Origin of the sequence: Cytophaga aurantiaca DSM 3654, assembly GCF_000379725.1 — a bacterium.
Lineage (GTDB): Bacteria > Bacteroidota > Bacteroidia > Cytophagales > Cytophagaceae > Cytophaga > Cytophaga aurantiaca.
On sequence record NZ_KB903643.1, the window covers coordinates 1 to 57,671 of the forward strand.

General features: G+C 37.5%; 52 protein-coding genes (1 of these 52 running past the window's edge). 17 read left to right on the forward strand and 35 right to left on the reverse strand.

The window, feature by feature from the left end; translation table 11 throughout:
* Positions 1-255: integrase core domain-containing protein (locus tag A3EE_RS20420; RefSeq protein WP_018342794.1), on the forward strand; the 255-nt coding region annotated here is incomplete at its 5' end.
* A 62-nt stretch (positions 256-317) separates the two neighbouring features.
* On the opposite strand, the gene A3EE_RS0111280 is transcribed toward A3EE_RS20420, so the two are convergent.
* Complete coding sequence (locus tag A3EE_RS0111280) at positions 318-644, reverse strand: HesB/IscA family protein (protein WP_018343551.1); 327 nt, start codon at positions 642-644, stop codon at positions 318-320.
* A 123-nt stretch (positions 645-767) separates the two neighbouring features.
* Positions 768-899 carry a hypothetical protein gene (locus A3EE_RS22185; RefSeq protein ID WP_281166479.1) on the reverse strand — a complete coding sequence of 44 codons (132 nt, stop codon included), beginning with the start codon at positions 897-899 and terminating at the stop codon, positions 768-770.
* Positions 900-1,140: 241 nt separating this feature from the next.
* On the opposite strand from A3EE_RS22185, the gene thiL reads away from it, so the two are divergent.
* Positions 1,141-2,187, forward strand: coding sequence for a thiamine-phosphate kinase (gene thiL / locus A3EE_RS0111290; protein ID WP_018343553.1), 1,047 nt, complete (start codon positions 1,141-1,143; stop codon positions 2,185-2,187).
* Positions 2,188-2,284: 97 nt separating this feature from the next.
* On the opposite strand, the gene A3EE_RS0111295 is transcribed toward thiL, so the two are convergent.
* The 3 genes from A3EE_RS0111295 to rlmD form a co-directional block, all read right to left on the reverse strand.
* A complete protein-coding gene (locus A3EE_RS0111295) occupies positions 2,285-2,662 on the reverse strand; it encodes a hypothetical protein (protein WP_018343554.1) in 378 nt (125 codons plus the stop codon).
* A 30-nt stretch (positions 2,663-2,692) separates the two neighbouring features.
* On the reverse strand, positions 2,693-2,902 hold the full coding sequence (locus tag A3EE_RS0111300) for a hypothetical protein (protein ID WP_018343555.1): 210 nt from the start codon (positions 2,900-2,902) through the stop codon (positions 2,693-2,695).
* Positions 2,903-2,964: 62 nt separating this feature from the next.
* Positions 2,965-4,371, reverse strand: a complete 1,407-nt coding sequence (gene rlmD / locus A3EE_RS0111305) for a 23S rRNA (uracil(1939)-C(5))-methyltransferase RlmD (RefSeq protein WP_018343556.1) — start codon at positions 4,369-4,371, stop codon at positions 2,965-2,967.
* Positions 4,372-4,481: 110 nt separating this feature from the next.
* Between rlmD and A3EE_RS0111310 the strand changes: the two genes are divergently transcribed.
* From A3EE_RS0111310 to A3EE_RS0111335, 6 genes are all read left to right on the forward strand, one after another.
* Positions 4,482-6,338 (forward strand): T9SS type B sorting domain-containing protein, encoded by a 1,857-nt coding sequence (locus A3EE_RS0111310; protein ID WP_026209737.1) that lies wholly within the window; start codon positions 4,482-4,484, stop codon positions 6,336-6,338.
* A gap of 188 nt (positions 6,339-6,526) precedes the next feature.
* Positions 6,527-7,141: a TetR/AcrR family transcriptional regulator gene (locus A3EE_RS0111315; RefSeq protein WP_157446990.1), complete on the forward strand. Its 615-nt coding sequence runs from the start codon at positions 6,527-6,529 to the stop codon at positions 7,139-7,141.
* Between the two features lie 33 nt (positions 7,142-7,174).
* Positions 7,175-8,557 (forward strand): TolC family protein, encoded by a 1,383-nt coding sequence (locus tag A3EE_RS0111320; RefSeq protein WP_018343559.1) that lies wholly within the window; start codon positions 7,175-7,177, stop codon positions 8,555-8,557.
* Between the two features lie 39 nt (positions 8,558-8,596).
* Positions 8,597-9,706, forward strand: coding sequence for an efflux RND transporter periplasmic adaptor subunit (locus tag A3EE_RS0111325; RefSeq protein ID WP_018343560.1), 1,110 nt, complete (start codon positions 8,597-8,599; stop codon positions 9,704-9,706).
* Between the two features lie 64 nt (positions 9,707-9,770).
* Entirely contained in the window at positions 9,771-13,151 is a 3,381-nt protein-coding gene (locus A3EE_RS0111330; RefSeq protein ID WP_018343561.1) for an efflux RND transporter permease subunit, read from the forward strand.
* Positions 13,152-13,943: 792 nt separating this feature from the next.
* Positions 13,944-17,192, forward strand: a complete 3,249-nt coding sequence (locus tag A3EE_RS0111335; protein ID WP_018343562.1) for a T9SS type B sorting domain-containing protein — start codon at positions 13,944-13,946, stop codon at positions 17,190-17,192.
* A 185-nt stretch (positions 17,193-17,377) separates the two neighbouring features.
* On the opposite strand, the gene A3EE_RS0111340 is transcribed toward A3EE_RS0111335, so the two are convergent.
* From A3EE_RS0111340 to A3EE_RS0111355, 3 genes are all read right to left on the reverse strand, one after another.
* A complete protein-coding gene (locus tag A3EE_RS0111340; protein ID WP_018343563.1) occupies positions 17,378-18,250 on the reverse strand; it encodes a carbon-nitrogen hydrolase in 873 nt (290 codons plus the stop codon).
* An 83-nt stretch (positions 18,251-18,333) separates the two neighbouring features.
* Positions 18,334-18,945 (reverse strand): IMPACT family protein, encoded by a 612-nt coding sequence (locus A3EE_RS0111345; protein ID WP_018343564.1) that lies wholly within the window; start codon positions 18,943-18,945, stop codon positions 18,334-18,336.
* Positions 18,946-19,109: 164 nt separating this feature from the next.
* Positions 19,110-19,991, reverse strand: a complete 882-nt coding sequence (locus tag A3EE_RS0111355) for a hypothetical protein (protein WP_018343566.1) — start codon at positions 19,989-19,991, stop codon at positions 19,110-19,112.
* A 79-nt stretch (positions 19,992-20,070) separates the two neighbouring features.
* Here A3EE_RS0111355 and A3EE_RS0111360 point away from each other — a divergent pair, with 79 nt between their 5' ends.
* Genes A3EE_RS0111360 through A3EE_RS0111375 form a run of 4 tightly spaced genes read left to right on the forward strand, consistent with a single transcriptional unit; the run spans position 20,071 to position 23,593 of the window.
* Positions 20,071-20,472, forward strand: a complete 402-nt coding sequence (locus A3EE_RS0111360; protein WP_018343567.1) for a sugar 3,4-ketoisomerase — start codon at positions 20,071-20,073, stop codon at positions 20,470-20,472.
* A 6-nt stretch (positions 20,473-20,478) separates the two neighbouring features.
* The gene (locus A3EE_RS0111365) at positions 20,479-21,378 is read left to right on the forward strand and encodes a GNAT family N-acetyltransferase (protein WP_018343568.1); all 900 of its coding nucleotides are present in this window, start codon (positions 20,479-20,481) and stop codon (positions 21,376-21,378) included.
* Between the two features lie 50 nt (positions 21,379-21,428).
* Positions 21,429-22,697 carry an O-antigen translocase gene (locus A3EE_RS0111370; RefSeq protein ID WP_018343569.1) on the forward strand — a complete coding sequence of 423 codons (1,269 nt, stop codon included), beginning with the start codon at positions 21,429-21,431 and terminating at the stop codon, positions 22,695-22,697.
* Complete coding sequence (locus A3EE_RS0111375) at positions 22,670-23,593, forward strand: glycosyltransferase family 2 protein (protein WP_018343570.1); 924 nt, start codon at positions 22,670-22,672, stop codon at positions 23,591-23,593. The genes A3EE_RS0111370 and A3EE_RS0111375 overlap by 28 nt, the downstream gene beginning before the upstream one ends.
* A 54-nt stretch (positions 23,594-23,647) precedes the next feature.
* Here A3EE_RS0111375 and A3EE_RS0111380 read toward each other — a convergent pair whose 3' ends face one another.
* Genes A3EE_RS0111380 through A3EE_RS0111395 form a run of 4 tightly spaced genes read right to left on the reverse strand, consistent with a single transcriptional unit; the run spans position 23,648 to position 27,766 of the window.
* A complete protein-coding gene (locus tag A3EE_RS0111380; RefSeq protein ID WP_018343571.1) occupies positions 23,648-24,394 on the reverse strand; it encodes an outer membrane beta-barrel protein in 747 nt (248 codons plus the stop codon).
* A 36-nt stretch (positions 24,395-24,430) separates the two neighbouring features.
* On the reverse strand, positions 24,431-25,279 hold the full coding sequence (locus A3EE_RS0111385; RefSeq protein WP_018343572.1) for a TIGR01459 family HAD-type hydrolase: 849 nt from the start codon (positions 25,277-25,279) through the stop codon (positions 24,431-24,433).
* Positions 25,280-25,334: 55 nt separating this feature from the next.
* Positions 25,335-26,381 (reverse strand): hypothetical protein, encoded by a 1,047-nt coding sequence (locus tag A3EE_RS0111390; protein ID WP_026209738.1) that lies wholly within the window; start codon positions 26,379-26,381, stop codon positions 25,335-25,337.
* Positions 26,382-26,407: 26 nt separating this feature from the next.
* Positions 26,408-27,766, reverse strand: a complete 1,359-nt coding sequence (locus A3EE_RS0111395) for a glutamine synthetase family protein (RefSeq protein WP_018343574.1) — start codon at positions 27,764-27,766, stop codon at positions 26,408-26,410.
* Positions 27,767-27,994: 228 nt separating this feature from the next.
* Between A3EE_RS0111395 and A3EE_RS0111400 the strand changes: the two genes are divergently transcribed.
* The gene (locus tag A3EE_RS0111400; RefSeq protein WP_018343575.1) at positions 27,995-28,432 is read left to right on the forward strand and encodes a DUF6526 family protein; all 438 of its coding nucleotides are present in this window, start codon (positions 27,995-27,997) and stop codon (positions 28,430-28,432) included.
* Here the strand turns inward: A3EE_RS0111400 and A3EE_RS0111405 are convergent.
* The 3 genes from A3EE_RS0111405 to A3EE_RS0111415 are packed head-to-tail and all read right to left on the reverse strand — an operon-like array spanning position 28,429 to position 31,280.
* Positions 28,429-28,896, reverse strand: a complete 468-nt coding sequence (locus tag A3EE_RS0111405) for an SRPBCC family protein (protein ID WP_018343576.1) — start codon at positions 28,894-28,896, stop codon at positions 28,429-28,431. The two genes, A3EE_RS0111400 and A3EE_RS0111405, sit on opposite strands and share 4 nt — an antisense overlap.
* A 6-nt stretch (positions 28,897-28,902) precedes the next feature.
* Positions 28,903-29,859 carry an SGNH/GDSL hydrolase family protein gene (locus A3EE_RS0111410; protein ID WP_157446991.1) on the reverse strand — a complete coding sequence of 319 codons (957 nt, stop codon included), beginning with the start codon at positions 29,857-29,859 and terminating at the stop codon, positions 28,903-28,905.
* A 2-nt stretch (positions 29,860-29,861) separates the two neighbouring features.
* The gene (locus A3EE_RS0111415) at positions 29,862-31,280 is read right to left on the reverse strand and encodes an MBOAT family O-acyltransferase (protein WP_018343578.1); all 1,419 of its coding nucleotides are present in this window, start codon (positions 31,278-31,280) and stop codon (positions 29,862-29,864) included.
* A gap of 276 nt (positions 31,281-31,556) precedes the next feature.
* Between A3EE_RS0111415 and efp the strand changes: the two genes are divergently transcribed.
* On the forward strand, positions 31,557-32,120 hold the full coding sequence (gene efp, locus A3EE_RS0111420) for an elongation factor P (protein WP_018343579.1): 564 nt from the start codon (positions 31,557-31,559) through the stop codon (positions 32,118-32,120).
* Between the two features lie 48 nt (positions 32,121-32,168).
* Here efp and A3EE_RS0111425 read toward each other — a convergent pair whose 3' ends face one another.
* From A3EE_RS0111425 to A3EE_RS0111515, 19 genes are all read right to left on the reverse strand, one after another.
* Complete coding sequence (locus A3EE_RS0111425) at positions 32,169-32,477, reverse strand: hypothetical protein (protein ID WP_026209739.1); 309 nt, start codon at positions 32,475-32,477, stop codon at positions 32,169-32,171.
* A gap of 19 nt (positions 32,478-32,496) precedes the next feature.
* Entirely contained in the window at positions 32,497-33,276 is a 780-nt protein-coding gene (locus A3EE_RS0111430) for a T9SS type A sorting domain-containing protein (RefSeq protein ID WP_018343581.1), read from the reverse strand.
* Between the two features lie 90 nt (positions 33,277-33,366).
* Positions 33,367-33,879 (reverse strand): MepB family protein, encoded by a 513-nt coding sequence (locus tag A3EE_RS0111435; protein ID WP_018343582.1) that lies wholly within the window; start codon positions 33,877-33,879, stop codon positions 33,367-33,369.
* Positions 33,880-33,898: 19 nt separating this feature from the next.
* Positions 33,899-34,348 carry a hypothetical protein gene (locus tag A3EE_RS0111440; RefSeq protein ID WP_211208932.1) on the reverse strand — a complete coding sequence of 150 codons (450 nt, stop codon included), beginning with the start codon at positions 34,346-34,348 and terminating at the stop codon, positions 33,899-33,901.
* Positions 34,349-34,407: 59 nt separating this feature from the next.
* A complete protein-coding gene (locus A3EE_RS0111445; RefSeq protein WP_018343584.1) occupies positions 34,408-40,512 on the reverse strand; it encodes an alpha-2-macroglobulin family protein in 6,105 nt (2,034 codons plus the stop codon).
* Between the two features lie 346 nt (positions 40,513-40,858).
* Positions 40,859-41,584, reverse strand: coding sequence for a DsbA family oxidoreductase (locus A3EE_RS0111450; RefSeq protein WP_018343585.1), 726 nt, complete (start codon positions 41,582-41,584; stop codon positions 40,859-40,861).
* 209 nt (positions 41,585-41,793) lie between these two features.
* Positions 41,794-42,306, reverse strand: coding sequence for a hypothetical protein (locus A3EE_RS0111455; RefSeq protein ID WP_018343586.1), 513 nt, complete (start codon positions 42,304-42,306; stop codon positions 41,794-41,796).
* Positions 42,307-42,646: 340 nt separating this feature from the next.
* Positions 42,647-44,812: an ATP-dependent helicase HrpB gene (gene hrpB, locus A3EE_RS0111460; protein ID WP_018343587.1), complete on the reverse strand. Its 2,166-nt coding sequence runs from the start codon at positions 44,810-44,812 to the stop codon at positions 42,647-42,649.
* Positions 44,813-44,959: 147 nt separating this feature from the next.
* Positions 44,960-45,493, reverse strand: a complete 534-nt coding sequence (locus A3EE_RS0111465; RefSeq protein ID WP_018343588.1) for a hypothetical protein — start codon at positions 45,491-45,493, stop codon at positions 44,960-44,962.
* A 12-nt stretch (positions 45,494-45,505) separates the two neighbouring features.
* Positions 45,506-45,946 carry a DUF1569 domain-containing protein gene (locus tag A3EE_RS0111470; protein WP_018343589.1) on the reverse strand — a complete coding sequence of 147 codons (441 nt, stop codon included), beginning with the start codon at positions 45,944-45,946 and terminating at the stop codon, positions 45,506-45,508.
* Between the two features lie 54 nt (positions 45,947-46,000).
* Positions 46,001-46,684 (reverse strand): hypothetical protein, encoded by a 684-nt coding sequence (locus A3EE_RS0111475; RefSeq protein ID WP_018343590.1) that lies wholly within the window; start codon positions 46,682-46,684, stop codon positions 46,001-46,003.
* Positions 46,685-46,702: 18 nt separating this feature from the next.
* Positions 46,703-47,182: a DUF4405 domain-containing protein gene (locus A3EE_RS0111480; protein ID WP_018343591.1), complete on the reverse strand. Its 480-nt coding sequence runs from the start codon at positions 47,180-47,182 to the stop codon at positions 46,703-46,705.
* A 128-nt stretch (positions 47,183-47,310) separates the two neighbouring features.
* Positions 47,311-47,658 carry a hypothetical protein gene (locus tag A3EE_RS0111485; protein WP_157446992.1) on the reverse strand — a complete coding sequence of 116 codons (348 nt, stop codon included), beginning with the start codon at positions 47,656-47,658 and terminating at the stop codon, positions 47,311-47,313.
* A gap of 40 nt (positions 47,659-47,698) precedes the next feature.
* Positions 47,699-48,235 (reverse strand): DcrB/PsbP domain-containing protein, encoded by a 537-nt coding sequence (locus A3EE_RS20425; protein ID WP_018343593.1) that lies wholly within the window; start codon positions 48,233-48,235, stop codon positions 47,699-47,701.
* A 66-nt stretch (positions 48,236-48,301) separates the two neighbouring features.
* The gene (locus A3EE_RS0111495; RefSeq protein WP_018343594.1) at positions 48,302-48,712 is read right to left on the reverse strand and encodes a nuclear transport factor 2 family protein; all 411 of its coding nucleotides are present in this window, start codon (positions 48,710-48,712) and stop codon (positions 48,302-48,304) included.
* Between the two features lie 201 nt (positions 48,713-48,913).
* On the reverse strand, positions 48,914-49,339 hold the full coding sequence (locus A3EE_RS0111500) for a response regulator (protein ID WP_018343595.1): 426 nt from the start codon (positions 49,337-49,339) through the stop codon (positions 48,914-48,916).
* Between the two features lie 212 nt (positions 49,340-49,551).
* Entirely contained in the window at positions 49,552-50,307 is a 756-nt protein-coding gene (locus tag A3EE_RS0111505) for a succinate dehydrogenase/fumarate reductase iron-sulfur subunit (RefSeq protein ID WP_211208933.1), read from the reverse strand.
* Positions 50,308-50,320: 13 nt separating this feature from the next.
* On the reverse strand, positions 50,321-52,234 hold the full coding sequence (locus A3EE_RS0111510) for a fumarate reductase/succinate dehydrogenase flavoprotein subunit (protein WP_018343597.1): 1,914 nt from the start codon (positions 52,232-52,234) through the stop codon (positions 50,321-50,323).
* 21 nt (positions 52,235-52,255) lie between these two features.
* Positions 52,256-52,963 (reverse strand): succinate dehydrogenase cytochrome b subunit, encoded by a 708-nt coding sequence (locus A3EE_RS0111515; protein ID WP_018343598.1) that lies wholly within the window; start codon positions 52,961-52,963, stop codon positions 52,256-52,258.
* Between the two features lie 169 nt (positions 52,964-53,132).
* Here A3EE_RS0111515 and A3EE_RS0111520 point away from each other — a divergent pair, with 169 nt between their 5' ends.
* From A3EE_RS0111520 to fabD, 3 genes are all read left to right on the forward strand, one after another.
* A complete protein-coding gene (locus A3EE_RS0111520; RefSeq protein ID WP_018343599.1) occupies positions 53,133-55,775 on the forward strand; it encodes a T9SS type B sorting domain-containing protein in 2,643 nt (880 codons plus the stop codon).
* The gene (locus A3EE_RS0111525) at positions 55,748-56,173 is read left to right on the forward strand and encodes a thiol-disulfide oxidoreductase DCC family protein (protein WP_018343600.1); all 426 of its coding nucleotides are present in this window, start codon (positions 55,748-55,750) and stop codon (positions 56,171-56,173) included. The genes A3EE_RS0111520 and A3EE_RS0111525 overlap by 28 nt, the downstream gene beginning before the upstream one ends.
* 305 nt (positions 56,174-56,478) lie before the next feature.
* Complete coding sequence (gene fabD / locus A3EE_RS0111530; protein WP_018343601.1) at positions 56,479-57,354, forward strand: ACP S-malonyltransferase; 876 nt, start codon at positions 56,479-56,481, stop codon at positions 57,352-57,354.
* 78 nt (positions 57,355-57,432) lie between these two features.
* Here fabD and folK read toward each other — a convergent pair whose 3' ends face one another.
* Positions 57,433-57,671, reverse strand: partial view of a 2-amino-4-hydroxy-6-hydroxymethyldihydropteridine diphosphokinase gene (gene folK, locus A3EE_RS0111535; protein ID WP_018343602.1) — the end only. The gene runs 265 nt beyond the window's last position; 239 of the gene's 504 nt are visible here — the last part of the coding sequence; its start codon lies beyond the right edge, outside the window; the stop codon is at positions 57,433-57,435.

A 57,671-nucleotide genomic window follows, 5' to 3' on the forward strand; every position in this document is an offset into this window, starting at 1 on the left:
AAATATGATCCTTATCAAAATGCTGTTGCAGAACGCGTGAATGGTATACTTAAACAAGAATTCTTAGAGGGAATAAGCATTAAGGATTTACAGTTAATGCGTTTATTGGTTGCTGAGTCAATTGATATTTACAACACGGAAAGACCACATTATTCAAATTATTATGAAACGCCTCAACAGATGCATAATCAATCTAAAATCAAAATGAGAACATATAAAAGCAAAATAGCATCACAAAAATGTGATGCTATTTAATAAATTGGTATCCTTGTAAAACTGTATCGCTATTTCAGGACGACACAATGTGTAGTGTTATCTTATACAGAGAAACTTTCTCCGCAACCACAGGTTCTGCTTGCATTCGGATTTACAAAGTGAAATCCTTTGCCGTTTAAGCCATCTGTGAAATCAAGTGTCGTACCAAGAAGATATAAGAGACTTTTTTTGTCAACTAATATTTTGACACCTTTATCTTCAAATACCTGATCGGCTGCGTCTATTTTATTGTCAAAATCCAGGTCATACATCAAACCTGAACATCCGCCTCCTTTAACAGATACCCGAATGTTGTAATCATCTGTGTAACCTTCGCGTTGACGAAGATCAGCTACATGGTCTTTTGCTTTATCTGTAATTGAGATCATACGTTGAATTATTTCCTTTTAATTTAAACACGTCCTTGTCGCAAATCGTTCGGTTTAATAATGGAAATGTACGAAGTATTTTGGAGAAACGTTTCAATTGCTGGGAGAAGATAGTCGGGATGACTATTTTTTCCAGCTGCTGTTGTTCTTACGAACTTTTTTGTAGTCGTTCTTACAGCTCTTGCTTGCACGTACACAGCTCGCTCCGAGGAATAGGAGGATGCAAAGTGAAAGGATGATTTGTTTTGTTTTCATAATGAATGAGAGAGAAGATTATTATACCTTGAAGTTAGGATCTTTTTTTCTTCTTTTTTGAATTTTCTTTACGTTCTGACGACATGTCTTGCTAGAACGAACACATTCTGTAAACGTTCCCACTGCAAAAGCAAGTATAAGGAAGAGTGCAATTTTTTTCATAAATTTAAAGCTGTTAGTCGAGTTAATACCAGTAAAGTTATAAAAAGTAACCATATAATTCAAATTGAAATTCAAATCAATGAATAATACAAAACGTACAGAGTTGTCTGAAATTGGTGAATTTGGCCTTATTGACCGTTTAAAAGCATATTTGCCTGCAAAATCGGACAAAATAATTAAATCAATCGGCGATGATGCAGCCGTAATTAAGAATTCGGACGATTCGGTTCAGCTGATTTCTACCGATCTCTTGATGGAAGGAATTCACTTTGACTTAGCCTATACTCCCTTAAAACATTTGGGATATAAAGCGATTGCCGTGAATGTATCGGATATTGCTGCTATGTATGGTACGCCATCGCATGTAGTAGTTGGTTTGGCATTGAGCAATCGTTTTTCTGTAGAAGCAATTGAAGAATTGTATGCAGGTATGAAACTGGCGTGTGATACCTATTCGGTGGATTTAGTAGGCGGTGATACAACATCCAGCAGAAGTGGTTTAGGTATTTCTGTTACGGTTGTAGGTACGGCAAAAGCAGATGAGGTTGTATATAGAAGCGGTGCACAGGTAAATGATCTGATCTGTGTAACGGGCGATCTGGGTGCCGCATTTATGGGCTTGCAGCTGTTGGAACGTGAGAAGCAGGTGTATCTTGCCAATCCGGAGATGCAGCCAGAGCTAACAGATAAAGAATATATTATTGAATGTCAGTTGAAGCCTGAAGCACGGATGGATGTTGTGAAGAGCTTGAAATCGTTGGGTTTGAAACCTACATCGATGATTGATATCTCAGATGGATTGGCTTCTGAATTGATGCATATCTGCAAAGAATCCAATGTAGGAGCGTATATCTACGAAGATAAATTGCCAATTGATCAAATGGCATTTGATACAGCACGAGAGTTTGATATCAATCCGTTAACAATTATGTTGAATGGAGGAGAAGATTATGAATTGTTGTTTACGATTCCTCAAAGCGATTACGAAAAAATAAGAAATCACCCGGATATTTCTGTGATCGGTTACATCAAATCAGCAGAGGAAGGGGTACATGTATATACCAAAGGAGATAATCTGGTACCTGTGACAGCACAGGGCTGGAATCATTTTAAAAGTTCTAAGTAATATGTTTTAAGTTTTAAGAATGTAAATATCAAGACTTGCTCAATAAAATTACGTGTGAAGTTTTTCTTATTACTTAAAACTTCACACGTAAAACTTTTTAATCCTCCGGATACGGTATAAACAAAAAGTTTGTAAACTCTTTGTCGACTACAAACAGGCAGCAGAATTCTTCCGGGTCTTTATAGGTTTCCCCAAAAGAATCAAATTTTTCTTTGTCGATAAATCCCAGCTGTTGAAATTCGTCTGCTGTAGATGCATAATAATTCCACTGTGTGCTTACTTCATTCTTACCAAGTAACAACTGGCCAAAAGGCAAGTCTGCTTTACAAATAGGGAAGATCGGATAATCTGAAATGCCACGGGCTTTTATCTGATACGCGCCTTCTTTTAATGTATCACACACGTGTATAAAATCGGATGAAATTGTACCTAGAAATTTGCCATCAATATCTGCGTCGTTTGATTGGTCTGTCATAAATCGTATTGAAATTCTTGTTAACTATTTTTATCCCTGATCACCGTAGGGTTGTATGATGTACATGATGTTATTTGAATCCTGAGTTATTCCCTGATACCCGATTTCAGCTTCTTTTAATAATGTTTCAACTTCATCTTTTAGGGACCCACTTACTACAAATGAATCGTCGTATTTTAATGTGTCTTTTAAACGGTTTTCGTTTGCAAGTGTTCTTATTGAATCGATAGTTAGTTCCATAGCAATAACGTTTTATTTGGTTGTTACTGAATTTAACTATTTCTATTCAATAATCATAGTGCTTAGGAGGATGCTCTTTTCGTTAACAGTACTACATTTTCCACATGCGCCGTATGGGGAAACATATCTACCGGTTGTATTTTTGTTACTTCATAATCTGCATCCAGCAATGCCAGATCGCGCGCCTGTGTTGCCGGGTTACAGCTTACATATACAATTTTAGGAGCACCGATAAACAACAAGGTATTGATTACATCTTCGTGCATACCTGCACGCGGCGGATCCGTAATGATCACATCCGGACGTTGATGGCGTTCAATAAATTCTTTGTTCAATACATCTTTCATATCACCTGCATAAAACAAGGTATTATCGATGTTGTTGATCTTCGAATTCACTTTTGCATCTTCAATCGCATCTGCAACATATTCAATACCGATCACCTGTTTGGCTTGCTTCGCTATAAAGTTTGCAATGGTACCGGTTCCTGTATATAAATCATACACCACTTCGTTGCCGGTTAAACCTGCAAGATCGCGTGTTACTTTATACAACACATATGCCTGATCTGAATTTGTTTGATAAAAAGATTTTGGTCCAACGCGGAATGTTAAACCTTCCATTTCTTCCTGTATGTAAGGCGGACCGTGGAATGTGTGTACTTCCAGATCCGAATACGTATCGTTCTTTTTTGTATTGATGAAATAGACCAAAGAAGTTATTTGAGGAAATGTTTTTATCAAGTGACTTAACAGATCCTGAATAATTGTTTTATCATCGTAACCAAACTGCACCAATACCATCACTTCGTTTTTATTGGTAGTACGAATGATCAGGTTTCGTAAAAAACCTTCATGTGCACGTACGTTGTAAAATGTAAGTCCGTGTTTTAATGCGTATGCTTTTACTTCCAGACGAATGGAATTGGATGGTTCAGGCTGAAGATGACATTTTTCAATATCCAGAACGCGATCAAATTTTCCGGGCAAATGAAAGCCCAGTCCATACAACGTATCGTGTTCAAGACTCATCTCTTCATCTGTCAGCCAGCGTTTGTTAGAGAAGGTGAAGTCTAATTTATTCCGGTACTCATAAATTTTAGAAGAACCAATAATATCTTTTATCTCGGGAATAGCAATTTTGCCTAAACGTTCAAGATTATCCTTTACCTGTTTTTGTTTGAAATGCAGTTGAGTGGTATAATCAATATGTTGAAGTTTGCATCCGCCGCATAAACCAAAGTGCTGGCATTTTGCTTCGACTCTGTTTGGCGAAGGAGTGATGATTTTATCGATCTTTGCTTCACCGAATTTCTTCTTTTTAAAATGAGTTACTTTCAAATCAACAACATCACCTGGAACAGTTTTTTCTGAGAAAACAACAATGTTGTTGTATCTGCTAACACATTTACCTTCTGCCCCCAATTCTTCTATGGAAACCGATTCTAATATTTGACCTCTTTCTAACATAATTAATACAAAAGTACGCAATAATTTGGTTGAATAAACGGTTGTTGATTATTCTGAGTAATCATGAAAAAAATGTATATTTGATTAGGTTAACGGGTTCATTAGAAGTTATGAATAAGCAATTTTTAAGAAGTTTTATTTTTCTGGTTATCTGCTTTTTCATTCAAACGTTAAGTTATGCAACTCATATTGTTGGTGGTGAAATTGTACTGGAAAGGACCGGTAATGGAAACCGGTACAGGGTTATTTTGAATAAGTACATCAATGAGATCAGTGTTCGCCAACATGGTATATCAACGTCTACTGTAGCATACGTAGATATCTATGATAAAAATACGAATATCCTGTTAACAAGCCCTTCCATGCGTTTGGATCTGGTCACAAATGACTTGTTAAGCAATAATGGAAATTATTGCAGCAATCTAACAATTATTGAAACGAGTAAACAGGTATACATGGGTGAAATTGATCTGGGCGCCGCGATGTTCAGCCCAACAGGTAGTTATTATATTACCTGGTCTGACTGCTGCAGAAATCAGGAGATTGCTAATCTGAAAGCTCCAAAGAATGAAAATATAGCTTTGTATACAGAATTTAGAGGTTATGCAATACAAGATGATTCACCTAAGTTTGTGCCCGTTGGAAACGATTTTTTTTGCAGAAACAACGTAAATGTATTTGATCTGAGTGCAGTTGATCGGGATGGTGATGATTTGAAGTATAGCCTGGTTGCTCCAAGAAGTTCTGTTAATCCCAGTACAGATGTTGTATGGGATACTACGACCAATAAAAATAGTGGAGATAATCCTATACCGGGAAGTATGCCCTTTACGATTGATCCAACCACAGGTATAGCAACATTTAATCCTTCTGCGAATGGTGTTTATGTATTTGGAGTGAAGGTGGAGGAATTTAGAAACGGACAAAAAATAGGGGAAGTGCGAAGAGATTTTCAACTGAACGTTCAGGATTGTCCGGTGAATAATAAACCGGTCATTGCATTCCAAAACAGCGGGATCAAAGTGAGAGATACGTTGAGTGTTAAACTAAAAGGTGGAGGATGTTTTCCTATTTATATTACGGATGTAGATGCTACACACTTTATTTCAGAAACGATTTATATCAATACCCGATCAAATCTTCCTGCGGGCTCTACCAATACACCCTACCCGACATCCGGTTTTACAATACCTTCGCAAGTTCCACTAACAGGCTTTAGAGATACTACATGGTTTAATGCCTGCTTTGATCCATGTGCAGGCGGTTTACGCCTTGATGAAACAACTTATTATCCATTCAAAATTGTTATTAATGATAATCGCTGTCCGGCAAAATATGATACATTGATTTTTACAATTCGAATTGAGGTTGAAAAGAACACACAGCCGCAAATATTTATTGATCCTCCAGGCAATCCGAAAACAGTTAAAGTAGATGAGCAATTGAAATTTAACGTGTATGGTACGGATGCCGATGCAGGCGATCTCTTATCTCTGAAAATTGCAAATCCCCAGCGGGGCATGAGTTTCATGAATGTTCAAGACAGCAGTTCAACGATCAGTTCAATGTTTTCGTGGCGGCCTAATTGCAATGATCTGCATCCGGGAAATTATGATGTATATTTTATCATAAAAGATAATAGTTGTACGAATAATCCAAGAGACACGATACATCAAAGAATTCTTGTTCAGCAGGATGATGTATCTTTTGATGGTATGGAAGTCACAAACTTAATTACTCCCAATGGTGATGGGATGAACGATTACTATCACATTCCGGGTATACCCGTGGGCAATTGCGATAAGTATTTTAAAGGAATAGAAATATATAACCGCTGGGGTTCAAGAGTATTTTACAGTCAGGATCCCGGATTTAAGTGGTATCCGAATGTAAGTGATGGAGTGTATTATTTCTCTATCGATCTAAATTATGAAGTCCGGAAAGGCTGGCTCCAAATAACTCAATAGAGTAAATTCTACCAGTTTAAACTTTTGATAAAGCACGAATAAATTGAAATAATTCAATTTATTCGTGCTTTATTTATTTTATGGACAGCTGTTTAGGTTGGGTTTACTTTTTTTAAATAAATAAACTTAGGAAACTATTTGTATTTCAAAAGTTTTTATAGTTTTGTAGGCAGTAATATACAATGCCTATGGAAGATATTAAAAATAGAATTATTTCAGGAGCGGAATCCTTGTTTTTGGCTTATGGAGTAAAGTCTATTACCATGGATGAAGTTGCCAAAAAGCTAGGTGTTTCTAAGAAGACAATTTATCAGCATGTTTCCGATAAAGATGAATTGGTGACATTGGCTGTAAAGTCGAGCATGGAAAACCAGGAATCTCAGGTTGACCTGATACATGCAACAGCGAAAGATCCGATAGACGAAGTGTTGAGATTATCTGACTACATGCGATCCTTATTTGTCAACATGAATCCGTTTTTGCTGATGGAAATTCAGCGCTATTATCCGAAAGCGTATGAAAGTTATTTGAGTTTTAAAGAAGCATGCATCATTAATTCTCTGGCAGAAAATTTAAAATGGGGAATTGATATGGGTTATTACAGGCCAAATATCAACATAGATATTTTATCGCGCTTGCGTATGGAGCAGGTAGAATGGGGCTTTAACCCACGGATATTTAAAGAAGGTAAATACTTTTCGGATGTTCAGATACAGTTGCTCGATCATTTCTTATATGGTATCTGCACATTAAAAGGACACAAGCTGATAAACAAATACAAACAAATACAGGAAGAAGAATAAAACAACAACACACTACTTATACTATACTAAACTATGAAAAAACTATCCGTCTTATCGTTGCTCGTCACCTTGATTTTATATCATGGTGCGTATGCACAACAGGATTCCCTGTTCACACTTGACAAGTGTATTGATTACGCTTTCACCAATCAGGCAGATGTTAAAAATGCCATGATTGATCAACAGATCTCTCAATACAAAATAAATGAAACGCGTGCATACGGTTTGCCTCAGGTAAATTTTGAAGGGACAACGATGTATAACATCGAATTGCAACGTATGTTCGTAACAAATGCAGTTGCAGGTAACTTTGGTGCCCCTGTAGCACCTGGTGCTGATCCGAATGGTACGTATGCAATGCGAAATTTATTTCAGTTGAAGGCATCGAATACTGCAACGTTGAATGCTTCACAAATTCTGTTTGATGGTTCTTATTTACTTGGTTTGAAAGCTTCGAAAACGTATTCAGAGCTTGCTACGAAATCAATGACTCAAACGAAGATTGAAACAACAGATAAAATTACAAAAGCCTTTTATCTGGTGTTAATTAATCAGCAGCGTATTCAGTTACTGGATGCAAACATTGCACGTATCGATACGTCGTTGAAGCAATTGAAGCAGATCAATAAAGAAGGTTTTGCTGAAAGTTTAGAAGTGAATCGTTTGGAAGTAACATCAAATAATTTAAAGTCGGAGCGTGTAAATGTTGATAATCAACTTATCCTTACCTATGCCTTGTTGAAATATCAAATGGGTTACCCGGTGAATGTAGATTTAAAATTGAGCGGTACATTGGATGAATTGGTTACGCGTTTAAACACTGCAAGTAATCCGGATATGTCTTCTTTTGACTACAACAAACGAATCGAATATTCCATACTGAATACTCAAAAAAGACTGGAAGAATTGAATTACAAAAATACAAGAGCTATCAGTTATCCGAAGCTGGTTGCTTTTGGAACTGCAGGTGTGCTTAATGCTTCAAACACCTATTCCGACTTGTATTCAACCAAGTATTATGGTTATGGGTTTATAGGAGCAAAATTATCTGTTCCGCTTTTCACCGGATTGAATCACTATTATCAACAGCAGGGAGCGAAATTGAAAGTACAGAAGGTTCAAAACAGCATGGACCTGATGGAAGATGTAATCGATCTTCAGGTTCAGCAAACAAAATTGATCTTAGATAACAACGTTGCCAACATCAGATCTCAACGCCGCAATCTGGAATTATCTGAGCAGGTAATTAAACAAACAAAAATAAAGTACGATGAAGGTGTAGGTTCAAACATTGAAGTTGTTGACGCGGAGAATTCATTTAAAGAAGCACAAACGAATTATTATGATGCGGTTTACAATGCGCTTATTTCTTTAATTGATTATCAAAAAGCAACCGGTACACTTTATTCAGAATAATTATTTTAGAATATTTTACTCTTAAAAAAAACATTCGTTATGAAAAACAGAACATATACATATTTAGGTTTAGGCTTACTAGCACTAACGTTCGCTTGTAGCGCACCGGATAAAAAAGCCGAATTAGAAAAATTGAAATCGGAACAATCTTCTTTATCCGAAAAAATTAAAGCACTTGAAGAAGAAATTAAAAAAACAGATACAACCGATGCTACAAAATATATTGTAGTAGGTTTTGAAGCAGTAAAGAAAGCACCGTTTGTACATTATATTCAGGTTCAAGGAAAAATTGATTCGGACAAAAATGTTCAGATCAGTTCTACCATAGGAGGTTCTGTAGAAAAAATATATGTAGTGAAAGGTCAGTCGGTACAAAAAGGTGCCTTGCTTGCCAAAACAGATGGCGAGCAGATCCTGAAAGGGATTCAGGAGATCGATAAAGCGTTGGAGTTAGCCAATCAATTGTATGACAAACAAAAACGTTTATGGGATCAGCAAATTGGTACTGAAGTACAATACCTTCAGGCGAAGAATCAGAAGGAATCTTTAGAAAGCAGAAAAGCAACGTTGCAGGAACAATATTCTCAAACTTCTATTCGCGCACCATTTGCAGGGGTTATAGATGAAGTATATGCTAAAGAAGGACAAATGTTAGCTCCAGGATATCCTGCATTCAGACTGGTAAATGCAAATGATGTGAAATTGGTTGCAAATATTTCTGAATCGTATGTGAAAAATGTAAGAGTAGGACAGGAAGCAGTTGTAACCTTCCCGGATCTGAAGAAAGATGTTAAAACGCGTGTAACCGTTGTGGGAGATGTTATTGATCCTATAAATAGAACATTCCAGGTTGATCTGGGTTTAAAGCAGGATCAAAATTTATTAAAGGCAAACATGATCTCATACATTAAGATCAAAGATTACACAAACCCTTCTATTGTTGTGATTCCGATGAATCTTGTTCAGCGTAACAACGATAAAAATTATGTATACGTTGTAGATGGTACTGTTTCTGCAAAGCGCTTTATAACCCTTGGTCAACACTATGAAAACTCTGTAGAGGTTTTAGACGGATTAAAAGAAGGTGATAAATTAATCACAATCGGTTACCAGGATTTAGTAGAAGGTCAGCCGATTAAATTTGAATAGTTCTACAACTCATTAGATAAAGTTGTGTAATCGAAAGATTGCATGCAAACAAAAGCTTATATATATGAAAGAGTTTAAACTTAGTAGCTGGTCCATTGATAATAAGACAAGTGTTTATGTACTGACCGTACTCATATCGTTTTTCGGTTTGATGTCTTATTTCAGCATGCCCAAAGAGCAATTTCCTGAGATTGTATTTCCTCAGATGTACATTGCTACCATTTATCCCGGTACTTCACCAACGGATATGGAGAAGTTGGTTACCAAGCACATTGAAAAACAAGTAAAAGGTATTTCTGGTGTTAAAAAAATTACCAGTAATTCCATACAGGATTATTCAAGTGTATTGGTGGAATTCAATACAGACGTTGATGTTAACGTTGCAAAACAAAAAGTAAAAGATGCGGTAGATCAGGCTAAAAATGATTTGCCTACAGATTTACCGGATGATCCGCAGGTAATTGAAGTTGACGTTTCGCAAGTTCCGATTATGGGTATAAACCTTTCGGGAGATTATGAATTGAGCAAGCTGAAAAAATATGCGGATGATATGCAGGATCAGATCGAATCTATGAAAGAGATCCGTCGTGTAGATATCGTTGGTGCTCCTGAGCGTGAGATTCAGGTGAACGTGGATAAATATAAAATGGAAGCAGCTAACATTACATTTGCTGATGTAGAGCGCGCTATTCAAAGTCAAAACTTAACAATCTCCGGCGGTACCATTAAGATGGATGGTATCAAAAGAAATATTACTGTTACGGGTGAGTTTGACAAGATGGATCAAATTGATAATCTGCTGATCTTATCTCAGTCGGGTGCAAAGACTTATTTGAAAGACATTCTTGAAAAGGGTGGTGTAAAGGATACATACAAGGAAGCAGAAAGCTTTGCGCGTTTGAATGGTAAAAACGTAATTACACTGAACGTTATTAAACGTGGAGGGATGAACCTGATTGATGCCTCGGATAAAATTCAGGACTTGATTGAGCTGCAACAAAAAACAAAATTGCCTGATGGATTAAAAATAACGATCACAGGTGACCAGTCGGATGCTACACGTACAACGTTACATGATTTGATCAACACGATCATTATCGGTTTCATACTTGTTGTTATTATTCTGATGTTCTTTATGGGTACAACCAACGCCATCTTTGTTGGTTTGTCTGTGCCGCTTTCTATGGCCATTGCATTCCTTGTACTACCAACAATGGGTATTACATTAAACATGATTGTACTATTTGCATTCTTACTTGCTTTGGGTATTGTGGTGGATGATGCGATTGTTGTTATTGAAAACACACACCGTATCTATGAAAATGGAAAGGTGCCGATCAAACAAGCCGCTAAGCAGGCCACAGGTGAGGTGTTCATGCCGGTATTCTCCGGTACAATGACAACGCTTGCACCGTTCGTTCCATTATTATTCTGGAAAGGGATCATTGGTAAATTCATGTACTTCTTACCGGTTACCCTGATTGTTACCTTACTTGCATCTTTGCTGGTAGCATATATTATGAACCCGGTGTTCGCGGTAGATTTCATGAAACCACATGCACATGGTGAAAGTCATAAAAAGATAACAAGAGGTTATATTATTACAATGATCGTATTTGTGGTGATTGCTTTACTGGGTTATGCAGCCGGTTCATTCGGTTTCGGAAACTTTGTAATTGTATTGTCATTATTGTATTCATTAAACAAATTTGTACTGATCGATGTCATTCAGCATTTTCAGGATGATATCTGGCCTGGTGTACAAAATAAATATGAAAAAGTACTTGAATGGTGTCTGCAGGGTGCCCGTCCGTTTATATTACTTGGCGGCATTGTAGTATTATTCTTCTTCTCGATCTTCTTAACCTTCTTTATTGTTAAACCTAAAGTTGAATTCTTTCCTACAAGTGATCCCAATTTTATCTACGCGTATGTTAGTTTACCAATCGGTACAGATCAGTCGTATACCGATTCGATCTCACAGGTAGTTGAAAATCGTATATTTAAAGTAATCGGTCACGAGAATCCGATTGTATCCTCTGTAATTACCAATGTTGCCATTGGTGCAGGTGATGCGAATGAAATGGATTTAAGTACTGCCCCGCACAAAGCAAAAGTTACTGTTGCCTTTGTTGAGTTTGCACATCGTAATGGTGAATCAACGGTACCATACTTAAGTAAGATCCGTGATGCTGTGAAAGGAATTGCTGGAGCGCAGATCATTGTTGATCAGGAGAAAGGCGGACCACCAACGGGTAAGGAGATTAATATTGAACTTATTGGAGATGATTACGATGAATTGATCGAACTTTCTGAATCGTTGAAAAGACAAATTGATAATTCAGGTATTCAAGGAATTGAAGATTTGAAATCGGATGTAGTAAAAAACAAACCTGAGATTGTAATAGATATTGATAAAGAGAAAGCAAATGCCGAAGGTGTTTCTGTCGCGCAGATCGGTATGGAATTGCGTTATGCAGTGTTTGGTAAAGACGTTTCCAAATTCCGCGATAAGGATGATGAATATGATATTGAATTGAGATATACATTTGATCAGCGTACGAACATCGATGACATTATGAATTCAAAAATTACGTTCCGCGATATGAATATGGGCGGACAGATTCGTCAGATTCCATTGTCATCTATTGCCACTGCGCATTTTGGTAATTCATACGGTGGTGTAAAACGTAAAAATCAACGTCGTATCGTAACGTTATCTTCGAATGTATTGTCCGGAGCAAATGGCAATGAAATTAATGCAGAGATCAAAAAGCTGCTTCCGAATTTTAAGAAACCTTCCGAAGTACTTATTCAATTGACAGGTGCACAGGAAGAGCAGGCAGAAACAGGCGCCTTCTTAGGAATGGCAATGTTGATTTCATTTCTTATGATTTTCTTTATCCTTGTTACTCAATTTAACTCAATCAGTAAACCACTGTTGATTATTTCTGAGATCGGATTCAGTATTATCGGTGTATTTCTGGGTGTGTGTATCTTTGATATGTCGTTGGTTATTGTAATGACAGGTGTTGGTATCATTGCACTTGCAGGTATTGTGGTGCGGAATGGTATTATCCTGGTTGAATTTACAGATACAATTATGGAAGAAGGACACGATCTGAAGTATGCGATCGTACATGCTGGTAAAGTACGTATGACTCCCGTATTGCTTACTGCAACGGCAACCATTCTTGGTTTGATTCCATTGGCAGTTGGTTTGAACATCGACTTTGTACGTTTATTCGCTGAAGGTAATCCACACATTTTCTTCGGTGGTGACAGCGTTGCATTCTGGGGACCTCTTGCATGGACAATGATCCACGGTCTTGCGTTTGCAACATTCTTAACCTTAATCTTGGTGCCGGTTATGTACTACATCAATTACAAAGCAAGCCGTAAGATTAAAGGCTGGTTTGGAATTAAGGTAGAGAAACTGTCTTAAAGCCTAACGCGAAAAGCTTAAAACAAAAAGGTCGTCTCGTTAATTTAACGTGACGACCTTTTTGTTTTTATTCTTTGAAAGAAACTTTAACAATTAAAGACTGCTCTCAAGTATAGAGCTTTTAGCATTAGGCCTTAAGTTTTACTCGTCGTAATGGCAATTTTTTAAAACGTTTGGCACCGTGTATGTATCCTTTGCTGCTTTTTTTATAGCACATTTTCATGTATAGTCTGTTTCACTATTGTTCAGATAAAAATCCCAAATAGTCAACAGTAGATGTGAATACTTCATAAAAAGCTTTAAATAATTAATTCTTTGGACTGAAATTCAATTATCCCGGATTTTATTTAAGGAATTTTCCTTTTTAAATTTCTTAGAAAAAACTGCCTGGCGTACCTGTAAAAGAGATTTGATCAAGATTCGAAGTATTATTTTTCCCAAAGTTCGTTTGGACTGTTTACTTATGCGCTTATCAAGAGTATTATTTAACAGGCTATATAATCAGGAAATAATACAGATTAATAATAAAATTATACAAGTCAGCCTTATTCTCAGAGCTTCAGTTTGTGGGGTAAAATAAAATTTGCTCCGATTTTTAATAAGGTATTGAATATTAGAAGTTTATGGTGTAAGTACATTTATTTATGAATGGATTATATACCAATATGTTAGTGATTGAATCTTGCCGAAATAAAGCTTTTTAAGGCTGATATACTTTATATCTTATTTATAATGAGTTTATTAAAATTAATTGGCTTTGTGCATAGATCCTGCAATTTTACTTAATCTATTATGAAGAGAATTTTATTAATTATTACCTTCTTATTATTTAGTTGTGTTGAATCGTTTTCACAATGCCTTAATAGTGGGGCAGCCCCAACATTAAAACAAACATTTGGTAAGGGTAGCCCACAATTTAGCACAAATACACCTGCTGTGGAAGGCTTTACTACTTCATATAATCAAGTATTTGGTGGGGGATCAAATACGATAAATGATGGTCAGTTTGCTTTTATAAACAGCGTTCCTAATCCTTTTAATGTTTGGCATTTAGGTGCAAAAGATCATACAGGTGATCCGGGTGGTTATATGATGATGGTAAATGCTAGTTTTGCTCCCGATGAATTTTACAGACAAAATATTTCAGGTTTATGTGTTGGCGTAACATATAATTTTTCAGTTTGGTTAGCAAATGTTGATTTATATAATGCTACAAGAATAAAACCCAATGTTCGATTTGAAATTCGTAATAGCATAAATAATAATCTAATAACTTTTTATGAAACAGGTGATATTAACAATCAAAACACCTTTCAATGGATACAGCATTCCTTAACATTTACTACAACGACTAGTGATATAACACTACTTCTTTTAAATAATAATCCGGGAGGAGGGGGAAATGATTTAGCCTTGGATGATATTGAGTTTAAACCTTGCTTACCAAAGTATTCCATTAACATTTCAAATGGTATAAAAAAGCTTTGCTTAGGGAATGATTTACTTTTAAATGCATCAGTAATTGGGACGGATTATCTTACTCCAGAATATCAATGGCAACACAAAAATTCTGCTGGAATAATGATAGATATCGTTGGTGCAAATTCTAAAACGTTTACAAAAAACAATATTGCATTAGCTGATTCTGGTTGGTATCGATTGTTAATTTCTGAGAATGGAATAGCAAATTCAATTCAATGTCGTTCAATAGATTCCATTTTTATTGAAATATATCCAGAATTAAAACCTGGTAAAATAGGTTCGAATCAAAGCATCTGTTATAATTCAAAACCTGCAGTATTATCAAGCATTGCACTAGCTACAGGTGGTAATGGAAGTTTTACGTATTCATGGGAATATTCGGAAGATTTAACTACTTGGATTGATTTAAATTCAGCTACTAATTCTTTTACAGAAACACAAAAATTACTAAGGACTAGAAATTATCGTCGTAAGGTTAAAACAACTTGCTATGAAGGTTACTCCGATACGGTTACAGTAATCGTATCACCTGTAGTCATACCTGGTAAAATAGGTTCAAATCAAACCATCTGTTATAATTCAAAACCTGCAGTAGTATCAAGTAATGCCCTTGCTACAGGGGGGGATGGAAATTATACGTATTCGTGGGAATATTCAGAAGATTTAACTACTTGGATTGATTTAAATACAGCAACTAGTTCTTTTGCAGAAACACAAAAATTACTAAGCACTAGAAATTATCGTCGAAAGGTTATATCAGCTTGCTATGAAGGTTACTCCGATACGGTTACAGTAATCGTTTTACCTGCAGTCCTACCTGGTAAAATAGGCTCGGATCAAATTGTTTGTGATGGGGATGTTCCTAAAGAATTAAAAGAAGTTGCTGCGTCTTCAGGTGGTGATGGTAATTATACGTATTCATGGGAATTGTCAACCGATTTGAATTCCTGGCAACTTCAATCAAATTCGAATACAATGAATCATCTTCCTGTTATTACTATTAATTCTGATACTTGGTATAGAAGGAAAACTCAAGATGGTATATGTTCAGTAGTTTATAGTGATACAATAAAATTAACATATCAATTAACTACAATACCAACAGTTACTAATTTTAAATTTTGTAAAGATATCCAAACTGTTCCTTTTTCAATAACAGGTACAAATTTACTATGGTATCAAGATCTATCAGACGTTACTGGAGAATCAACTATTCCTTCACCAAATACACAACATGTAGGAACTTTTAATTATTTTGTAACACAAACGGTTAATACATGCGAGAGTAGTAAAGCAGAAATTCAAGTAGAGATTTTATCAAAACCAGAAATTGCTGTCAATAGTTTAGCTATTTGTGAAGGTGAAGAAGGGTTATTAACGGCAAGTGTCTTAGGTGGCACTGGAATGTTGGATTATGCTTGGACTCCTATTACAGGATTAAGTTTCGTATCAAATGCTAGTGCCAAAGTCCAACCAAGTATTACAACTGATTATCAAATTATAGTTACGGATAGTGAATTTTGTAAGGATACTGTAGTTTCTACCGTTACAATAAATCCCAAACCAATTGTTACAATAGATGGAAGTGATGTATGTAGTGGTTCACCTGTAACACTTAATGCATCGGTAACGAATTACACGGGAGTTTTGCATTATGATTGGTCGCCAACTTTGGGACTTTCTTCTCTTAATACTGCTACTGTTGTTGCTACGCCCTTAGTAACGACAGATTATAAACTTCAGGTAATTGATTCGAAAAATTGCAAAACAGAAATTACGAAAACAGTAGGTGTAACAACAAGACCTATTGCGAAAATTATTGGTAATGATACAATTTTATGTACAGGGGAATCTGTAGAATATCAATCATATCAAGACCCCTTAGAACACTATTCTTTTGTCTGGTATAAAAGTGATGATAATATTAATTTTTATCAAGTAAGTACGCAACCTAATTATACAACTTCCGAAAGAGGTTATTTTAGATTAAATGTATATAACAATGGAATTTGTGAAGCTCAATCACAAATAGTTCATGTGAAAACAGAAGATATTTCAATTAAGTTAGATGCCCAATCTTCAACAATTGAATGGAATGACCCAATAAACTTGTCTGTTGTTGGGGGGCTTAGTACTTACACATACACATGGAGGCCGAATCCACCTATTGTTCCAGTTAATAGTCCTACAGTATCATTTTATAACAATCAAAGTGCAATGTACTATGTAGTAGTTCAAGGTGATAAATGTTTTGCAGAAGATTCTATTTTTATAAAAGTGCTTCCGCCTATTAAAATTCCAAATGTAATTACACCCAATGGTGATAATGTAAATGATGCTTGGGAAATCGCTGGCTTATCTGAATATACATCTGCAGAAGTGATTATTTTCAATCGTTGGGGAACTATTGTTTATAATTATCCTAAAGGATACATAGAAAATTGGAGAGGGATTTCAAAAAATGGTGGTGACCTTCCTGATGGTACCTATTTCTATATTATAAATCTAAAGGATAGCCATAATAAATCATTTAATGGTTATGTTGAAATTATTCGATAACGTCGAACGAAGTGATCGTGCTACATAGTCAAACTTGAGTGTTCAAAGTCTAACGCTAAAAGCTTAAAGCAAAAAGGTCGTCCCGATAACTATCGGGACGACCTTTTTGCTTTAATAATTATTAGAAAGAAACTCTATGAATTTACTACTGCTCTTAAGCATTGACCTTTTTGCCATAGGCTTACCTAGTCTCCATCAATAAACCTCTTCTGTATCGGCGCATACGAATCGATGCGTCTGTCGCGAAGGAAAGGCCAGTGTGTACGGTAATAGTCTGTTTGCGACATATCAATTTCCTGTACGTGTATTTCTTCCGTTAAGTGCGGTGCCTGATATAACAAACGACCTTGTGCGTTTGATACAAATGATCCGCCCCAGAACTGCATGCCCGCTTCGATCCCTGTTCTATTAACAGATACTACCGGCGTGCCATTCGCAACCGAATGTGAGCGCTGGATTGTTTGCCATGCATTGTACTGATCGGTGTTTACTTCTTCTGTCTGGTGATCCGCCCAGCCGATAGCAGTCGGGTAGAAGAGAATGTCTGCACCCATCAACGATGTGATACGCGCTGCTTCCGGATACCATTGGTCCCAGCAGATAAGCACTCCTACCGTTGCAAATTTTGTTTTGAAAACTTTATATCCAAGATCACCTGGTGTGAAATAGAATTTTTCATAATAACCCGGATCATCCGGTATGTGCATCTTACGATACTTACCTAAATAACTTCCGTCTGCGTCAATCACAGCAGTAGTGTTGTGGTACAGACCTTCCGCACGTTTTTCAAATAGGGAAGCAATGATTACTACACCAAGCTCTTTTGCCAATGCTTGAAATGCATCGGTAGCAGGACCGGGGATAGCTTCTGCTAATTTAAAATTATCATAGTCTTCTACATCACAGAAGTAGAGCGACCCAAATAATTCCTGAAGACAAATGATCTGCGCACCTTTCGCTGCTGCTTCACGAATGCCTTTCACATTTTTATCAAAGTTGTCTTTCACATTGCTGCTGCAAGACAATTGAACCAAACCAACGTTTACTTTCTTACTCAATGTTTTATAAGATTAGTTTTAGAATTCAAAATTAACAGTATTTCAAGGGAAATAAAAGGAATGTGTAAGAGTTTAACCATTCCTTATTGTTCCTTGTTTGTCAGAATCTCAACAGCAACTCCCAGAATTGGCTTTTGTAAGAACTTAGGAGTGATGCTTTTACGCATTTCTATTTGCAGAATGATCTTACTTTGATAATCTAACGATAAAATCTGACCATTAAATTCCTTTACCAAACGCATCACTTCGCCTTGAAGAGCAGCTTCAAACGTAATTTCTAAGGTATCAGAAATATATTTTTCAAGGATGGTAGCTTTGTCCAGACATGCTTTTGCGGCTTCTTTATACGACTCTATTAACCCGCTTACGCCTAATTTCGTTCCACCAAAATAGCGCACTACCACAACTAATGTTTGAGTTAAATTCTTTGAACGGATCTGATTCAATATTGGCGTACCTGCGGTATGTGAAGGCTCTCCGTCGTCCTGTCCTTTCAGGATGCGATCTTCTGTGCCAATAATGTAGCCGTAACAGATATGACGGGCATCGTAATATTTTTTCTTCAGTTCATGAAGAATATCTTTTATTTCCTGTTCGCTGGAAACCGCATACGAAAAGGCCAGGAACCGACTTCCTTTTTCTTTGTATTCTGAAGTTGTAGATTCAGCGATCGTGAAATAAAAATCATCTTTCATAATGCAATATCGTTACTTACTATTAGAAACGCTCCCTTCTCCTTAAGGAGAAGGGTTGGGGATGAGGTTTTTTTGTTATTGGTGTTTATGCTTGTTCGATTAACATCGTTCGTCAGACCACTTTTTTGTGGTACGACGAATTGTAAATTATCTAAAGACATTAATTATGCTTTTATCAGATACAATAACAGAATAGATGAAGATGCGAGTATTAAGCCAATGCTAAGTCGTGTTGTAAATTTTTCTTTGAAAAAAAGAAACGATACAACTGCTGTAAACAGGATCACACAGAGGTTTAACATGGGGAAAACAAAAGAGCCATCATGCTGAAAATGGTTTAATGTTTTTAATAAATAATACACAGAAAAATAATTTGGTATACCCAATACAATTCCGCTTAAAATTGCTTTTGATTCAAACTGTATTTTCTTTGTAAGAATCAGAAAGATCAATGTGATCGAACCCCAGGAAGCTGCTGCTAAAAAAGTATGGATCGAAAATAAACCAACACTTTCAGGACTAGCAATGGTTTGGTTTATGTACAGTATCGCTAAGTCTAATAAACCTGCAGAAAGAAATACAAACCAGGGAAGATATCGATTGGATGCCGGAACATCTGCGATAGTTTCTGTTGAATTTTTTTGAGTAACTAAATAGATGGAAATAATCCCCAATAAAAACGCTGCAACCTGAAGCCATGCAAAGGGAGCAAGGCCGGCAACGATTGCAAAACCGGCAGGTATAACCATAGATAATTTATTAGCCATGGTAGTCGTTGTTAAGCCTGCTCGCTGAGTTGAAATGCCAATCAGGAAAAAGCATGGAAGAAAGCAGCTGCCCAGTATACTGGAGGCAATAACGGTATTGATGTGTTTATGATACAACGCTTCATTCAGTAAACTGTATTGTTGAATGAAGCCGGTAATGGAGCATACAACATAGTTCCATACAATACTTTGAAATATATCAATCTTTAGATTACTGTATACACGAAATAATATGAAGAGCGCTGACGTGCAAAGAATGGTTAAAACAAGATAGAACATGGACGGTTAATAAATCATAGTTGTTCGTTTACGACACTTTCGCGTAAATCAGTATATTTACCAAAGTTATAAAATTTCTATGTCGGAAAAACCATATCGGATACATTTTACAGGAATAGGCGATGAAGAAGTGGGTTATATTTCTGTTGCGCAAAGCAATAGTCATGTGCCCTTTGAGATCAAGCGTGTTTACTGGGTATACCATACGCCCGAACATATAGAACGTGGTAATCATGCGCATAAAGTGTGCAAGCAGGTATTGGTTGCGTTAAACGGTGCGATTGAAGTTGAACTGGAGAATAGACAGGGTGGAAAAGAATTATTCCGTTTAGATAAACCATCTATAGGTTTATTTGTTCCGGTATTGCATTGGCGTAAAATAAATCTGGCAAAGGATGCCGTGTTGCTGTGTCTTGCATCTGAAGAATTTGATGAATCGGATTACATCCGGAATCACGATGTATTTATTTCAACTAAATAAACGGCAGTGCTGATCTCATCTACGATAGCGAAAAGCATTCCTGCTCAATTTTTATTCAATCAATATTTTTATTTGCATGCACATCAAGCAACGGTACATTCGTTTGCTGATAAAACAATTGCTCCGGATATTTTATTGAATTGTGTAGAAATATCTGAAGGGAATTATGTGAGCGGTTATTGCGCTCCCTTTGCAGGCATTGAATGTACGATCTCTACGCATGTATCTGATTTTATTAAAGAACTGAAAACCGATCTTGCTGCAAGACGTGCAACATCATTGGTTATTAAACAAGCACCACAATGTTATCAGACAAACGTTTGGGAGGCAATACATCAAGCACTGCTTGCTAATGGTTTTAAGGAGGAGGTAAATGAAACCAATCAGTATATTGTCGTGAACACGGAACGTTTGTTTGTTGCAGACATTGATGCTCAAAAAAGAAGACGACTGAACAATGCAAAGAAGTTGGGAATGCGTGTAGAATTGTTTGATCGTGTAGAGACAGATGATTGGTACAATGTGTATTGCAATGCACGTATGGATAAAGGTTTTCCAATCACCATTTCCAAAGAAGATTATTATTCGCTTTCTGCCATTCCGGATGTATATACTTATGCTGGAGTATTTTTAAACGACAGATTGATTGCCAATACTGTTTTTGTTCGTGTGAATAAAGAGGTGTTGTATTATTTTATTGCAGCTTCTGATCCGGCTTATGCCGAATTAAGTCCAACGGTTTTGCTGATTGAAACCCTTTATGAAAAGGCGGTTCAGGAAAATTATACTCTTATTGATCTTGGAATCTCATCCGTAGATGGGGTGCTGAATGAAGGTCTGCATCAATTCAAAAAGCATGTAGGTGCAAAAGATTGCAGTAAAAGAACATATACCTTGTTGTTTTAGGGCGAATTAGATTATTTATTTTTGATCTGAATCCGTACATTTGCCTTGTTATGAATCAAATTCGCAGCAGTTTTTTTTCATTAGTCAGTATCTTCTTAAATGTAGGCTTTGGTTTTGTCTACAATAAAATCGTTTCGGTTTATTTTGGTCCGATTGGTTTAGCCCTATTAACACATTATCAAAATCTGGTTGCCTTCTTTATGCATATTCCGCAGGAAGGAATTCATAAAGCTTTCATCAACGAATTAACACAAGAGCAGGACAGTAAGGCACATACCGGAAGAATCATTACACATACCGTTGTCTGGAATGTATTCATATTTCTTATTCAATGGATCTGTCTGATTGTGTATATGTACTGGGCAGACTCACCCCTGGAAGAATTATTTCTGGATAAAGGTTCCTCTTTGCTGATTGGTGTTTCATTCTTTCTATTTGTATTGAATTTGCTTGCATCTTCGTGGATGGTCGCCCGACATAAACTGAAGCGCTATGCCGTATATACATTTTTATTGGGCATTACTTCTGTATTGGGAATGGGATGCTGTTTATACTTTGATATTACAGATTCTCTCTACTGGATCATATTGGCTGTAACGCTTTCTAATTTTCCGGTTTTTATTTACATGTTCTTTACCGTTTTTAGAAAGTTTCAATATTCATGGAAGGACGTTACATCGGTATTCAGCAGCAAAGATTATTTTATGCCATTGATCATTATGGGTGTGGTATCTTTGTTGTCGGGGAAATTTCTGGATTATGTAGTTCGTGAAATTGCCTTTGATCTGATCGGTCCCTATGAATCGGGATTGTGGCAATCGGCTGTTAAAATATCTCAGGCATTTGTTTTTTTATGTGGGGCATTTCTTTCAACTATTTTTTATCCGTATGCAGCTGAAAGTATTAAAGACAAACAGGCACTGCATGCTTTTGTTAAAAAGTTTATGCTCTTGTATGTTCCTGTAACATTCATAGGTGTGGCTTCAATGTTCGTATTGCGTGATTTGTTGTTTCAGATTTTATTTTCTAAAGAATTTATAAAGGCAGATAAATATTTTTTGCTGATCCTGATCGGCGATTGGTTGAGATGTGTGTCTTGGGTAGGAGCATATTTGTTGATGGCTTCTTCAGATACCAGAAGATTTATTGTGTATGAAATTATTTCCGGTGCGGCGTTTATACTGGTATTTATTTTTGGAACAGACTATTTTACATGGGAAGTTATGGCGATGGCAAACCTGATGCGCTACGTTGTATACAGTGTATTGGTGATCTTCTATTATAGAAATGTATGGATGGTAGAGAACAGCCGCTTGTAACGGTTATTGCACTAAGTTATAATCATGCTCCTTATATCAAAGAGGCTTTAGAGTCTGTTTATAACCAGACATATTCAAACATTGAACTGATCATTGTAGACGATGCAAGTACGGATGCTAGCGCAGCTGTTATCGAAGAATATATTCAAGGACGTTCAGTACAATTTTTTAAAAATGATATTAATGCGGGCAATTGCAGATCGTTTAATAATGCCTTTGCGTTAGCCAAAGGAGCATACATCATTGATTTTGCATTGGATGATCTCATGTATTCAACACGAATTGAAAAACAGGTAGCACTGTTTCAACAATCGGATAAGAAGACTGGTGTTGTATTTACTAATGTTGATCTCATTGATATAAATGGTAAGGTCTTGTCCCCACATTATCCTGCATTCCATCATAAAAGTCATCCAAGTAAGATTCCTGAAGGTAATGTATTTGATGCGGTATTAAGTCAGTACTACATCAACCCTGTTGGGATGATGGTGCGCAGAGAAGTGTTTGAGAAATTGAATGGGTACGATGAATCGCTGGCGTATGAAGATTTTGATTTTTGGATCCGTTCATCACGTATAGTTGAATACCGTTATATTCCGGAGATCCTTTCTGCGAAACGAAATGTTCCTGCTTCCTTATCTTCCGGATTTTATACTTCTCATAAAGAATTTATGTTTGATTCTACCTTACAGGTATGTAGAAAAGCCTGGTGGCTGTGTAGATCAGATAGTGAAAAACAGGCATTGGTAAAGCGCTGTAGGTATGAAGCACGACAAGCATATAGATACAACTACGTAGAGCTCGTTGAGGAATATCTGAATATATTAAAACTATACGATCCCGTTTATTGGCTGTATAAACCTTTTGTACAACTGTCTCTTTGGTTCAGAAAATAAAAAAGTCTTCCCTTAAATGAGAAGACTTTTTTTGTAATAGATGAACGCTATTTCTTAAAAGAAGTAATAAATACCTGTACCGATGCTGATTGTATTGAAGTTGAAAAACTGCAAACCGGTTGTTGTTGCCTTGGTTGTATTGCCGGTTGCATTGTCAGTTGTTTTAGAAGTACGTGAACTATATGCAATCACATTACCCAATGAAAATTCTAAACCGATTTTTTTGCCCGGCATAAATAACACACCCGGACTGATTCCGGTAGTCATATCCATGGTTTTTGTTTTGTTAGGGCCATACTCATTTGATCTTGTAACACTGGTTGCATTTCCAGCCCCATCATAATTAGTAAGTTCTTCATAGCCGGAAGTTTTTCCTGTACTGAAGGTATTGGAAAATCCTGCTTTGAGTAGAAAATTAAAATGATCACTTAATGGAAAATAATATTTTATGAAAGGTGAAACGTTTGTTCCATTCGAAGTGGTTTCGTCGTAGAAATAACTTTTTTGAGTCAATGGAATATCCGTATTTGTATTTTCATGTATATCTTTGTAACCGGCATATCCAACTGAAAGTCCGACTGCAAAACGGTTCGTAAGAAAATAACTAAGGGTTGGAGCTAGATTATACGATTTGTACGTGCGCGTATCATTGTAATGTGCTGGAGAAGAATTCGTTTCATTCACTGTTTTGTTGGAAGTGAATGCTGAAGTTAGTCCGATAGCGAACATGCCCTTTTCTAATTGGGCAAAAATGGTTTGCGAGCAAAATAGCAAACCAGCGACGAGCAATATTTTTTTCATATAGGGTAAAATTAGTTAGTTGTTTTATATTTAAAATTATTCGATTACTGCAGATTCGCAGATATGTGTTGGTACAATACCTGTAGATTTTATTTTTGTTTCAGCATCGTCAATACGTGTATTTCCTGTTAATACAAGTGCTGTATCCAACCCGAATTTATTACCACCTAAAATATCTGTATGTAAGGTGTCTCCAACCATTAAAATTTCACGTTTCGTAATGTCTGATTTTTGTCTGAGCATATCGTAGGCAAACATAAACATTTGAGAATCGGGTTTGCCAAAGCGAATGAATCGTCTGCCCAATATACTCTCAATCATTGTAGCAACACCACCAATAGCAATCGCTACATCATGTTTTGTAAGCGGGTAGGTGTTGTCGGTATTTGCTACAATTGCAGGTATGGTTCGCTTGCGTAATAAATTTACTGTTTTATTTAAATCATGAAACCAGTTGAACCCTTCGTCATCAAGTAATACAAGTGCATTCACCTCGCCAATATTACTGTCGTTGATAGCACTTACGGGCAGCAATTTTATTTCAGGAGTTTGCAAATAGTGTGCCGAGTTTTCGGTTCCTAAATAAGCTACAATACCGCCGTCCACTTTCAGATCGATGTATTCTTTTGTGATCATACCGGAAGATATGATACGATCCTCTGTAATGGCCATCAAACCAAGTTTATGATACGATTCAGCCAATTGCTTCGGACTACGGGATGCATCATTCGTAACAATATAATAATCCTGTCCTTGCTCTTTCAAATACGCAAAGGTATTTTCAATACCGGGTAATAAACCATTATAGTTTTTAAGAACACCAAAGGCATCGAAAAATATAGCTTTGTATTTTGGAAGAATGGATTTGAATGATTCGATTTGCATGTACGTTGGTTTTAGGGATTACATCTTACAGATGTATGCGCAAGGTTAGTTCGTATTAATTCAGTTTTAATGCTTCTAATATTTTACTTGCATCAAATTCTTTTTCAATAGATGGAAGGTATATTTCAAATGCTTCGGCTTGAAGTTTGGTTGCATACTTTTCATTGAAGAAGTAATTGCCGTCTTTCATCACATAGTTTAAAATGAAAAAACGATATCCTTCTTTTAAGAATAAGATCTCATTTTTTGTTAATGGATTCACCTTGTGATATTCTTCAAGGAACATAATGAAACGGTCTTCCATTAAAGGACCTATGAGATAACTAAATGCTGTGCGATCACCCACATCGGATACTACTCTGCTGAAAAAATAAAAATCCAGCATGCGGTAGCTCATTCTAAACCAGTCGTAATCCCAGCGGGAAAACAATTCGAACTTGTCGGTAACGGAAAAGTTTCCGATGTTCCAATCAATAAATATGGGCATGATATCAAATTGCTTCACGCCTAATTTATTTCGGTTCTTTAAAAATTGTTCGCAATGGTGTTTTAAATAATCCGAACGCTCGCGGGAGCCGAAAAGATTTTCGTTTGCATCCAATGCATCCAATAACTTATAAATATCGGTACGAAGTGTTTTAGAAGATTTTGGAATTACATTTCGCACTTTGGAGCAGGCTTTGTGAAACTTGCCCATTTGCTCTCCCAACTTACGGATATCGTTTTCGTCTAATCTGCGTGGAAGCCTGTTTTGTGTACGCACAGGGTTATAAAAAACAACCCATGCATCGATGTTGTTTTCCTGATATCGGAATGTATATACCTGATTGTTTTTAAGCAGTGATTTGCCTAATACATTTTCAAAAGGGTATAATAAATTATTTGAAAGTGCATGAATGATGCGATGGTCTTCTTTGAAATTTTCATATTGTCCAAAGAAAGATATTTTTGCAATTACAATATCATCGTCTACAAAGGTTACTCTGTGAACGTGGTTGGTAGATACTTTTGCACTTATATCTTCAATTTTTTTTATCTCTTTGCTATTATCAAACCCTTGCCAGGCTTTACTGATAATGGTTGAGAAATCCTTTAATTCCATTGACTGTGTATGTTCTGTGCGGTTATTTAAATGATTTCCATGTAGCGTTTTAATTCCCAATCGCTCACATGTTTTGAAAATTGTCTCCATTCCCATTCACGGGTTGCCGTGAAATGTTCTACAAATTCAGCACCAAATAATTCTTTTGCTATGTCAGACTTTTTCATGATCTGTGTGGCATCCATTAAATTGCCTGCAATACTGCCGTTTGATTTATTGCTGTATCCGTTTCCAGTTGTAGCTTGTACGTTCAATGACAGCTTATGTTTTATTCCATACAAGCCAGATGCTAATGAAGCTGCCATTGCCAGGTAAGGGTTTGTATCTGCACCCGAAACACGCTGTTCCAAACGGCATGCTTTATGCGAGTGATTTAACACACGCAGGGCAGTAGTACGGTTGTCAAATCCCCAGGTAATCGTTGTGGGCGCCCATGCACCTTCTACCAAACGTTTGTAGCTATTCACTGTTGGGGCCAGCATTGGAACGATATGCGGTAAACAATACAATTGACCTGCCAGATATTGATTGAACAATTCACTCATATTATGTTCTGCGTTTGCATCATAAAATAAGTTTTTTGTTTTATCGGTGTTCCATAAACTCTGGTGAATATGGCCGCTGCAGCCCGGAAGCTTTTCACTGATCTTAGCCATGAATGTAGCTATGATTCCGTGTTTGTTTGCTATCTCTTTTACAGATGTTTTAAGCAATGCTGCATTGTCGGCTGCTTTTAAAATTTCATCGTGAAAGTATGCTGCTTCATATACACCCGGACCTGTTTCCGTATGCAGTCCTTCGATCGGAATATTGAAGGCACATAATAAATCGAACAGATCGTTGTAGTATGCATCTTCTAGGGAAGTACGAAGTATGGAATAACCAAACATGCCCGGTGTAAGCGGAGTTAGCTGATGAAAGTTTTTTTCTTCTAAGCTTTGTGGCGTTTCTTTAAAATTGAACCATTCGAATTCCTGTGCAAACGATGGTACAAAGCCCATTGACTTGCATTCGGAAGCTATCTTTTTTAAAAGTGTTCTCGGACAAACAGCCAGATCTGTTAGATCATTTTTTTTATAATCCGCAAGAAAGAATGGCGTATTGTTGTCCCATGGAATAACGCGGAAGGTATCAAGATCTATGTGTGCAAGCTTATCGGGATAGCCGCTTTGCCAACCGGTTAGTTCAACATTATCGTAACAGGCATCTGCACTGTCCCAGCCAAAAACTACATCGCAAAAACCAATTCCATCTTTTAGACCTTCTAAAAATTTAGTAGTATGAATAAGTTTTCCTCTCAACACACCATCAATATCTGTAAAGGCAAATTTTATTTTATGAATTTCGTTGTTGTGTAAATAATCAACAATCTCTTTTTCAGTCATACATGCTAAAGTTAAAAGGTGCGTGTAACTATTGATTGATAAAATCTTTCATTCATACCCAATTTAGTATAAATTAAGGAAATTAAACACTATTTGGAGGGGCAAATTAGAACATAAAACAATTCGTCGGACCACAAAAAAGTGGTCTGACGAATGATGTTACTCAAGTGGTCAGACGGCTTTTTGTCCGTCCGACCACTTTGCAACTTATTTAATTATCGTAGATTTATGAAAGCACAAAATTACTCAAACCACACGCGTTATTATACTCCGCATCATTTCGTTTTTTATCCTGTCGTGCTTACCTGTGCAGGGGTATCCGCGTATTTGGTGTTTCAGCAGGCAGGTAGTGCGCTTATATGGTTGGCTATTATGGGTTTGTTTCTATTACTTGCGGCCTTATCTTTTATGATGCGCCAGCATTATGCATTGAACAATCAAAATAGGATTGTCCGGCTTGAAGTTTACTACAGGTATTTTGCCAGTACGAACAAACGATTGGATACGCTTGCAAAACCTTTGTCGTTTTCTCAGTTGGCGGCACTTCGTTTTGCTTCTGATGAAGAATTTGCAACACTCACGGATCGTGCCATACAGGAAGATTTATCCGCGGATGAGATTAAACGATCGATTAAAAATTGGAAGCCTGATTATATGCGGGCTTAATGTTGAGTTTTTGCCAGACGTTCTGCTTCTGTTTTAATTACCTCGTTTCGGTGTATTAAGAAGTTCCGCATGTATGTAGTCAGGAAGATTTGATTCACGAGTTTTCCTAAAATACCCAGAGGAGATTCAAACTGAAACACATCGATCATGCGCGTATAATTTTCTTCGACTTCAAAAATATGCTCGTGTTTCATCGAAGCAAACGCACCCTGAACCATTTCATCTACAAAATAAACAGGTGCATTAAATGCAGTAATTTTACTGGTGAATGTTTGCCAGACTCCCAGATGTTTAGCGCGCCAGGTAACAGATTCACCCATATCAATGAGTCCGCTCGTTTTGCCGGCAATAGCTGTTTCCCCCGTATGTTTGGTTGACTCCAAATGTATGTCAATGCTTCTTGAAACATCAAAACAAATTTCGATAGGGGCAAGGATGTTGGTTTCTAATCGAATGGTGGACATGACTTTTTATTTACGTGATAAACTATCGGCAAGCATCTGTGTATAGATTCTGCTTCCTATGTCGTTGGTATGAATCGGATCAGAAAAGCAGCGTGCTTCTTGCCATGTTTTTGAAGCAGTAAAATCAATGTATCGAGCACCGTATTGTTCTTCCAGAAAGTGTACATACCTTGTATGGTATGTTCTGTCGAACAATGCCATGCTGTAATACGGTGCTGATACCAAAATGATCTGTATGTTATTTTCCTTCGCCAATTTTAATGTAGCTAATAAATATTTTTCAGCACGTGGGCCAATATATATAATTCCGGGAGCAGCATATTTTTCACCCTTAAATGTGTGGTTTGTAATCAGCTGTTCTCCATTTGTTGTGTTGTATGGAATAGCTACCTGTTTATGTTCAGTAAAATAAGCAAGAGCAGAATCAACTTTAAAGTACTGATTAAATTCTGCGTAGCGGCTGAACGGCAGATAATCCCACAGATATAAATGCCAGCTGTCGGTGTAGTCTGCATATACATCACGCACATGTGCTTGTTGATAATACGGGAAAAAATCGAAGTGCTTCAATACAAGTGGTGTAAGTACTTCAATATCTTTTTTTGTATGTCTTCCTTTAAACAGATCCAAAGATAAGATCAATGATTTTGCGGTATTTCCATTTTTTAAATACTGCTGAAAAAGCAAATAGCTTTCTCCGTACGAAGAGCCTGATGTAGCAATATTCAGCGAAGAACTCTGCATGGATCGATCAAAATCCTGCATTGCAATCATGTTGGCCATTCTGGACGAACCTAGAAATAAATAATCGACATGTTTGTCTTTTAATTCCATTGCCCATCTGACTTTCGTGCGTGAGCCGTAATACTTTTGCTGATACATATTCAGTATAGAGTACATACCATAACTGATTAGAATCAGCATAGATACAAACAGACTTATTTTTATAACGAATGACTTCATAATTAAAATTGAAAGTAAATGAAATCACTGTTTTTATGAAAAGACATATTCATAAGTATGATAAAGGCAAGACAGATGTATACAGGCCAAGCTATCCATTGGCTGGGAAAATGGATGGGTTTAAATCCATCTTTTCTGAAATAGATCCATTCTATGTTCAGTAAGAATATCAGCGGCAGTAAGATGCTTATTGGAAATACAGTTAAATAAGAAGTTGTGATGAATGAATTGCCAAATAAATGTTTGATGTATGCCATTGCTTCTGTAAGGCTTGCTGCACGGAAAAAGATCCATGCAAAGCAAATGGCAACAAATACAAGAAACATCTGCAGGTAATCTGTTACAGAATAATTTTTTTCTTTCGAATCCATTTTTAAAAAAAGATACGGAATAAAATAAATGGCGTTCAATAATCCCCAGACGATGAATGTCCAGTTTGCGCCATGCCAAAAACCGGATACAAGAAAAATGATAAAGGTATTTCGTAAGGTAACAGCCATTCCTTTTTTATTTCCACCCAGTGGAATGTATACATAATCTTTGAACCACGTTGTAAGTGAAATGTGCCAGCGTCTCCAGAAGTCAGGAATGGAACGGGCAAAGTAAGGTGTTTTAAAATTGGTTGTTAATTCAATTCCAAATAATTTACTGATGCCTAATGCCATGTCGGTATACCCGCTGAAGTCGCCATAGATCTGGAATGCAAAAAACACAACACCTAATAGGAGTTGCAATCCCGAAAGTGCTTCGTAATGAGCGAATGCATTATTTGCATAGTGTGCACACGTGTCGGCGATCACAACTTTTTTAAACAACCCCCAAAGTAATTGCTGTAAGCCTGCTGTTGCTTGTGCGTAATTAAATATTCGTACGTGTTGAAACTGAGGAATGAGATCTTTAGCCCGTTGTATGGGGCCTGCAACCAACTGCGGAAAGTAGCTCATGAAAGAGAGATAGACGATCGGATCTTTTGTAGCCTGAATGTGTTTGCGGTATACATCAACAATATAGCTGATGTTGTGAAAGGTATAGAAGCTGATTCCGATCGGTAAGATCCAGTGAAGCGTTATAAAATCAGCCTCGAAGCCAAGCTTGTGTATGAGTGTTTCGGTTGAGTCTATAAAGAAGTTCAGGTATTTAAATGCTGCCAGAAACAATACATTAATAACTATGGAAAGCGTTAGCAAGCGCTTGCGGATGCGCTCTTCCGGCGTGCTATCCATCCACCAGCCAATACCGAAACCAAGTAACGAACTGAAGGAAATTAAAAACAAGAAACGCCAATCCCACCAACCGTAAAACACATAACTGCTTACAAAAACAAATGCATTTTGAAGACGGATATTTTTATTAAAGACAAACCAGTAGCCTATAAAAAAGAGTATTAAGAAAAAGGCAAACGGAATGGAATTAAAGAGCATAATAAGGAAAGGCTTTCGGGTGTGAAGATACAGAAATATCCTGCAAGGTGTAAGCCTGTTTTCAGGATTGAAAGTTGGGATATAATTCTTTAAAACAGCTTTATAGGAGAAAAACGAAAAAGGAGCGAAAATCAGGAATCTTAATTTTACAAATGACTGATAGTAAGTTGTTAATATATAGTGTATTACTTGTATTCTGAGAGAATTTATTTGCCAATCTCACTTTCTGTGAATACCTTTATAATCGCTTAAAAATTACAATATTAAAATTTATATATGGCTACTACTTCAGATATCTCAAAAGGATGTTTTTTCAAACAGGATGGTGAACTTCTAACAGTATTAAGTTACGATCACATTACGCCTGGAAAAGGCAATGCAATTTATTCTACAAAATGCCGCAATGTTAAAACCGGAAAACAAAGTGAAGTTCGTTTCAGATCTGGCGAGAAGGTTGACATCGTTCGTGTAACAGTTGTAGAGATGCAATATTTATATGAAGAAGGCGATTCGTTGGTTTGTATGAATCAGGAAACGTTCGAACAAATTTCAATTCCTAAAGTAGCTTTTGGTGATGCAATCAAATTTGTAAAAGAAGAAATGATCTTATCGATTCGCTTCGACGACGAAGAGCAGCCGTTAGATGGCTTGCTTCCTAAGCATGTTGAATTGGAAGTAACGTATACGGAAAAAGGAATCAAAGGAGATTCTACTTCTAAATCATTAAAACCTGCTGAAGTAGGAGATGGAGTAAAAGTTTCTGTTCCGTTATTTGTTGAAACGGGTGATAAAATCAGAATCAATACAGAGACGGGCGAATACGTTGAACGTGTGAAGTAATTCTTAAAAAATAAATAATAAAAAGAGAGGAGTGAAGTCGCTACGATTTCACTCCTCTCTTTTTTTAAGTAATATAAATGAAGTGATCCGCTCTGTTATAAATGCATAAAATAATCCATTAAACACTAGACCAGACAAAAACAGATACATGCGTCCATTTGTTATGAATTCCCATAAAAGCGTATGTGTGGGAAAACGTAAGATATAGAATAATTTAGCAAATATAATCCAAACAGGATTTGTTCCGATTGTGCCTTCATCTTCTGCAGCAGCTGCAATCAATGCTACAAAAATTAATATCCAGAAAAATAGTAACAGAAGAATAAATAAAACAACATTGAATTTTATATGTTTCATTTTTAATAATGAATTTTTTTTATTGCTTGACAAACTTTATTGTTTCCCGTTCTCTGTCTCCAAGGAGCATAAAATAAAAACCAGCTTGTAATTCACTAATATCAACTACAGTTGTTTCATCAGTTAATACGCCCGTTCTTAGCTCCGTTCCGGAAATGTTTGTAATGCGATAGGTTTCGCCGATAAGACTTGGTTGTGTATTGATCGTAACCTGATCGCTTGCCGGGTTGGGATAAAAATTAATTACAGCAGAATTGTTTGCCTGCGTAATTGCTGTTGTATTACCGCAATCGATTCCCAGGAAATAGGTAAACGTCGTATTGGTGTATTTTTTAAAACCCTTACCAGTGGTTGGTATGCCATCGGTGAAAGTCATTGTTTTGTAATAGATAACATTGTCGTTTAGTGTCTTTGAATACGTATGGCTACCATCTGCGCTGTATACCGCCATAATCCAGTAGTCTCCCACATCAAGAAAGGTAGGTGTAACGGCAAGAGAAATAATTCCTGATTTAACTGTTCCTGCAGCAGTTTCTGCAATGAGAGCTCCCACAGTATCAGCTTCACTTTTATACAAAGCCATTTTCACACTGCTTTGTGAATTTCTTCCAAGTAAATTTAAAGACTTTAGCGTACCTGCATTGGATAAAGTAAACTTAATACCCAATAAATAATTTTTATAAATAGGATCAGCCGGATTTGTATATCCTGTAGAACTTTCGTTTCCAATGTTGCAGTTTGTTGCAGCAAACGTAGAGATGGAAATTAAAAACAAGAATAAAAAGATACTGTTTTTCATTTTAAAAGGAGTTTACACACAAAGCTTAAATTGTGAAATTATATATAAATGTAGCAAACATTCATTGAAGTTTTAAGGATTAGAGAAATGTTATTGTCCGGTTAATAATTTCCTCATGCGGTCTTCTAAGTGCTCATTTTTGATTGCTAAGAAAAAACCAGATTGCCACGCTTGTGTTGCCAAAGCTTGCTTGCTGGTTGGTTGATCCCAGGGCGGATATACACGGATCCCCCGCTTTCCTGATGAACCCTTTCTGCTTACAATACCTTTATCTGCTAAAATGGGTATTGGGAAAATAAATTGACCAATGTTCTCATCGCTTCTGACAGTGATAATAATAAAATCTATTCCATCGGAAACATCAAAAGGAGCAGTAATACCTTCTGCATTCCGTTTCCAGATAGTAACAAACTGTCCGATTTTAGTTGGTGTAATTTTAGAGCAACGATGTTCAATTTTATTTCCATTTAATTCATAAGAACAGGCAGCATATTCTGTACTTTCCGTATGCTGCTGGAAATTTTTAAACTCCAAACCACAAACATCATAGATCAGTTCTTTTGCAAGGAGCAGGTCGCTGTGAAGGGAGTTGGGTGATGTCATGGTTGGAAAAATTTTATTCTTAACTTATTATTTTGCCTTTGCATAAGACTACCAATTTTTCTGTGCACTCTTTTACTTTATTATAATAAATCAATAATGCTATTATATAGCCGACTAGCGAAAACCCTCCATATACTTTCCATCCAAAAGGGAACATTGCGCAATCCATTAGCCAATTAGTGGTAGCTAGGATAATAATAAGAGTTATATTAATTATAAAAACACTCCACCAAAAAATACTCATTTCAGTCGAAAGATTGAAAGCCAGTTCTATTTCATTGAACTCATTTTTTTGAACAAGTATACCATTGATTTCTGGTCTCAATTGATTTTTCATTCCATAATCAAAGAGTTGATAAAGTCTGAATGAGTTTTCGGCAATGCTACCTTCGAATAAGGAAGAAGTGTTTTTTTCGTTATAAGGCTCTGTAACGTTGTGTAATCTTTTCCATATATCTTCTTTTGACATTTTACTTTTTATAGTTATACGCTTTTTAAAATTCATGTTAAATAATTTTAAATGCCATATTATTTAATATTCACGCGTATGCCCTGTGAATGCGCATTAAACTCTGGTGCATACATGCATTGAATATTTGTGATACCGTTTGAGAAATTACCTGCATTGTTCACACGCAGACTGTATTCAAACACATAGGTTCCTCTTGGTAAATAACCAATAAAGAAATCGGTTGACGCATCACGTGTGCTTTCATAATAACCAAAACTTCCGTTCCATTTAGCACCTGATAAAACATTCAATGGCTCGAAGCCTGCTGCACGCATATCCTGTAAGTGTACATATTCCAGATCGCGGTCGGTACGAATGATGAGTTTTACTTTCACCAGATCTCCGGCTTTTAAAACAGTACTCGCCGTAACAGGCGTAAGTACTGTGCCGGTGTCTGTTTGTAAAACCAGCATCAATTCCTTCGTTAACTGAACCTGTGTATTTTTATGTGTCGTGATCTTATCAAGATCTTCGTAATACTGCCAGTGTAAAGCTCCCCAGGCAATGCCTTCGCCTTGCTTGCTCAGTGTTACTTTCGACATCTCCGGTTTTATTTCTGTAGTGTTCCATACTTTTGTCTTAGTCGGACTAAGTTCATTTTTCGGGAAATCTACTTTTGTATTTCCTAGGGTTACACTCAGAGTAGTGTCTTCATTTAGCCACGATGTTCCATTCAACAACAATGCGTAACATGCTTCGGTTGTTGCTTTGGTTGTCTTCCAGTGTGTAGTCTGTTTTTGTGTTAACAGCCAGAAGCGCATTAGATCAACGGATGCACGGTCTTTCGCAGTTTCTTCAAAGAATTCGATCAGTAAGGCCTGACGCTCGATCGGAGCCTGATACCAGTAATATCCTTCGTTTGCTTTCCAGTACATGCCTTTATCTTCGCTAATGATCGCACGTTCTTTAAAGGATTTATGCATCAATCCGGAAAGCTGTGTGTTGCCATCACGAAATGCGGCAAGGCCAATCAATCCTTGTTCATATAAACTGTATTCGGTCCAGTATTTACGCGACTGATCTTTGTAAAATTGCAGTGCTTTTGCAAGATCGCCTTCTGCAGTCCGTTGATAGAAGCTTCTTCCATATAAATAATGAACCTCCATAGAAGATGGTCGTACCTCTTCAAGAATAACTTCTTTGCGTTTCGCACGCGCCAATAATTCTTTGTAATCTTTTAATAACTCACCATCGCAATATGTCAATGCTTTTTCAGTCATGTCAGCGATCTGCTCATCGTTTCTACCCTGAATGCCTAAGTGTTTCAGATGGCCCAATCCGGTAAGAATATGCTGCGTAATGTAACGATCTTCGCGCATACCCGTGAACCATGGGAAAGCGCCGTTGCTTAACTGCATTTTTTCAAGCTTACTGATCGCACGATCTAATTCGCTGTTCATGCGGGTAAGATCAAACAACAGACCAATGCGTCGCTTTTGTTCTGTTTCATTTTCAGCATCGCGCAACCACGGTGTTTGTTCCAACAACAACATTTTCAGTTCCTGATTTTTTTCAAGATTTGAAAGCAAGGCATCCGGTTCCAGATCTTTCCAAAGATCAAACATGCGCTTTAACGCCGGACTGCTATTGGCAACAAAGCCTGCAAGTGAGTTGGCATAATAACGGCTAAAGGTTTGTTCCGCACATTCGTATGGATATTCTGCAAGATAAGACAAGGCCTGTACCGCATACCATACGGGGTTCGGAGTCAACTCGAGTGTTAATCGGTGATTAACCAGTGTAGTAGATTTATGTGTGGCAAGTTTTTCCAGATTGTATGTTTTCGTTTGACCTTTTGTAACAACCATCGGTACACTTTCTGTAACCAGCATGCGATTTGAGAATACAGGTATAACGTTCTCTTCTCCATCGCTGAAATTTCCTGCTGTTGCAACTACTCGATAGGTGATGGCCTGATAACCGCCCGGTACGTTGATCGACCAGTTCTTAACCTCACTTGGTGTGTTTGCTTCTCCAAAGAATTTTATAGCGTCTGTGTTGCCTAGCTCTTTATCGATCGGCTTCATCGTTGCCGCATCAAACAAGTATAAGGTTACGGTTCCTTTTAATGGTGCACCGCTTAGGTTCGTTACTTTTGCTGACAATACAAGTTGATCGCCTTCGCGTAAGAAACGCGGAGCATTCGGTACAACCATCAGATCTTTTTGTGTAACGACTTCCTGTTGGGTATAGCCATAACTCATGTCTGTTGTATGGGCTAGTCCCATCATCTTCCAGCGGGTAAGGGCTTCAGGCATGCTGAAGTTTAATACAACATTACCTGCGCTATCTGTTTTCAGATCCGGGAAGAAGAAGGCTGTTTCTCTGAAGTCCTTACGGATAGCAGGTTGCTGCACCTCTTCGGGTTTGGAGTCTGTTGTAAGTGGTTCAGGTTTTGCAAGCGGCCCATTCCCGGCACTACCCGAAGAAGAAAATTGGTATGTTACATTGCTGCTTGCCATAGGAGCAGCAGCAGCCATGTCCGCGGATACAGATAGTTCTGATTCTTCTTCTTTCGCTCCTCCAACAGACATAGATTTTTTTCTCATTTCTCTTCCACCATAACCTCCGTAATTTCTTCCGAACGTATAGTTGAACCAATTGAATTGATCATAGTATTTATATGAACCATAACCTGCATTTCTGTAATAATCCCAGATCGTAAAATCATCTGTGCCGAACGTAGGATTGCTGTAATTGTTCCAGCTTAGTCGATTGCTGTTTTCAGAATACAGATTAACAGGCCAGTAGTGCGGCTTGAATGCATCAAGCGAAGCATCGTACATGCCAGCTAATAATTCTGCTGCCATTTTTTCTCCGTTCGTTTTCTTAATGGTCAAACGCCATTGTTCCGCTTGTCCGGGTAAAAGCTTATTGCGGAACGTTTCCCAATGAATACTTAGTTCTTTGTTTGTGAACGGAACATAAATGCTGGATGTACCTGCATATACACGATTGTTATGAACAAACGCATAATGTACAGCCAGACCTCCGCGATCTTCTTCAGTGATCAGTTGTTCAATGCGCTTGATGTCGTTTTTAATAGATAGAAATTCTTTACGCAGAATAACTCCATTGCGCTCTATTTCACAGATCACATGTATGTCTGTAAAAGAAGAACCCAGTTCGAACACCGCTTTGTTTTGGGGCTCTGTAGAAGTTGGAGATACATTTGTCCACTCTGCCATTGCATACGGAAGCTTATCACTGTGCGGATCTGTTTTGGTGAAATTTGCCTGAGCAATGCTTTCAACTTTATCTGCATCCAGCGCAGATACTTTTACAACATACTGTCCGGTTTCCCAATTTTCCGGAAGGATTATTTCGCCTGCTTTGTCAACGGTTGTATGCAGCACCGTTTCGAGGATCAGTTTTTGCGGATAGTTTTCGATCTGTGTTTCGTTTTCGTATTCATCTTCCGGAAATAATTTGTGGAATGCAGCTTCGCTTAGCAGCGGTTTATCCGGAGTATCCCAAAGTCTTCTGCGCAATACTTTTTTCGGAGCTTCCAGTTTGAATACCTGAACACGAATGGTTGCGGATTCCGGTTGACCGGATTGATTGCTTGCCCGTACAGACAACGTTGTTGATTTTCCTTTTTCAATCGTTGCAGGGATTTGTATGCTTAAGTTTAAAGAAGAATATCCGATCGAAACAGAAAGTTCATCGCTGTGTGTTTCGCCATTGATATCAATTACATCTGCGTATACGGTATAAACAAAGGTAGGCTTGCTGTCCGGAGAAACGGATGCATCGGGTTGTGCTGCAAACGTTACCGTAAATGCACCATCGTTATCTGTAGTTGTTGATCCGGTTGCAATAACAGTTTCCTGATTGCTGAAACTACTCCAATATTTCGAATACCAGTATGGGATCTGTGCACGGCGAACCACACGATATGTAACTTCAGCACCATCAACGGCATTGCCTGCATACGCTTTGGCTATTGCTTTGACCTGCACCTGCTGATTGAGTTTATACTGTCCGGTTAACGGCTGCATGCGTACTTCAAACTTCGGACGTTTGTATTCTTCCACATTGAAATAGGCGTTTGCCATATCATCACCGCTTATGTGCATACTTCCTGTGAGCGAGCCTACAGGAGCGGTGAAGCTTCCTTGTACAGAACCGAACTCATTGGTTATAAGATCCAGATACGAAACTTCTTTGTAGTTGGCATCATATAGCGTAACACGGACCTGTGATTTTTTTGCAACGGCGAATGTGTTTCGTGCTTTAGAATCGTATACGATTCCTTTGAAATAGATCGTTTGTCCCGGTCGATAAATAGAGCGGTCTGTGAAGAGCATCATCGAACGTTCATAGAACCGATCGTTGTTGTATTCTTCGTCTTTGTATAAATAAAATCCGGATGATTTTCTGTTGTCGCAAACCAGACGATCGTTTTTTGTACTGATGTCAAAGTTTACATAACCCGAACGTTTGTTATCTGTAATTGATACTTCTACATATCCATTGGCATCACTGGTAAATTCTCCGATGATTTTTTTCTTGTTCTTGCGTGCTGTGTAATCGTATTCAAGTGAAAAGGCGCGTACTTTCGCATCCTTGATCGGCTTGCCTGTATCGCGACTCAATACATATACCTGCGTTTTTCCTTCGACCCCACGTGCAATGAACGAGATGTTTGAAACCGTGGTAAACGTATAACCCAGAATTGCTTTTTCTTTTTCAATTTTAGAAACATCTGATGCAACGATCAGATACATGCCAGTAGGAAGTGCTTCTGTAACAACTTCTGTTGTATGCTCACGTAGCTGTGGGTCTTTGATCAGATCAACCGACCATTTTTTAATCGCGGTACGTTCAATGTAAGGTTTAAAGAGATCAAACCGGTTTACATCGTATCTATAATTGAGATCACTTTGAAGTTTATCAACTTCTTCAGGAGTTATTGCAATGATCCGAAAAGATACAGTTGGTACGTTGTTGTAGGTTACACGTATGCGAAACGGCTGCATCGGAAGATTCACTTCTTCCATTGTCAGGTTCAGCGAAGGTTTCAGAATGGTGTTCTTCAGATTGTCGCAATTATGTGCTCCATCTGAATTCGGAAAGCGTGCCATTGCAGCATCGCAGATCTGGATGCTTTTAATATTTGCATCCGGATACATGTAGGCATTGTTTATTCCGGAATTGATCTTTGAACGTTCGTGCCAGATCACAGCAATCTCAAAACTTACGTCCGTTGATATCGGGAGCTTCAGAGAAGTCTGTTCAAGTTTGAGTAAAGTCGCAAGCTGAAGATCGGCTGCATTACTTAAGCCGGTATTTGCGGAAACAAATTTTAATCGTGCCAATACAAGATCAATTAATATCGTTTGATCTGCATCTTTCAAATGTACTTTTTCCAGATCCTGCATAAGCTGCATTGCATATAAATGAAGGCTTAAGGCATCATGACTCTGTATGTTCAGTACAATGAATTCCGGAGAATTTGAAAAATAATTTACATCATTCAGATTGAATTGCTCGGCCGGCCGGGAAACACTTGCTTCGCTTGATTTGAAAAAATCTAATGCTTTTTTACCAAGGAAATCATAGAGATTCGCAGTATGTACGTGATTTCCGCTTCTATAAATAAGCTGTTTGAAAACATCTGTATTGAATTTGAGTAACGCATCTTTATCTTTTAAGGAAGCCTTAAATGCTTTTATAGAAGCTTCAAGGATCGTCTTCTGATCCCAGGTTTGTATGTCGGTGTCATCTACATTTGTTGAAGCACTGATGTTTGAATTATATCTTCTGCGTTGAAAATATTGCCAGTACATTTCGCCCAGCATGGATTGTAGTATTGCGTTGGCAGGGAAGGAGGCTGTTTTAATTTCCTGACGAACAAATTCGATGTCTTTTTCAAAAGCATCTTCTTCAGACATATCGTTGCAGCGCATGATGTAGATCAAGGCTTTGATCTGATTGTCTGGATCATTTTTTTCTACAGCCTCTCTGTATAAAAGGTGAAGATCTGTTAAAGCAGATTTAGGTAAAGATTGGTTTAAGTATTCATCAATTTTGTCCCAGCGTTGTTTCATGCCATCAGTTTGTGCCATTGCAAGAGTAAGTGTAAAGAATGATAAAATGGTTACGATTAAAAATCTCATAAGATCTCAGATTAAGTCTACGGATTCGGTCTGTACAACTAACGTACAGATTGAATATAGGGTTAAGTTCAACATCCTGAAGCAGAAAAGCAAAAGATGTACCAATACCTTAACGTTAATAAAACAGAATAATGTATCTGGCTCATGCACAAATAGATTTGCTTAACCGTTGGCTAAAGCCAACGGCAATGAAAGCCGAGTATCTCTCTGAGTAAGAAATGCTCGGCTTTCATTGCCGTCACATTTATGTGACTGATGTTATCTAGATAATGGTATAATAAAAAAAGCGGCATACACAGGATTCGATTCCTTTGTATACCGCTTTCATATTATTGGCTTTACTCAATTATTCACATATACCATCCGTTGTGCAGGTAGGTCCTTCAGATACTTCGAACGGAGATGTTGGGTTTTCTTTGCGCCATTCAGAAAAAGATTTTTCCAGTGTTTCTAAAAACGCCTGCGGAGGTTGTGCACCCGAAACAGCGTACTTACGGTCAAATACAAAGAACGGAACACCCCGTACACCCAACTGCTGCGCTTCTTCAATATCTTGTCTTACTTTATAGGCATAGCTATCATCTGTCAGAGCTGTTTTAACTTCTGCTTCCGTTAAACCAATGTCTTTGCCTAATTCTATCAATACTTCTGCACTACCAAAGTTTTTTCCTTCTGTGAAATACGCATAGAACAAACGTTCTTCAGCCGCATCGCCCAGACCTTTTGTTTTTGCCAGCTGAATCATACGATGCGCATTGAATGAATTTGCGATCACCGCTTTGTCAAAGTTGTACTCCAGTCCGGCTTTTTTTGCTGTTGCCACAACACTCTCGTGCATCTGAACGGATTGTTCATAGCTCATGCCTTTCCGATCTGCCAGGTATTGATACACATTTTCTTCTACAGCTTGCGGAATGTTCGGATCAAGCTGAAAACTTTTCCAAACAATCTCTATGTTGCTGCTGTCAGCAAATTGCTTTAAACCAGTTTCATAATTTCGTTTTCCGATGTAGCAGAAGGGACACATAATGTCGCTCCATACTTCTACCTTCATTTTATTTGTTGTTGCCATGAAATTCTTTTTTATACTTTATTTAAGACAAAATTCAGGATAAATCAGTTCATTATAATTTATAATTGAAACAGATATCTTCGTTTTCAGTGAAGGCATCCGTTAATAAATAAAACGTCGTCGGGATTTAAAACCTCGACGACGTTATGAAAAGCTGTGTACAATCCAATAATCCTTTTAATCCAATAAATCCAAATCTCAGACAAGTTTTATCCATTCATCGGAATCTTCTTATTTTTCAGTGCGTCAACAAGTAGGATCAATAGCAATAGTACAGCCACCAACGAAACTTCTTCTGAATAAGGCATGTGAAACATGGCTAACGAGCGGCCAAATACTATGAGGAAGGTTAATGCAAATTTTAATAATTGAGGCCATTGTGTCCGTTTGTGTTTGATCATATGATACAGATAGATCAGTGGGATGCTTATATAACCCATAAACATGATCTCTTGTGCGTTCGACCAATGCATAAATCTCATGAGTAAACCAATGGTGAAAATAGAAATTCCCAATCGGGTGAACCGATACTCATCGGATTGTATGAATATTCCATTCTTGGCAAGAATATACGTCCCTGTGAATATAAAAAGAATGACACCTATCCGTAAAGGAGTATCATTATCTATATTCCCGATCGCAATCCCAATGCCACCAAAGATGCCTAAAGCCAAGGCAAAGGAGAGGATAATAAAAAGTATTTTATTGTTTACAGTAAGCATAGGAATCGGAGATTATTCTTGTTCAATTGTATCGCTAACTAGTTGTACCGTTTTTTTCTTATAGTTAACAATTATTTTAATTGTCAACTATACTATTTTTGATGCTATAGTATCTTGCGCATTACAAAAAGTGGTATGAAAATCGAAATGATTAAAAATAAAATGAATTTCAGATAGCTCATATTTTATTCTGAATGGTAAAATGTTGCAATAAGATACTGAAGAAATAAGAAACACAAAAGGTGGATTAACTAAAAAGTCGTCGGGATTTAAAACCTCGACGACGTTATGAAAAGCTGTGTACAATCCAATAATCCTTTTAATCCAATAAATCCAAATCTCAGACAGCTTCCTTCACCAACTTCAACAATTCTTTCGGAATCCGCGCAGAAATAATTTCCAGCAGATCCAATTTTTTCAGATCGTCTTTTTCTTCGATCTCATCTGCAAAAGGCGTAAGCCATTCTTCGCATGAAAGTAATAACGAATCCGTATCTACGTCAGGGAATTTAGCTAATGGATTTTGTTGCTGTGCCTCAAACATAGATGCTTGCCATTGCTCAAATTCCGGAGTGAAATTCAATAAATGTTGTCCTTCTTTTTTTACGATGTTACACAAAGCACGTGCTCGTTCCTCATCGCTAGGTTCATCCATAGGAGACGACTTCAATACAATATGGCCGATACGTAATTCCGTATGTACAATCAAATCGTTTGTAATTAAATCCCACTGCACCGATAGAACTGTTTTTACCATGCCTTTTAAATCTTTTGGATTTAAGGGTAAGGCACTGAATATTTTTCCGGTTCCTTCGCGTGCATCAATACGGCCGACCGATAACCACGATTCTCGCGACAACGAATCTTTGTGACTGAACTCTGCATACGTTCCATTCGCTAATTGAAATTGAGCCTTATTGCCAGGGCGTGCAAAAGCAACGCGTTCCGGATAGGCATAGGCTAATAATAAGCCAGACATGTAGGGGTCGAACGTTTCGTTTTCGACTTCGATCTCCATCAATTCCCGATACGATTTTGCAACACGTTCAATCAGACCGAAAGTTCTTCCTTTACCATCGTTGCGTCTGAACCTACGCAGAGCCTTGATACGCTCATTAATATCGATGCCGGCTTCTTTTGCATTAAGTGGGTCTTTTTCTTCGAGAGTTGCGGCAAGATCGGTTGCCAGGGCTTCCTGTTCCAATTCTTCCGCCATCAATAACATGTGTGCGATCCGTGGATTGCATGGTAACTGATGAATCTTTTTTCCGTGTGCAGTAACTTTATTACGATCCAATGCATTGATGTAATGCAAGGTTTCTCTCGCTTGCTTTACATGCGATTTTGGTGGCGGTGTAAGCCAAACCATATTAAATACATTGCTGATACCCCAGATAGCCATTTCCAATACTAAAGGCGATAAATCAGTAGTTTCAATTTCAGGTTGATGATGTTTCTGTAACGTTGCGTGTTGTGCTTCAGACCACATGCGGTAACAGGTACCGGCAGACAAACGTCCTGCGCGTCCTGCACGCTGATCTGCAGCGTCGATAGAAATGTTTATGGTTTCTAATCGGGATAATCCGGATTCAGGGTCAAACATAGATCGTTTGCCAAAGCCCGAATCCACAACCGTTGTAACACCTTCAATGGTTAAACTGGTTTCAGCAATGGATGTAGCCAATACTATTTTTCGTTTGCCGTCTTGATCAGGTAGGAGTGCTGCTTGTTGCTGTGCAAAAGGAAGCTGTCCGTAAAGTGTATGTATAACTGTATCCTTTAGTTTTCCTTCAAGCAATTCTTTACAGCCATTGATTTCTGCTTGTCCGGGTAAGAATACTAAAATATCTCCTTTATTGTCTTTGCTTGCTTTTTTTACCACACGTGCAGTAAGTTCGGGCAGCAGGTGCATGTCTGTTGCGCCCATGTAATGAATGGCTACCGGATATTGACGGCCTTCGCTTTCAATGATTTTGCAGGCTAGTTTTGCAGATAGCTCCGGTAGATCCATCGTTGCAGACATAATCAACAAACGCAAATCGTTACGTTTGGTAAGTTGTGCTTCTCTACACAAAGCAAGTGCAACGTCAGCGTGTATGCTGCGTTCATGGAACTCATCAAAGATTACCAAAGCAACGTCCTTTAATTCATTATCCGTTTGCAGCATACGGGTAAGAATACCTTCTGTAACTACTTCAATGCGTGTTTTATCACTCACCTTGGTTTCGAAGCGAATACGGTAACCAATGGTTTCTCCAACTTGCTCGCCCAGCAAATGACTCATACGGGTTGCAATTGTCTTTGCTGCCAGCCGTCGTGGTTCTAACACAATGATTTTTTTGTCAGTGAGCCACTGTTCATTTAAAAAAGTTAAAGGCAGTAAGGTACTTTTTCCTGCACCCGGCGGAGCCTTTACAATGAGAGTGATGTTATTTTTAAAGTGATCGGTAACCTGTGTAACAATTTCCTGTACAGGTAAGCTGGTTGTGGGAATGGTGTATTTCAATGCGTCTTTTTATTTGCGTCTACAAAAATACACAATAATGACGTGTAATGAAAAGGAATTCCGGTGTATGCTGCGAAACAATTAATACTAGCGCTAGCGTTTAGTATTCTTGCATGCTGAACTGCATTGGTAACAATGTGTTCTTTGTTATATCCTTGGGAATTTGTTGCCCCATCCATGGTTTTGTTCAAAATTGGAAAATAAAAAATCTTCCGGTTTGGGAATTGTATCTAAAGGGTATACGTTCATTATTTGAATTATTTTTACTGTTGGTTCATACGTTAAGATGCTATATTCTCCGCATCCAGCAGAAATATTTGAGTTAGCAATTATAGATAAATTCGCAAGAATGTCAGTTATATCTTTCGTCAAAGCTGAATAGAGTTCAAAAAAATCTTTCATTTGGCTTAAAGAAATATTGTCGTATCCGAATTCATACATTTTTTCAGGATTAACACTTACTGTTGGGTAGTCAGATAAAATGCAAAATGGATTTCTCGTTATAAAGAAGTCTTCTAGAGCACCTGGTTTATCTACGTTTGTAAATCTCCAAAAATCCTCAATGATTGAGTCGAGCAAGGAATTTTGAATATTGTGATATTGAACAATATTTTCTAAAGATTTTAGCCCGAAAGCGAATCGCCCTCTTATTGATATTTGTTTGAAAATTTCAGGATTCATATTGTACGACAGCTAGCAATTGAATTGTTTTAAATGATGGTCTATATGTTTATAATCCATGATCCCGGCTTGTTCTGCAGTAATTCTACCGAAGAAAGGGTGAACAAACCCAGCGTGTTGCTTCAATGTATATTCTTCAAGGAGGCTGATCCATTCTGTTTTTGCCGCAGCAACATCTCCGGTTCCGGTAGTTTTAAAGGATGGAACCGTTGGCAAATTGGGTTTTATAGGTGCATCTTTTAACATGTCCTTCAGTGCAAATTTTCCAAAAAAGCGACCAATAAAAGATTGTTTGTATTGTTTTTTCTCCAGAAACATTTCTTCCCATTGAATGCAATGTTTCAACATCTGATACACATTCATTTTACCCCACTGAGCAGAACTATTTTCAGTAAGTAATTGAATTCTGGTTATTAGTTCTTCTCGTGTTGTTTTGTCTAAGGTAGATTTCATGAAATGTGTTTTATAATGTTTATGTTATAATTTAAAAGTTAAAACCAGCGGATATTATTTCAGGTTATTGCAAAATACGATCTGATCATCGATCCAAAAAATATATGCATTATAGCAATAGGAGTATTCTCCATAAGCAATAAATGCGGTTTGATCCTTAGAATAAAAAACGGTCATACTCTTGATATTGTTTTCGAATTCAGAGATTTTTGGAGCTCCCATTTTAATTTTTTTCGAATACAATATTTTATCGTTTCGTTTGATGTGTAAAGTGAATATGTTGAATATTGCTTTATGTCCTTTTCTGTCTTGCCCACAGCCATAGACGCGACCTGTTTTTTGTTTTGTGTTTTTAAATTCAATTTGAAAAAAAGCATCAAATCGTGCTGAATAAGATTTTTCGGTAAGTCTATATTTGCTGAGAATCTGATCAAGCGTTACGGTATCCTTTGTAATAAGACTGCTTAAAAAATCAGAGTTGCCTTCTTTAAGTTTTATAATATGGTTGTTTGTAATCCAATAGTGATCGATCAATGAATCGCCTTTAAATATTTTATAAATAAAAACATGATCCTTTGTCGAATTAGGTAAATAGGTATACGTGGATGCAGTGAACGAAAAATACTTCTTATCCGATGAATAATAAGAAGGTATAGAATCTGCTTGAATAGTGCAATAACCGCTATATGCCCAAATGAATAGAAATATAGTTATTAGTGTTGTTTCTATATTTTTCATTAGAATAAAAATTATCTGTTATTTATTGATCAATTCTATGATCTCTTCTGGAGATGTTTGATTTGCAACGCTGATTTCTTCTATCGATTGTAGAGAATCTTTTACCTGAATGTGATTTTGGTTCAATATTGTTATGGCTTCGTTATAATCAATCTGTATTACTTTGAATGAAACGTTAACGGGAGATTTGATCAATTTTTCCAATAGTTCATTTTCCATGTTTCCTTCTAATTTTCCGAAAATAATTAATGCGATCGAAATAAACAGAATTGCAATGCTTGGGTAAACAAGCAAACTATTATTTGAATAGTTGATAATGCTTTTCCAATTGTTTATGATGTGTAGGATGGCGAAAAGAGCAAATCCTAATCCAAGGAATTCATGTACGGTGTTTGTATAATCATCTGCCAGATGGAAAAACATAAAGATGCCGGATAGCGCAACGACAAGGAAGATACATACCAGATAAGGTGTAACGATTTCTCTTTTGAATTTCATGTTTTTAGCTTAGGGTTATTTGTGTTGTAAAGAAATAGGTTGCGATGAAAATTAATCTATTCGTCGTGGCGTACTATGTAATGATAGATATCAGTCACTATTTCGCTAAGATTGACACCATCGAACATTCAATCAATAATTATTTCCGGATTAAAGATGATGTTTCTATTTGATACTATAGAATCAAATTCAATGCTGAGCGAAGTATCAATATGGAAATACTGTTCTTCGGAATGATAGATGTCAAGAATCATTGATTTTACTGAATCGCTTGGATGTGACAGGTATTCTTCACACAAGCAAATCGCTAATTTACGCTTAGCAGATTCATATTCCATTTCATTGGGTATGGAATGGCCTTCGTATAAAAAAAGCCCACCATTCTTATATACAGAATATTTTATAGCACAGCTGCTGAATGTTACTGTTTCGATTCGGTCTACACCATTATCTTTCTGGCAACTTGCTATTATCAAAGAGAGTAGAAGGTAAGGAAATATATTCAACTTCATAATTTCATTTTACTTTCAATGAATTCATAATTTCTTTCGCCGTAGGAACCCATTCTTTCATATCGCTTTTGGTACAGTTAAATGTGCAAATTAACAATTTTCCATCTACGTCTGTCAAGAACATAAGATTGTAAATTTCTGTATCAATACCGGGTGTTATGAATTCCAAATAACAAACTTGCCTTCCATTGATTTCAGTTACTCCATTGCTTTTCCATTTTAAAGATGGAGACATTTTCGATAATGTTTTTACAAGATAGTCTTTATAAGAAGGAAGGACATCCTGGCTTGCCTTACTGGATGTCAGGTTCATCGCAATATTGGTTCCTCCGCTTTCATCTGTGTATACTAAGGAAGGTGGATTTTCTTTGGGATATTTTATTGCGATACGCTCTGCAGACATGACTTTAAAATCCTTTGGAATCTTAAGTTCAATGCGATCATTTAATAATGATTTTGTTTCAAGTTCAATATCAACATGCGTTGCTGAAACAAAAAATAATGAAAATAGTATGAAATTAAATAGTTTGAGTTTGTGCATGCTGATTGGAATTTAATTGCTGAATATTTTGACTGTAGGGAATCAATAGGAAGTCAGTGATCTGAATCAATTAAACGGTTCAAAACAATCGTAATTTCTCTGTCTGTATATTTTCCCATCTTTGAATTGAAAGAACTGAGCAAAATAAGCAGTCATTTCACCACCAGCCGGAATATTTCCTAAAGGAATGGATAATGTGCCTTTCCAGATCGCTTCCAGTATTACATTGTCGTCGCTTGAATAGATATGCTGCACTTCATATACTTCTTTTATCAGGATTTTCTTTCCTCTTTCTGAAGCATCTTTTAAATCCTGTAAACTTCTGATTGCAGTATTTTTTACAATGGCATTCGGATACTCGATTTGCTGAACATCCTCATGATAAAATGTATTTAATTCTTCTGCAGATGTACGTTGCTCAACCATTTTAAGATAGTCGATTACGATCTGTTCATTTGGAGTAAGAGTTGTTGGCATAATGATATAATGATAGTAATTATTTTATAAAAATAATACTAAAAAAAAATTGAAAATGAGGTTCAACATGCTTTTACACAAAAAAGCTCCGGATTTATCCGAAGCTTTTTTACATCAATAAATTCTAAGGGGAGGAACTACTTGTATTATTTGAAGAAGTAAAATTCTTTGTTCATACTATTGAATATTCGTACATGTTGTTTATTTAACATAGTTTGGCGATACACAAGCTTCCCAATAACTAACAATTGTTTTAATGGTTTCTTTTAATTCGCCATAGCTTGAAGGTTTTACAAAAAAGCCTTGGATGGATTTGGAATATGCATCAATAACATGTTGTTGTTCTGCACTAGTAGAAAAAAATAAATATGGAATTGATTTTAATCTTAAATCTTCATTTTCATGAATTTTTTCACGCAATTGCATGCCGTTTAGTTTTGGCATGTTTATATCTGAAAAGATTATAAACGGTTCAATTTCTGTAGTTGTTAAATAGTCTAAGGCAAGCTCTCCGTCTGCAAAAAATAAAATTTTATTTTTACAATTGATTTCATTAAATACTTCCGTCAATATTTCCTGATCATCTAAATCATCTTCAATTATAATTATTGGACCGCCTTTGTTCATGTTCGTTTTTGCTAAATGTAACCTATTTAAACCAATAAGTAACTTTTATGCGTTTAGAGCGGTGTAAGGCATATTTTCGATGTGATAGGCTTGGTGCACAAATGCTTTCATATAATTAAGATCACTATTATTTTCAGTTCAGACAATAAAAAAAGTCTCCCTCGATAGCTATCGGGGGAGACTTTCGTATTTTAAATTCCAATAAAGGAAACTTATTTTGTTTTTGAAGAAGACAACTTCGCAGCGTAGAACTCTCTGTTCATACGGGCGATGTGTTCCTGACCGATTTCTTTCGGACATTCAGCAGAACATGCTTCCGTGTTTGTACAGTTACCAAAACCTTCTAATTCCATCTGGTCGATCATTGCTTCAACACGAGCAGCTCTTTCCGGATGACCTTGTGGTAACAATGCCAACTGAGAAACTTTAGCCGATAAGAATAATGTTGCAGAAGCATTTTTACAAGCAGCTACACAGGCACCGCAACCAATACATGTTGCAGCATCCATTGCATTATCTGCATGCTCTTTTGGAATTGCGATCGCATTTGCATCAATCGTCACACCAGTGTTTACAGAAACATAACCACCTGCCTGTATGATACGATCAAATGCAGAACGGTCAACAACTAAATCTTTTATGATAGGGAAGGCTTTCGCTCTCCATGGTTCGATCGTAATTGTTTCGCCATCCTTGAAGCTACGCATGTGCAACTGACACGTTGTGATGCCTTGTTTCGGTCCGTGCGCATGTCCGTTGATGTACATACTGCATGCACCACAGATACCTTCGCGGCAATCGTGATCAAAAGCGATTGGTTCAACACCTTTTTTAATCAGGCTCTCATTCACAACATCAATCATCTCTAGAAAAGACATATCCGGAGAAACATCTTTTGCTTCGTATGTTTCTAGTTTTCCAGCAGCTTTAGCATCTTTCTGACGCCAAACCTTTAACGTTAAATTCATGTGACCTGACATATTACTTATAACTTCTTTGAGTTAATTTAACACTTTCAAATTTCAATACTTCTTTGTGTAATACTTCCGGCTGATTATCGCCTGTGTATTCCCACGCTGCTACATAGCAGAAATCGTTATCGTTACGCAACGCTTCACCTTCTTCCGTTTGAGATTCTTCACGGAAGTGACCGCCGCAAGATTCAGAACGATTCAAGGCATCTACAACCATCAACTCACCAAGTTCTAAGAAGTCAGCTACACGTCCTGCACGTTCAAGTTGTTGATTCAACTCTTCGTTTGTACCTGTAACGTTTACGTTCTTCCAGAAGTCTGCACGCAATTCCTGAATCAATACCTGTGCTTTTCTCAAGCCTGCATCGTTACGGGCCATACCACAGTATTCCCACATGATGTGACCCAGTTCACGGTGGTATTCAGCAACCGTTTTCGTTCCTTTTATTGCTAATAGTTTTTTCGTCTGTGCTTCAACCTTCGCTTTTGCTTCAGCAAATGCAGGGTGTTTGGCATCGATTGCTTTTGGTCCGATTGTCGCTAAGTAATCACCAACAGTGTATGGTACTACGAAGTAACCATCTGCCAGACCTTGCATCAATGCAGACGCTCCCAAACGGTTTGCACCGTGATCAGAGAAGTTAGCTTCACCCAATGCATATAAACCAGGAATCGTAGTCATCAAATTGTAATCAACCCAAAGTCCGCCCATTGTATAGTGAACAGCAGGGTATATGCGCATTGGCTCTTTGTATGGATTCTCCCCCGTGATCTGTGCATACATGTCAAACAGGTTACCATATCTTGCACGTACAGTATCTTCACCCAAACGGCTGATCGATTCAGCAAAGTCAAGGTAAACAGCTAAGCCGCTTGTACCAACACCTTTACCTAAATCGCATTGTTCTTTTGCGTTACGTGATGCCACGTCACGAGGAACCAAGTTACCGAATGAAGGATATTTTCTTTCTAAGAAGTAGTCTCTTTCATCTTCAGGGATCTCACTTGCTTTACGCTTGTCGCCTTTTGCTTTTGGAACCCAAACACGACCATCGTTACGAAGAGATTCTGACATCAAGGTCAGTTTAGACTGATGATCACCTGAAACCGGAATACACGTAGGGTGGATCTGTGTGAAACATGGGTTAGCAAACAAAGCACCATGTTTGTGTGCTCTCCATGCTGCTGTTACATTCGAACCTTGAGCGTTTGTAGATAAGAAGAATACGTTACCGTAACCACCTGTACAAAGAAGTACAGCATGTGCAGCATGTGTATCGATTGCACCTGTTTCAAGGTTACGTGTTACAATACCTTTTGCTTGTCCATCGATCATTACAAGGTCAAGCATTTCTTCACGCGTGTGCATTTTTACTTTACCTGCATGGATCTGACGGCTCAATGCACTATATGCGCCTAATAATAATTGCTGTCCTGTCTGGCCACGTGCGTAGAACGTACGCGATACCTGAGAACCACCGAATGAACGGTTATCTAATAAGCCACCATATTCACGTGCGAAAGGAACACCTTGCGCTACGCATTGGTCAATAATATTTACAGAAACTTCCGCTAAACGGTGAACGTTTCCTTCACGTGCACGGTAGTCACCACCTTTTACTGTATCGTAGAACAGACGGTAAACAGAGTCACCATCATTCGGATAATTTTTTGCTGCATTGATACCGCCTTGTGCTGCAATAGAGTGCGCACGACGCGGGCTATCCTGAAAACAGAATGCCTGAACATTGTAACCCAACTCAGCTAATGAAGCAGCTGCAGAAGCACCTGCAAGACCTGTACCCACTACAATGATGTTGTACTTTCTTTTATTCGCCGGGTTTACCAACTTAAGATTGAACTTGTGTTTGGTCCACTTTTCAGCTAACGGTCCGTCTGGTATTTTCGAATCTAAAATCATAATGCTATAACAGAAGGTTTATTAATTTCTACAAAAGAAGATGATAAGAGGAATGATGGCAAAGCCAAGAGGAATAAGGCCCCAGAAAATAAAACCTGCAGATTTGATTACCGGAGTATATTTAGGATGTCTTAAGCCCAATGTCTGGAATGCGCTCTGGAAGCCATGATACAAGTGGAAACCTAATGCGATCATTGAAAGAACATAGATACCAACTACTACCGGCTCGTGAAATTCTTCAATTACTTCATCGTACATGTTTTTAACTTCTACCTGATCTCCGTTGTCTAATGTATAAGTAACAAGATCCAATTTGTGTGTAATTCCCAAATAAGCCATCTTGAAATCTTTTAAGTGTATGATTAAGAAGATCAAAATCATAGTACCTAAAACACCCATCCAGCGCGAAGAGAAAGAACTTGTTTTACCCGGATCATTGTAGGCATAGCCTGTAGGGCGAGCTTGTCTGTTTTTGTATGTGATGTATGCACCCCATACTACGTGCCCAAGGATGAAGGCAAAGTTTACATAAGAAATTGTTTTGATCAACGGATTTGAAGTCATAAATACTGTATACAGATTGAATGCTTTTCCGCCATCATTGTGCAGCAACTGGAAGTTACCTGCTAAATGCACTGCTAAGAATGTACATAAAAATAACCCTGTAAGGGCCATAATTACCTTTCTACCAACACTTGTAGAGAAAATTGTCTGTGTAAACCAACTCATTTTTTATCCTTTTATTTTTACCTGTTCGATAAATGTTTTTTATTATCTTGCCAAAGTTAACTTCAGACTTGAAATGATGCAACCTAAATTATTATTTGTATATATTCTAAATTAAGTCTTTATCGTTATACTTATAACAACAAACTGTCTCTCATTGTTTTATCACAGCATGGATATTTTCAATAAAATAAGAAAATTTACGTACGTAGTTATACTTGCTCTTTTTTTTAGTCAAACCAGTTATGCGACGCACATAAAAGCAGGGGAATTCTCTGCAAGAAGGATTTCAAATACTGCTCTGCAGTATGAAATTATCCTTACACTGTATTATAATTCTTTGAGTCCTGCGGCAGGTTCTCCGGGAGGTGATGATGTTAGTATTGACTTCGGAGATGGAACACAGCAGACAGTAACACGTGATCCACCTATAGATGTAGGAAATAATACTTCTAAAAATATTTTCCGTGTAAATCATACCTATAACGGATCAAGTACCTATCTGATTGGTATGCGTGAAGTAAACCGCAATGCAAATATCTGGAACATTCCAGGCTCTTCGGATAAAGCATTTTATGTGGAAATGGAATTGAAGATCAGTCCCTTGTATGGCTTGAACAGCAGCCCGGTTATGACTGTACCACCAATCGATTTTGGTGCGGTAGGCAAAATATTTACACACAACCCCGGTGCCTATGATCCGGATGGCGATAGTCTTTCATACGAATTGATTGCCGCACAGAGCGGAGTGAATCAACCGATTGTTGGTTACAACTTACCTAGTTCACCAATCTTTGGCGGAACTAGTACATTGGGCGGCCCAGCTTTTTTAACGCTTGATCCTGTAACCGGAGATATTGTTTGGAATACGCCAAATAAATATCAGACTGCTCCCTGGTATTACAACATTGTAATCAAAATAACGGAGTGGCGTTACGGTAGGCCCATCGGGTATATTGTGCGCGACATGCAGGTTGAAATAAAAGAAACAATAAACAATCCTCCTGTACTGGCTATGCCTAAAGATACGTGTATTGAAGCGGGAAGTTTATTGCACGCAACGATTAAGGCGAGCGACCCGGATGGGGATGTAGTGCGCTTGGAATCATACGGACAACCCTATCAGGTGCCTTCAAGCCCTGCTACCATAACATATACAGGACAATCAACAAAAACACCTTCAGGAAATTTCAATTGGCAGACAAACTGTACACACGTAAGAAATCAACCGTATCAAGCCGTATTTAAAGCGACCGATCAAAACCAGGTTCCCTTATTGGTTGATATTCAAACATGGCTGATCTCCGTGAAAGGCCCAAGAATAAAAGGGATCACAGCTACACCGGGTTTGAATTCGGTTACACTGAATTGGCCTTTATATACCTGCAGTGCCAAAGCAGAATTTATCAAAATATACAGAAGAGATTGCGATTCAGTTGCACCTAATCTGGATCCATGTAAAACCGGTGTGTTGCCGGGCTATACCTTAGTAGGTACGGTAGCTGCAACGGCTACTACGTTTTTAGACAACAATAATGGTATAGGCTTGAATAAAGGAAAAACCTATTGCTATATTTTGGTAGCAACCTATCCTGCTCCGGGTTACGGCGAAAGCTATCCGTCGGCACAGGTATGTGTTCAATTGAATAGAGATGTGGCGGTATTTTCATCTGTTGATGTTACAGAAACATCCACAACTACAGGCAAGGTATTTTTGAGTTGGTACAAACCTTCAGCAAGTTTTATAGCTGGTCCGTATACGTATGATGTAGAAAGAGGAGTAGGGCTTGCGCCTGCTTTGTATACAACTGTAGCAACAGCTGTTACCGATACATTTTATACAGACATCAATCTGGATACTAAAAATACCATTTACAGTTACCGCATTAAATTAGTGAATAATGGTTTGTATTCTACCGTAGTTCCGGTGTTTGATTTAACTACGGTTGCTGGCAATGCATCTGCAAATCTTTCCTGGACATACAAGACTCCATGGATCACAGATTCAGTAGAAGTATATCGAAAAATAAATTCTACAGGAACATTCAGTAAGCTTGTAAAGTTGGCTCCTACCGCAGTTTCATACAAAGACAATACGGTTGCAAATTGCGATACCGTTTATTATTACATCAAACAGTACGGACGTTACTGTGATAAAGAACTGTTGCAAATAGCTACGCAAACTTCAGCAATTGACTCGGTGCGGCCGATGAATGACAATCCTCCTGTAGCACCTGCACTTAGCGTGCGTGGATGTGATGGTGATTTAACGATATTCCAGAACGTATTGAACTGGACAGATTTAGTGGATGAAAAATGTAATACGATCGATCATTACAACGTGTATTTTGCTACACACAATACCGATCAGCTGAATAAAATATTTACTACGACAGACACTACGTATACATACATCAATCATCAGACAACTGCAGGCTGTTATCAGGTATCGGCAACCAATCTTGCCGGTGTGGAAGGTGCGCGTAGTACGAAGATCTGTGTGGATGATTGTATTTATTATGAACTTCCGAATTTACTGACCGTAAATAACGACGGACAAAATGATCTTGTGAAGCCTTTCCCTGTTCCAAGAGGGGCGTGCTTTGTACGTTATTATGTATACAACCGCTGGGGTTCACTGGTGTATTATAAAGATACCGATCCGAATGTTAACTGGGATGGTAAAGTTGAAAAAGGAGAACTATCTGATGGCGTATATTATTTCTTAGCTGAGGTACATTTTTGCGGACGTGTGAATCAAAAAGATGAAGTAAAAAATATCAAAGGATGGCTGCAGATCTTAACAACGAAATAAAACCCGGTCAATCACTGGTGTTGTTTGATGGCGTATGTCATTTCTGTAACAACTCTGTGAACTTCATTATTGACCGCGATCCAAAGAAAAAATTTGTCTTCGCACCACTTCAATCTGAATTGGCAAAGACAGTATTAAATAAATTTGGTGAAGACACGATAAAAATCGATACCATCATTCTTATTCAGAATAATAAAATATACAAACGTTCAAGAGCCGCATTGGAAATTGCAAAGCAGCTAAATGGCTTGTGGTCGCTGTGTTATGTGTTTATCATTGTGCCCGGTTTTATTCGGGATATGGTATACAATCTCATAGCAAAAAACAGATACAAGTGGTTCGGACAACTGGAAGCCTGCCGTATACCGACGCCGGAAATGAGAGAACGATTTTTGTAGTTCCCAGTTACGAGATACAAGTTACTAGACGAGAAAAGTATTAAGTACAGAGTACATAGTATTAAGTAGAGAAAATAAAAACAGCACAGCTTCTTAGAAGAGGCTGTGCTGTTTTTATATAAAATTTTAATTTATAGAACGATACGTTGATATTGCGTCGTCTTTGTACTCTGTACTTAGTACTCTATACTTCTTCTTTCGTCTAGTAACTAGAAACTAGCACCTAGTAACTAGTTTACTTGGATTTTCAGGATTAAAGGAATAGTTTTGTTCCCTTATACTTCGTTAAACATTAAGAAAATACTATGAAAGCATACGTTTTCCCTGGTCAGGGGTCTCAATTTTCAGGAATGGGTAAAGACCTTTTTGAAAATTCTGCGAAAGCAAAAGAATTATTTCTTCAAGCAAACGATATCCTTGGATTTGATATTACGAAAGTAATGTTTACAGGTACTGATGAAGAATTGAAACAAACGAATGTAACACAGCCTGCTATATTTATTCATTCTGTAATTCTTGCAAAGATCAGCGAAACCTTCGCACCGGAAATGGTTGCAGGGCACTCTTTGGGTGAGTTTTCAGCATTGGTTGCAAATGGTACCTTATCTTTTGCAGATGGATTGAAACTTGTTTCACAACGTGCCACAGCAATGCAGAAAGCATGTGAACTTGTACCGGGTACAATGGCTGCAGTATTGGCATTGGCAGATGAAAAAGTAGAAGAGATCTGCGCTTCTATTACAGACGAAGTTGTTGTTGCAGCAAACTATAACTGTCCTGGACAATTGGTTATTTCTGGCAGTGTAAAAGGAATTGAAAAAGCTTGCGAACTAATGAAAGCTGCTGGTGCGAAACGTGCATTGGTATTGCCTGTAGGCGGTGCATTCCACTCTCCATTGATGGAACCTGCACGTATTGAATTAGAAGAAGCAATTAAAAACACCTTATTCAGCAAACCAACGTGTGCGGTTTATCAAAACGTAAATGCTAAACCATCAACAGATGTTGAAGCAATTAAATTGAACCTGATCGCTCAATTAACTGCACCTGTGCGCTGGACACAGTCTGTACAGAATATGGTAAAAGACGGAGCTACAAATTTTGTAGAATGTGGTCCGGGTAAAGTATTACAAGGTCTTGTGAAAAAGATTGAAGCGGGTACAGAGGTAGCATCGATTTAAGAAATCTAAAAATCCAAAATACAAATATCAAATTCCAAACGGAGGTAATAGTTCTCTCTGTTTGGAATTTGTTTTTTGTTATTTGGAATTTAGTAAGGTTACTTGGAGTTCATCTGTGCAACGTTCCAACAACTGCTTCGATGAAAAGTTGAAAATGGGATGTACAAAATCCGGAAGCACTTCAACTAAGGGCACTAAGGTAAATCTACGGTCATGTAAAAATGGATGCGGAATTTTTAATTCAGGCGTTGCCATGATCTCGTTTCCGAAATACAGAATATCAATATCAATCGTGCGGCTGCCCCATTTTTCTTTGC

What these genes read in the sequence shown, in the direction of transcription:
- A3EE_RS0111280 (WP_018343551.1), bottom strand. Translation starts at nt 644, where the DNA reads ATGATCTCAATTACAGATAAAGCAAAAGACCATGTAGCTGATCTTCGT.
- A3EE_RS22185 (WP_281166479.1), bottom strand. Translation starts at nt 899, where the DNA reads ATGAAAACAAAACAAATCATCCTTTCACTTTGCATCCTCCTATTCCTC.
- thiL (WP_018343553.1), top strand. Translation starts at nt 1,141, where the DNA reads ATGAATAATACAAAACGTACAGAGTTGTCTGAAATTGGTGAATTTGGC.
- A3EE_RS0111295 (WP_018343554.1), bottom strand. Translation starts at nt 2,662, where the DNA reads ATGACAGACCAATCAAACGACGCAGATATTGATGGCAAATTTCTAGGT.
- A3EE_RS0111300 (WP_018343555.1), bottom strand. Translation starts at nt 2,902, where the DNA reads ATGGAACTAACTATCGATTCAATAAGAACACTTGCAAACGAAAACCGT.
- rlmD (WP_018343556.1), bottom strand. Translation starts at nt 4,371, where the DNA reads ATGTTAGAAAGAGGTCAAATATTAGAATCGGTTTCCATAGAAGAATTG.
- A3EE_RS0111310 (WP_026209737.1), top strand. Translation starts at nt 4,482, where the DNA reads ATGAATAAGCAATTTTTAAGAAGTTTTATTTTTCTGGTTATCTGCTTT.
- A3EE_RS0111315 (WP_157446990.1), top strand. Translation starts at nt 6,527, where the DNA reads ATGGAAGATATTAAAAATAGAATTATTTCAGGAGCGGAATCCTTGTTT.
- A3EE_RS0111320 (WP_018343559.1), top strand. Translation starts at nt 7,175, where the DNA reads ATGAAAAAACTATCCGTCTTATCGTTGCTCGTCACCTTGATTTTATAT.
- A3EE_RS0111325 (WP_018343560.1), top strand. Translation starts at nt 8,597, where the DNA reads ATGAAAAACAGAACATATACATATTTAGGTTTAGGCTTACTAGCACTA.
- A3EE_RS0111330 (WP_018343561.1), top strand. Translation starts at nt 9,771, where the DNA reads ATGAAAGAGTTTAAACTTAGTAGCTGGTCCATTGATAATAAGACAAGT.
- A3EE_RS0111335 (WP_018343562.1), top strand. Translation starts at nt 13,944, where the DNA reads ATGAAGAGAATTTTATTAATTATTACCTTCTTATTATTTAGTTGTGTT.
- A3EE_RS0111345 (WP_018343564.1), bottom strand. Translation starts at nt 18,945, where the DNA reads ATGAAAGATGATTTTTATTTCACGATCGCTGAATCTACAACTTCAGAA.
- A3EE_RS0111355 (WP_018343566.1), bottom strand. Translation starts at nt 19,991, where the DNA reads ATGTTCTATCTTGTTTTAACCATTCTTTGCACGTCAGCGCTCTTCATA.
- A3EE_RS0111360 (WP_018343567.1), top strand. Translation starts at nt 20,071, where the DNA reads ATGTCGGAAAAACCATATCGGATACATTTTACAGGAATAGGCGATGAA.
- A3EE_RS0111370 (WP_018343569.1), top strand. Translation starts at nt 21,429, where the DNA reads ATGAATCAAATTCGCAGCAGTTTTTTTTCATTAGTCAGTATCTTCTTA.
- A3EE_RS0111375 (WP_018343570.1), top strand. Translation starts at nt 22,670, where the DNA reads ATGGATGGTAGAGAACAGCCGCTTGTAACGGTTATTGCACTAAGTTAT.
- A3EE_RS0111380 (WP_018343571.1), bottom strand. Translation starts at nt 24,394, where the DNA reads ATGAAAAAAATATTGCTCGTCGCTGGTTTGCTATTTTGCTCGCAAACC.
- A3EE_RS0111385 (WP_018343572.1), bottom strand. Translation starts at nt 25,279, where the DNA reads ATGCAAATCGAATCATTCAAATCCATTCTTCCAAAATACAAAGCTATA.
- A3EE_RS0111390 (WP_026209738.1), bottom strand. Translation starts at nt 26,381, where the DNA reads ATGGAATTAAAGGATTTCTCAACCATTATCAGTAAAGCCTGGCAAGGG.
- A3EE_RS0111395 (WP_018343574.1), bottom strand. Translation starts at nt 27,766, where the DNA reads ATGACTGAAAAAGAGATTGTTGATTATTTACACAACAACGAAATTCAT.
- A3EE_RS0111400 (WP_018343575.1), top strand. Translation starts at nt 27,995, where the DNA reads ATGAAAGCACAAAATTACTCAAACCACACGCGTTATTATACTCCGCAT.
- A3EE_RS0111405 (WP_018343576.1), bottom strand. Translation starts at nt 28,896, where the DNA reads ATGTCCACCATTCGATTAGAAACCAACATCCTTGCCCCTATCGAAATT.
- A3EE_RS0111410 (WP_157446991.1), bottom strand. Translation starts at nt 29,859, where the DNA reads ATGAAGTCATTCGTTATAAAAATAAGTCTGTTTGTATCTATGCTGATT.
- A3EE_RS0111415 (WP_018343578.1), bottom strand. Translation starts at nt 31,280, where the DNA reads ATGCTCTTTAATTCCATTCCGTTTGCCTTTTTCTTAATACTCTTTTTT.
- efp (WP_018343579.1), top strand. Translation starts at nt 31,557, where the DNA reads ATGGCTACTACTTCAGATATCTCAAAAGGATGTTTTTTCAAACAGGAT.
- A3EE_RS0111425 (WP_026209739.1), bottom strand. Translation starts at nt 32,477, where the DNA reads ATGAAACATATAAAATTCAATGTTGTTTTATTTATTCTTCTGTTACTA.
- A3EE_RS0111430 (WP_018343581.1), bottom strand. Translation starts at nt 33,276, where the DNA reads ATGAAAAACAGTATCTTTTTATTCTTGTTTTTAATTTCCATCTCTACG.
- A3EE_RS0111435 (WP_018343582.1), bottom strand. Translation starts at nt 33,879, where the DNA reads ATGACATCACCCAACTCCCTTCACAGCGACCTGCTCCTTGCAAAAGAA.
- A3EE_RS0111440 (WP_211208932.1), bottom strand. Translation starts at nt 34,348, where the DNA reads ATGTCAAAAGAAGATATATGGAAAAGATTACACAACGTTACAGAGCCT.
- A3EE_RS0111445 (WP_018343584.1), bottom strand. Translation starts at nt 40,512, where the DNA reads ATGAGATTTTTAATCGTAACCATTTTATCATTCTTTACACTTACTCTT.
- A3EE_RS0111450 (WP_018343585.1), bottom strand. Translation starts at nt 41,584, where the DNA reads ATGGCAACAACAAATAAAATGAAGGTAGAAGTATGGAGCGACATTATG.
- A3EE_RS0111455 (WP_018343586.1), bottom strand. Translation starts at nt 42,306, where the DNA reads ATGCTTACTGTAAACAATAAAATACTTTTTATTATCCTCTCCTTTGCC.
- A3EE_RS0111465 (WP_018343588.1), bottom strand. Translation starts at nt 45,493, where the DNA reads ATGAATCCTGAAATTTTCAAACAAATATCAATAAGAGGGCGATTCGCT.
- A3EE_RS0111470 (WP_018343589.1), bottom strand. Translation starts at nt 45,946, where the DNA reads ATGAAATCTACCTTAGACAAAACAACACGAGAAGAACTAATAACCAGA.
- A3EE_RS0111475 (WP_018343590.1), bottom strand. Translation starts at nt 46,684, where the DNA reads ATGAAAAATATAGAAACAACACTAATAACTATATTTCTATTCATTTGG.
- A3EE_RS0111480 (WP_018343591.1), bottom strand. Translation starts at nt 47,182, where the DNA reads ATGAAATTCAAAAGAGAAATCGTTACACCTTATCTGGTATGTATCTTC.
- A3EE_RS20425 (WP_018343593.1), bottom strand. Translation starts at nt 48,235, where the DNA reads ATGCACAAACTCAAACTATTTAATTTCATACTATTTTCATTATTTTTT.
- A3EE_RS0111495 (WP_018343594.1), bottom strand. Translation starts at nt 48,712, where the DNA reads ATGCCAACAACTCTTACTCCAAATGAACAGATCGTAATCGACTATCTT.
- A3EE_RS0111500 (WP_018343595.1), bottom strand. Translation starts at nt 49,339, where the DNA reads ATGAACAAAGGCGGTCCAATAATTATAATTGAAGATGATTTAGATGAT.
- A3EE_RS0111505 (WP_211208933.1), bottom strand. Translation starts at nt 50,307, where the DNA reads ATGAATTTAACGTTAAAGGTTTGGCGTCAGAAAGATGCTAAAGCTGCT.
- A3EE_RS0111510 (WP_018343597.1), bottom strand. Translation starts at nt 52,234, where the DNA reads ATGATTTTAGATTCGAAAATACCAGACGGACCGTTAGCTGAAAAGTGG.
- A3EE_RS0111515 (WP_018343598.1), bottom strand. Translation starts at nt 52,963, where the DNA reads ATGAGTTGGTTTACACAGACAATTTTCTCTACAAGTGTTGGTAGAAAG.
- A3EE_RS0111520 (WP_018343599.1), top strand. Translation starts at nt 53,133, where the DNA reads ATGGATATTTTCAATAAAATAAGAAAATTTACGTACGTAGTTATACTT.
- A3EE_RS0111525 (WP_018343600.1), top strand. Translation starts at nt 55,748, where the DNA reads ATGGCTGCAGATCTTAACAACGAAATAAAACCCGGTCAATCACTGGTG.
- fabD (WP_018343601.1), top strand. Translation starts at nt 56,479, where the DNA reads ATGAAAGCATACGTTTTCCCTGGTCAGGGGTCTCAATTTTCAGGAATG.